The 57,671-nt window shown below is 55.3% G+C and carries 42 protein-coding genes, 20 tRNA genes and 1 pseudogene (1 of these 63 running past the window's edge); 20 read left to right on the top strand and 43 right to left on the bottom strand.

Annotated elements, in window-relative coordinates:
* Positions 1-44 precede the first annotated feature (44 nt).
* Positions 45-293, top strand: coding sequence for a GGDEF domain-containing protein (locus tag AAF465_02165; protein ID MEM7081530.1), 249 nt, complete (start codon positions 45-47; stop codon positions 291-293).
* Here the strand turns inward: AAF465_02165 and AAF465_02170 are convergent.
* A pseudogene (locus AAF465_02170) lies at positions 225-2,129 on the bottom strand (transporter substrate-binding domain-containing protein). The gene AAF465_02165 and the pseudogene AAF465_02170 sit on opposite strands and share 69 nt — an antisense overlap.
* Positions 2,130-2,528: 399 nt before the next feature.
* Here AAF465_02170 and selD point away from each other — a divergent pair.
* The 4 genes from selD to AAF465_02190 all read left to right on the top strand — a co-directional run bounded on the left by selD (position 2,529) and on the right by AAF465_02190 (position 8,440).
* Positions 2,529-3,563, top strand: coding sequence for a selenide, water dikinase SelD (gene selD, locus AAF465_02175; GenBank protein ID MEM7081531.1), 1,035 nt, complete (start codon positions 2,529-2,531; stop codon positions 3,561-3,563).
* Positions 3,560-4,663, top strand: coding sequence for a tRNA 2-selenouridine(34) synthase MnmH (gene mnmH / locus AAF465_02180; GenBank protein MEM7081532.1), 1,104 nt, complete (start codon positions 3,560-3,562; stop codon positions 4,661-4,663). Before selD ends, mnmH begins: the two co-directional genes overlap by 4 nt.
* A 256-nt stretch (positions 4,664-4,919) precedes the next feature.
* Positions 4,920-6,596 (top strand): hypothetical protein, encoded by a 1,677-nt coding sequence (locus AAF465_02185; protein ID MEM7081533.1) that lies wholly within the window; start codon positions 4,920-4,922, stop codon positions 6,594-6,596.
* Between the two features lie 14 nt (positions 6,597-6,610).
* Positions 6,611-8,440 (top strand): hypothetical protein, encoded by a 1,830-nt coding sequence (locus AAF465_02190; GenBank protein ID MEM7081534.1) that lies wholly within the window; start codon positions 6,611-6,613, stop codon positions 8,438-8,440.
* Positions 8,441-8,481: 41 nt separating this feature from the next.
* Here AAF465_02190 and AAF465_02195 read toward each other — a convergent pair whose 3' ends face one another.
* The 29 genes from AAF465_02195 to AAF465_02335 form a co-directional block, all read right to left on the bottom strand.
* The gene (locus AAF465_02195) at positions 8,482-9,408 is read right to left on the bottom strand and encodes a hypothetical protein (GenBank protein MEM7081535.1); all 927 of its coding nucleotides are present in this window, start codon (positions 9,406-9,408) and stop codon (positions 8,482-8,484) included.
* 26 nt (positions 9,409-9,434) lie between these two features.
* The gene (locus AAF465_02200) at positions 9,435-10,844 is read right to left on the bottom strand and encodes an RtcB family protein (protein ID MEM7081536.1); all 1,410 of its coding nucleotides are present in this window, start codon (positions 10,842-10,844) and stop codon (positions 9,435-9,437) included.
* A 54-nt stretch (positions 10,845-10,898) separates the two neighbouring features.
* Complete coding sequence (locus tag AAF465_02205) at positions 10,899-11,462, bottom strand: HNH endonuclease (protein ID MEM7081537.1); 564 nt, start codon at positions 11,460-11,462, stop codon at positions 10,899-10,901.
* Positions 11,463-12,034: 572 nt separating this feature from the next.
* Positions 12,035-12,112 (bottom strand) — tRNA-Leu (locus tag AAF465_02210).
* Between the two features lie 79 nt (positions 12,113-12,191).
* Positions 12,192-12,266: transfer RNA gene (locus AAF465_02215), tRNA-Cys, on the bottom strand.
* Positions 12,267-12,268: 2 nt separating this feature from the next.
* Positions 12,269-12,342: transfer RNA gene (locus AAF465_02220), tRNA-Trp, on the bottom strand.
* 1 nt (position 12,343) lies between these two features.
* Positions 12,344-12,417, bottom strand: a tRNA-Gln gene (locus tag AAF465_02225).
* 3 nt (positions 12,418-12,420) lie between these two features.
* Positions 12,421-12,497, bottom strand: a tRNA-Arg gene (locus tag AAF465_02230).
* A gap of 54 nt (positions 12,498-12,551) precedes the next feature.
* A complete protein-coding gene (locus AAF465_02235) occupies positions 12,552-13,694 on the bottom strand; it encodes a slipin family protein (GenBank protein ID MEM7081538.1) in 1,143 nt (380 codons plus the stop codon).
* A 743-nt stretch (positions 13,695-14,437) separates the two neighbouring features.
* Positions 14,438-14,513: transfer RNA gene (locus AAF465_02240), tRNA-Val, on the bottom strand.
* A 3-nt stretch (positions 14,514-14,516) separates the two neighbouring features.
* Positions 14,517-14,587, bottom strand: a tRNA-OTHER gene (locus AAF465_02245).
* Between the two features lie 15 nt (positions 14,588-14,602).
* Positions 14,603-14,679: transfer RNA gene (locus AAF465_02250), tRNA-Arg, on the bottom strand.
* A gap of 3 nt (positions 14,680-14,682) precedes the next feature.
* Positions 14,683-14,773 (bottom strand) — tRNA-Ser (locus AAF465_02255).
* 9 nt (positions 14,774-14,782) lie between these two features.
* A tRNA-His gene (locus AAF465_02260) sits at positions 14,783-14,857 on the bottom strand.
* 101 nt (positions 14,858-14,958) lie between these two features.
* Positions 14,959-15,036 (bottom strand) — tRNA-Pro (locus AAF465_02265).
* A 5-nt stretch (positions 15,037-15,041) separates the two neighbouring features.
* A tRNA-Ile gene (locus AAF465_02270) sits at positions 15,042-15,117 on the bottom strand.
* A 6-nt stretch (positions 15,118-15,123) separates the two neighbouring features.
* On the bottom strand, positions 15,124-15,351 hold the full coding sequence (locus AAF465_02275; protein MEM7081539.1) for a hypothetical protein: 228 nt from the start codon (positions 15,349-15,351) through the stop codon (positions 15,124-15,126).
* A gap of 18 nt (positions 15,352-15,369) precedes the next feature.
* Positions 15,370-15,525 (bottom strand) — tRNA-Glu (locus AAF465_02280).
* Between the two features lie 9 nt (positions 15,526-15,534).
* A tRNA-Asp gene (locus AAF465_02285) sits at positions 15,535-15,609 on the bottom strand.
* 354 nt (positions 15,610-15,963) lie between these two features.
* Positions 15,964-16,038 (bottom strand) — tRNA-Lys (locus AAF465_02290).
* A gap of 556 nt (positions 16,039-16,594) precedes the next feature.
* Positions 16,595-16,670 (bottom strand) — tRNA-Ala (locus tag AAF465_02295).
* Between the two features lie 35 nt (positions 16,671-16,705).
* Positions 16,706-16,780 (bottom strand) — tRNA-Asn (locus AAF465_02300).
* 1 nt (position 16,781) lies between these two features.
* A tRNA-Phe gene (locus AAF465_02305) sits at positions 16,782-16,853 on the bottom strand.
* 2 nt (positions 16,854-16,855) lie between these two features.
* A tRNA-Tyr gene (locus AAF465_02310) sits at positions 16,856-16,937 on the bottom strand.
* A 5-nt stretch (positions 16,938-16,942) separates the two neighbouring features.
* Positions 16,943-17,018: transfer RNA gene (locus AAF465_02315), tRNA-Lys, on the bottom strand.
* A 475-nt stretch (positions 17,019-17,493) separates the two neighbouring features.
* Positions 17,494-17,892 (bottom strand): hypothetical protein, encoded by a 399-nt coding sequence (locus tag AAF465_02320; protein ID MEM7081540.1) that lies wholly within the window; start codon positions 17,890-17,892, stop codon positions 17,494-17,496.
* 137 nt (positions 17,893-18,029) lie between these two features.
* The gene (acsF, locus tag AAF465_02325) at positions 18,030-19,160 is read right to left on the bottom strand and encodes a magnesium-protoporphyrin IX monomethyl ester (oxidative) cyclase (protein MEM7081541.1); all 1,131 of its coding nucleotides are present in this window, start codon (positions 19,158-19,160) and stop codon (positions 18,030-18,032) included.
* The gene (locus AAF465_02330) at positions 19,157-19,453 is read right to left on the bottom strand and encodes a hypothetical protein (GenBank protein MEM7081542.1); all 297 of its coding nucleotides are present in this window, start codon (positions 19,451-19,453) and stop codon (positions 19,157-19,159) included. Before AAF465_02330 ends, acsF begins: the two co-directional genes overlap by 4 nt.
* 359 nt (positions 19,454-19,812) lie before the next feature.
* Positions 19,813-20,571, bottom strand: coding sequence for an SDR family NAD(P)-dependent oxidoreductase (locus AAF465_02335; GenBank protein ID MEM7081543.1), 759 nt, complete (start codon positions 20,569-20,571; stop codon positions 19,813-19,815).
* 179 nt (positions 20,572-20,750) lie between these two features.
* On the opposite strand from AAF465_02335, the gene AAF465_02340 reads away from it, so the two are divergent.
* Together AAF465_02340 and AAF465_02345 are read left to right on the top strand one after the other, a co-directional pair.
* The gene (locus AAF465_02340) at positions 20,751-21,992 is read left to right on the top strand and encodes a hemolysin family protein (GenBank protein ID MEM7081544.1); all 1,242 of its coding nucleotides are present in this window, start codon (positions 20,751-20,753) and stop codon (positions 21,990-21,992) included.
* 45 nt (positions 21,993-22,037) lie between these two features.
* Positions 22,038-23,159, top strand: a complete 1,122-nt coding sequence (locus AAF465_02345) for an alcohol dehydrogenase family protein (protein ID MEM7081545.1) — start codon at positions 22,038-22,040, stop codon at positions 23,157-23,159.
* Positions 23,160-23,228: 69 nt separating this feature from the next.
* Here the strand turns inward: AAF465_02345 and AAF465_02350 are convergent, their stop codons facing one another.
* Both AAF465_02350 and AAF465_02355 read right to left on the bottom strand, forming a co-directional pair.
* Complete coding sequence (locus AAF465_02350) at positions 23,229-24,422, bottom strand: hypothetical protein (GenBank protein ID MEM7081546.1); 1,194 nt, start codon at positions 24,420-24,422, stop codon at positions 23,229-23,231.
* A gap of 80 nt (positions 24,423-24,502) precedes the next feature.
* Positions 24,503-26,395 (bottom strand): winged helix-turn-helix domain-containing protein, encoded by a 1,893-nt coding sequence (locus AAF465_02355; GenBank protein ID MEM7081547.1) that lies wholly within the window; start codon positions 26,393-26,395, stop codon positions 24,503-24,505.
* A gap of 217 nt (positions 26,396-26,612) precedes the next feature.
* On the opposite strand from AAF465_02355, the gene AAF465_02360 reads away from it, so the two are divergent.
* The 3 genes from AAF465_02360 (at position 26,613) to AAF465_02370 (ending at position 31,762) form a co-directional block, all read left to right on the top strand.
* Complete coding sequence (locus AAF465_02360; GenBank protein MEM7081548.1) at positions 26,613-27,281, top strand: hypothetical protein; 669 nt, start codon at positions 26,613-26,615, stop codon at positions 27,279-27,281.
* 510 nt (positions 27,282-27,791) lie between these two features.
* Positions 27,792-30,557 (top strand): bifunctional aconitate hydratase 2/2-methylisocitrate dehydratase, encoded by a 2,766-nt coding sequence (locus AAF465_02365; protein MEM7081549.1) that lies wholly within the window; start codon positions 27,792-27,794, stop codon positions 30,555-30,557.
* A 257-nt stretch (positions 30,558-30,814) separates the two neighbouring features.
* On the top strand, positions 30,815-31,762 hold the full coding sequence (locus AAF465_02370; protein MEM7081550.1) for a serine hydrolase domain-containing protein: 948 nt from the start codon (positions 30,815-30,817) through the stop codon (positions 31,760-31,762).
* A gap of 101 nt (positions 31,763-31,863) precedes the next feature.
* On the opposite strand, the gene AAF465_02375 is transcribed toward AAF465_02370, so the two are convergent.
* From AAF465_02375 to AAF465_02385, 3 genes are read right to left on the bottom strand one after another with little or no spacing between them, the layout of a single operon-like run.
* Complete coding sequence (locus tag AAF465_02375; GenBank protein MEM7081551.1) at positions 31,864-32,994, bottom strand: lipocalin-like domain-containing protein; 1,131 nt, start codon at positions 32,992-32,994, stop codon at positions 31,864-31,866.
* Positions 32,995-35,499, bottom strand: a complete 2,505-nt coding sequence (locus AAF465_02380) for an FtsX-like permease family protein (protein ID MEM7081552.1) — start codon at positions 35,497-35,499, stop codon at positions 32,995-32,997. It lies immediately after the preceding gene.
* Positions 35,496-36,200, bottom strand: a complete 705-nt coding sequence (locus tag AAF465_02385; GenBank protein ID MEM7081553.1) for an ABC transporter ATP-binding protein — start codon at positions 36,198-36,200, stop codon at positions 35,496-35,498. The genes AAF465_02380 and AAF465_02385 overlap by 4 nt, the downstream gene beginning before the upstream one ends.
* Positions 36,201-36,608: 408 nt before the next feature.
* On the opposite strand from AAF465_02385, the gene AAF465_02390 reads away from it, so the two are divergent.
* A complete protein-coding gene (locus AAF465_02390; protein ID MEM7081554.1) occupies positions 36,609-37,148 on the top strand; it encodes a DUF4410 domain-containing protein in 540 nt (179 codons plus the stop codon).
* A gap of 181 nt (positions 37,149-37,329) precedes the next feature.
* Here AAF465_02390 and AAF465_02395 read toward each other — a convergent pair whose 3' ends face one another.
* Complete coding sequence (locus AAF465_02395) at positions 37,330-39,000, bottom strand: FAD-dependent oxidoreductase (GenBank protein MEM7081555.1); 1,671 nt, start codon at positions 38,998-39,000, stop codon at positions 37,330-37,332.
* Positions 39,001-39,200: 200 nt separating this feature from the next.
* Between AAF465_02395 and AAF465_02400 the strand changes: the two genes are divergently transcribed.
* Positions 39,201-40,262: a YHYH protein gene (locus tag AAF465_02400; protein ID MEM7081556.1), complete on the top strand. Its 1,062-nt coding sequence runs from the start codon at positions 39,201-39,203 to the stop codon at positions 40,260-40,262.
* 5 nt (positions 40,263-40,267) lie between these two features.
* Positions 40,268-40,801: a hypothetical protein gene (locus tag AAF465_02405; GenBank protein MEM7081557.1), complete on the top strand. Its 534-nt coding sequence runs from the start codon at positions 40,268-40,270 to the stop codon at positions 40,799-40,801.
* 13 nt (positions 40,802-40,814) lie between these two features.
* Here the strand turns inward: AAF465_02405 and AAF465_02410 are convergent, their stop codons facing one another.
* Positions 40,815-42,239 (bottom strand): YfcC family protein, encoded by a 1,425-nt coding sequence (locus AAF465_02410; GenBank protein MEM7081558.1) that lies wholly within the window; start codon positions 42,237-42,239, stop codon positions 40,815-40,817.
* A gap of 276 nt (positions 42,240-42,515) precedes the next feature.
* Between AAF465_02410 and AAF465_02415 the strand changes: the two genes are divergently transcribed.
* Complete coding sequence (locus AAF465_02415; protein MEM7081559.1) at positions 42,516-43,364, top strand: 3-methyl-2-oxobutanoate hydroxymethyltransferase; 849 nt, start codon at positions 42,516-42,518, stop codon at positions 43,362-43,364.
* A gap of 19 nt (positions 43,365-43,383) precedes the next feature.
* On the opposite strand, the gene AAF465_02420 is transcribed toward AAF465_02415, so the two are convergent.
* Positions 43,384-46,230: an Ig-like domain-containing protein gene (locus AAF465_02420; protein ID MEM7081560.1), complete on the bottom strand. Its 2,847-nt coding sequence runs from the start codon at positions 46,228-46,230 to the stop codon at positions 43,384-43,386.
* 88 nt (positions 46,231-46,318) lie between these two features.
* Here AAF465_02420 and AAF465_02425 point away from each other — a divergent pair, with 88 nt between their 5' ends.
* The 4 genes from AAF465_02425 to AAF465_02440 all read left to right on the top strand — a co-directional run bounded on the left by AAF465_02425 (position 46,319) and on the right by AAF465_02440 (position 50,526).
* A complete protein-coding gene (locus AAF465_02425; protein ID MEM7081561.1) occupies positions 46,319-47,272 on the top strand; it encodes a hypothetical protein in 954 nt (317 codons plus the stop codon).
* Positions 47,273-47,296: 24 nt separating this feature from the next.
* Complete coding sequence (locus AAF465_02430) at positions 47,297-47,803, top strand: hypothetical protein (protein ID MEM7081562.1); 507 nt, start codon at positions 47,297-47,299, stop codon at positions 47,801-47,803.
* Positions 47,790-48,068, top strand: coding sequence for a hypothetical protein (locus AAF465_02435; GenBank protein ID MEM7081563.1), 279 nt, complete (start codon positions 47,790-47,792; stop codon positions 48,066-48,068). Before AAF465_02430 ends, AAF465_02435 begins: the two co-directional genes overlap by 14 nt.
* A 199-nt stretch (positions 48,069-48,267) precedes the next feature.
* The gene (locus AAF465_02440) at positions 48,268-50,526 is read left to right on the top strand and encodes a hypothetical protein (protein ID MEM7081564.1); all 2,259 of its coding nucleotides are present in this window, start codon (positions 48,268-48,270) and stop codon (positions 50,524-50,526) included.
* Positions 50,527-50,563: 37 nt separating this feature from the next.
* On the opposite strand, the gene AAF465_02445 is transcribed toward AAF465_02440, so the two are convergent.
* The 3 genes from AAF465_02445 to AAF465_02455 form a co-directional block, all read right to left on the bottom strand.
* A complete protein-coding gene (locus tag AAF465_02445) occupies positions 50,564-50,992 on the bottom strand; it encodes an SPOR domain-containing protein (GenBank protein MEM7081565.1) in 429 nt (142 codons plus the stop codon).
* Positions 50,993-51,060: 68 nt separating this feature from the next.
* Entirely contained in the window at positions 51,061-52,020 is a 960-nt protein-coding gene (locus AAF465_02450; GenBank protein ID MEM7081566.1) for an NAD(P)H-binding protein, read from the bottom strand.
* Between the two features lie 173 nt (positions 52,021-52,193).
* Positions 52,194-52,916, bottom strand: a complete 723-nt coding sequence (locus AAF465_02455; protein ID MEM7081567.1) for a hypothetical protein — start codon at positions 52,914-52,916, stop codon at positions 52,194-52,196.
* A gap of 130 nt (positions 52,917-53,046) precedes the next feature.
* Between AAF465_02455 and AAF465_02460 the strand changes: the two genes are divergently transcribed.
* The gene (locus AAF465_02460) at positions 53,047-54,546 is read left to right on the top strand and encodes a phytoene desaturase (protein ID MEM7081568.1); all 1,500 of its coding nucleotides are present in this window, start codon (positions 53,047-53,049) and stop codon (positions 54,544-54,546) included.
* Here the strand turns inward: AAF465_02460 and crtD are convergent.
* A complete protein-coding gene (gene crtD, locus AAF465_02465; protein MEM7081569.1) occupies positions 54,529-56,016 on the bottom strand; it encodes a 1-hydroxycarotenoid 3,4-desaturase CrtD in 1,488 nt (495 codons plus the stop codon). The two genes, AAF465_02460 and crtD, sit on opposite strands and share 18 nt — an antisense overlap.
* Positions 56,013-57,377 carry a cytochrome P450 gene (locus AAF465_02470; protein MEM7081570.1) on the bottom strand — a complete coding sequence of 455 codons (1,365 nt, stop codon included), beginning with the start codon at positions 57,375-57,377 and terminating at the stop codon, positions 56,013-56,015. The genes crtD and AAF465_02470 overlap by 4 nt, the downstream gene beginning before the upstream one ends.
* 48 nt (positions 57,378-57,425) lie before the next feature.
* On the opposite strand from AAF465_02470, the gene AAF465_02475 reads away from it, so the two are divergent.
* Positions 57,426-57,671, top strand: the start of a protein-coding gene (locus tag AAF465_02475) for an ATP-grasp domain-containing protein (GenBank protein ID MEM7081571.1). The gene runs 1,029 nt beyond the window's last position; 246 of the gene's 1,275 nt are visible here — the first part of the coding sequence; its start codon is at positions 57,426-57,428; the stop codon falls past the right edge of the window.

The raw sequence follows: 57,671 nt of genomic DNA on the forward strand, positions 1-57,671 counted from the left end.
AACTGGAAGCCGCACTCAAGCGAGGGCGACGACTACGACATCAGGTGGCCATTCTGTTTCTCGATCTCAACCGATTTAAGGCGGTGAATGACACACTGGGCCACGACGTTGGAGATGAACTGCTTAAACGGGTCACTACCCGAATTCGAGGCCTACTCCGCGATTCGGATGTTCTGGGTCGACTCGGTGGTGACCCGTTTAAGCAGTTCATCTCCAACGTCGTGGCCCAGTGTGTCATTCACCGCCTTAAATCGGTTGAGATCGAGAAACAGAATGGCCACCTGATGTCGTAGTCGTCGCCCTCGCTTGAGTGCGGCTTCCAGTTCGATGAGTAACTTTGCGCGATTGGGGAGACCGGTTAACTGATCGTGATAGGCCAGGTGCATGGCCGAATCTGTTTGGCGTTCGAGTTGTGAATTAATGGAGCGAAGTTCAGCGTTTTTCTTCTGCATCTGCAATCGATGCGACCGCAGCTCGCGAAAGCGAAATAACCCGAAAATCAGAACAACACTCAATAAACCGGCGATTCTAAACAAAGGTCCATAATTTGTTTCGAGATGGATAGTGGATGCGGCCCACTTGCGATAGATGTTTTGTCGCGTGACATCAGGGATGGCTTTAATGGCTTTTGTTGTGCTCGACGCGAGGAGTGGCAGATCCTTACTGACCAACATTTGAAAACCAGTGAGGTCTTCGCCATAGCCGCCGTTTACTTTAAGTGTGCCCTCGAAGTCGCGGAGAATGGCATGGCTCAGCACGGGTAGATCATCCAGTACGGCGTAGATCGCATTGTGCTCGAGGCTCTTAAGTGCGTCTTGCAGCGTCTCGTATTCAACAAATTCTAAGTTGAGATATTGACTCTGGAGCTGTTCGGTTTGTGAGTAGGTACTGACAATACCGACCTTTACATTGACCAGGTCGTTCAGTGACAGCAGGTGAGGCTCAGAGATATGCGTGGCCATCGCATAGCGTCGCTCAAGAAACGATTCAGTGAAGAGCCAGTCGCCATTGTCGAGAGCGGTTTGCTCCAGACCCAACGAAATGATGTCGCAGTTGCCCCGCTGGATTTGCCGAGTCAGTTCTGAGGGTGTCGAAAAGTGATTCGCTCTGATGTCCAGTGCCAGGGTTTGCCCAATAATTCGAAGGTGATCGGCGACCATGCCATCGTGCCCACCGGGTGTGACGCCTTCTGTGGGCATGCGGTTGCTGTTCACACACACTTTGATCGGCGGTGAGCCCGAGAGGAAGCGCAGTTCTTCAGCGCTCAGGTTGATCTGCTCGGTCTTAAACGTCTTTGCGTTGGCCTCATTGCCGGTCCACTTAGCCATTATCTGTGTGGCGCGCTGTTCCGGTATATCGGCGAGTGCTTTCTCGACGATGTCGCGGAGAATGGGCCAATCTGAACGCACGCCCATGTGCACGTTGTTAAAGCTGTCTCGAAAGCTGAACGCGGGTTCGAGTCCGGTGATCAGCTGTGTTTCTTGCCAGTAGGCCATTGTCGCCAAATTCTCAACAAGACCGTCGGCTTTGCCGGTGAGCACCGCATCCAGGGCGTCCAGATTGCTATTCACTTCAATAATACGAATCTCAGGATGCTGCTCTTGTAGGAAGCTGATGTATGAGTATCCCGCGGGTACGGCGAGCGCCTTGTTGTGCATGTCTTCCAGCGATTTGAAGCGAGTACCGGTGCGCGTGAACATGTAGTAACGCACGGCAATATAGGGTTTTGTGAAGTTAAATTTAATGCCCCGATTGCGCGTCCAGTACATGGCGGGAAGCATGTCAATCTGTTTGGTTTCGAGCTTATGTAGAAGCTCTGACCATGGGTCGCCAGTGACCATCTGAATCGTCAAGCCCGTGCGAGCCGCAACTTCATCAAGGTAATCCTTTGCGACACCCGTGTAGCCGGAATCATCCACATAGTCCATCGGCGGCCAATCGAATTCGCCGCCGACCACGATGGTGGGATGCTCGGCCATAAACGCGCGTTCTTGCTCAGTAAACTCGATTGCCGCGAGCGTCTGTGTCCAGCTCACGCACAAAAGCAGTACTGAGAGCGCGAGCGGAGACGGTTTCCGCGATGTGGCGACAGATTCATTGAAAATGCGCCGGTGGGGACTATAGAACATTACGCGCTCAGAGCAGATTGAATGGCATTAATAGGTTAGCGGCGAGTTGGACCAATTCTTGAGTGAGGGTGAGTCAGTGCGTGCTGCCTCTGATGGCACTGAGCGGCGGCGCACTGCACCGCCGTAGCGTGGTCAGGGCATCCAGTCTTTACGCACAGGCGGGCATACCCTTAGATGGTCATCGGGATCGATCATTCGTGAATTTAGTCGGTAAAATCCCTGATGTTGATGCAACGCTCCTCTATACTACTCACGAGTTGAGTTCACATTGATTGAGCGCCGAGCCCCATGATGAGGCACGCTGTGTTCGTTGTGAAAATACGAGTCGACCGGTGATGTGGGCACCGTTTCGGGTCGCCTAAATCGAGCGTTTATCGCCCAGCATATAGTGATTACCCAATGACAAAATTAACGCAGTTCAGTCATGGCGCAGGTTGTGGTTGCAAGATCGCGCCTAACCTGCTCGCATCATTTCTGGAGTCCGATTTCGTTCCCCCGGCGGATGCGCGGCTGCTCGTTGGAAACGAGACCAGCGACGATGCGGCCGTTTATCAACTTGGCGATGACGACTGCATAATCAGCACCACCGACTTTTTTATGCCTATCGTGGATGATCCTCATGAATTTGGCCGCGTCGCGGCTGCAAATGCGATCAGCGATGTGTACGCCATGGGTGGTCGGCCGCTGATGGCGATTGCCGTATTCGGGTGGCCGACAGACCAACTCGGCCCAGACGTCGCGCGGCGCGTTCTGGAGGGTGGGCGCTTTGCTTGTCGAGAGGCCGGTATTGTCCTAGCTGGCGGGCATTCGATTGACGCGAAAGAACCCATTTTTGGATTGGCGGTGACCGGTCGAGTGCGTCGCGCTCATCTAAAAAGAAACAGTACCGCGACGGTGGGTGATGTGCTTTTTCTAACCAAACCATTGGGTGTGGGTGTGCTCACAACGGCGGAGAAACGCGGGTTACTCAAGCCCGAGCACGCGGGTCTTGCTGTTGAGAGCATGATGCGACTGAACACCGTCGGCGCGCTACTGGGCGAAAAAGAAGCTGTGACGGCGATGACGGATGTGACGGGCTTTGGTTTGCTTGGGCATTTGATGGAGATGTGTGACGGCAGCGGCGTCAGCGCACGTATCGAGCGGTCGACTATTCCGGTGTTGGAGGGCGTTTACGAGTATATCGACCTTGATTGCGTACCAGGCGGCAGCCAACGCAACTGGCGAAGCGTGGCATCACAGGTAACCGCACTCGATGATCAGCAAAGCGCGTTATTGTGCGATCCCCAAACCAGTGGTGGTCTATTGTTGGCGGTTGATGTCGCCGCTGCCACCGACGTATCGCAGCTCCTGCGCGATGCCTCTTGTTACGCAGAACCAATTGGCGTGCTCCGGTCTCGCGCATCGGACCAAGTTACGATCGAGGTGGCCGATTGACCGCGCTGCCACTCATTGAAGATGTATCTCCACTGTTGGATCAGCGGGTGCCGATGATCGATGTGCGAGCTCCTATTGAATTTGAAAAAGGTGCACTACCGTTTGCACGAAACTTACCGCTCCTTGAGGACGCAGAGCGGCATCAAGTTGGTCTGTGCTACAAAAACAATGGCCAAGATGCCGCGATAATGCTCGGACACAAACTGGTGAGTGGCTTGACGAGGCAATCTCGAATCGAATCATGGAGGCAGTTCGTTGCTACCCACCCTGATGCAGTGCTGTATTGCGCGCGCGGTGGGTTGCGCTCAACGTTGAGTCAGCAGTGGTTGGCGGACATTGGTGTGCCGATCCCGCGTGTGCAGGGTGGATATAAGCAGATTCGACGCGCGCTGCTTACGTACCTTGATGCGGCCTGTCTCGAGCAGTCTTTTGTATTGCTATCGGGAATGACCGGGACGGGCAAGACGGAGATGATTCAGACGGTCGATCGGGCGATTGATCTTGAGCAGCTCGCCAATCACAAAGGGTCGAGTTTCGGTCGGCCGCTTGACGAACAGCCTGCTCAAATCGATTTCGAAAATAGCTTGATCCTAGAGTTGATGCGGTTGCGGCGGAAGTCTCCCGAATCGACGATTGTGCTGGAGGATGAAGATCGAAAGATTGGAGGTCGACATTTGCCGCCGCAGTTTGTCGCGGCAATGAAAGCCAGTTCAATGGTCGTCATCGAGTTGCCTTTTGAAGAGCGCATTGAGCGACTGTGGCAGGAATATGTGATCGACCGCTATAACGCAACGATCGCCCTCTATCCTAGCGATGGCGAACATCGTTTCGCTGCGTATTTGCACGATAGTGTGCATCGGATACAGAAGCGACTGGGTGGGGAACGAACGGCCGATATTCAGGCGTCGATCAACGACGCATTAGCTAACCAGCACAACGATGGATTTGCCGGTCATCGAGACTGGCTGGAGACGATCACGGCCGACTACTACGATCCGATGTACGATTATCAGCTGGAGAAACAGCAAGCGCGAATTGTGTTTCGCGGTCGTCCCGAGGAAGTGACGACGTGGCTGCAGTCGAGCGTTTGTGCAGCGTAACGTGAACGCATTCGCCAGTTGAAGGCAAATAGTGATAGCGGCGTACTACTTTGTCAGCAAAGCAATGCTGGTTAAGTCTTCATCGAAACCAATTGAGCACGCTTTGTCACATTCTATGCTCAGTGTGCGATAAGATTGCGCCTGGCGGTCTGAATAGCCTGTTTCTAAGTACGAGCACGCATGTTCGTTTGGGGGGAAGTTGAGTCAGGTAAAACAAAGCGCAGTCGTCCGCGCTATTGGGTATAGCCTATTGATAATGGCGGTAACACACGGCGGGCCCGTCACGGTGCAGGCTGCCGATATCGGGCGTTACAATATCTACACAACCGATACGCCGCGGCCTGGCCGTGGCGACCTGACGTCAAATTGGGTTGTCGCTCGTCATCTACGACAAACACAACCCAACGCCGAAGTTAACCTCTATATTTCGCCTGTTTTTCATGAGCGCTTTGAGGGTGTGGAGCCGGCGTTTACGCCTTCGGTTAACGTGCAACCGATCCCGTTTGGGAGCGGTGTGATTAACGTGTATTCGCAAACGAATCCGGCGCTGAGCGCTGATTCCGACACCAAACGGGCCATGGCAGAGCAAAGAAAGCGGCTGCATGAGGGCAATGTACGTACGTGCAACTTGGCCTTCACGGTTGATGTTTTGGAGCACCTCACGCGTCGGACGGCAAGCAGCGCAAGAGCGGATGGCGAAGATTACATGGCGCAGCGAGAGGCGCTGGGTGACAGGGCGTTTTCGGCACGTGTTCTTGATGATACCAAGCTCAATCTTGAGCGGTCACAAGCCCGACCCAATCAGGGGCCACACGCCGCACCCTTTTTGAGCTTTAATGTTCTGCGACATCGAGACACCCAACGACTGCGATCCAACACGCACCACATTATGCTCGAAGGGAGTGGCGGTGCTCTATTTCCCCTGTTTGAAGTATTAAGCGGCTTTAGTAATCGCATGCTGTTTATTCAGCGAGGCGAGCCCAATACGCCCTCGATTCGTATTGAATCGGCGTCATACATCGGCTTTGCGCACGCGGACAGCACTAAGGCGATCGAAGACTACATCGACAATATGGAGCGCCTGGCAAACGCTCAGCCTGATCGGAATTTTGTCGTGTTTGTTACAAAACACCTCGCCAACCGCAAGGGGCGAGCCGTTGCCGATGGAGACTGGCCGATACTGTTCTCTCAAGACGATGCGCTGGTGACGAAATTGGTTGAAATCATGCGTAATGCCGACCGTTTCCGCGATAGCCGCCTCGGACAAGCGCGCAATCTTGCTGTTCTTGAATTCAAGGGCTTGCCCATGGATGTCACCGACGCGGTGATTCATGGTGCCAATTTGCGGGTACTTATCACCGGCACGATGTCGCTGAGTCAGGCGCTGCAGTACGCGAAACCCATCGTTTACGAAGCGCGCAACTGGCACGACATGATCGCTTATGACATGGGACGCTTCCTAGCAAATGGCAATAGCGCGCTATTTCATCGAAATATCGTGATTACCGAAGGGTTTCGCTTTTTAGATAATCTCAATGCGCAGGCTCTGCAAGTGGTTCGGTGGCACTATGCCTATGGCGTGAGCCCTCGTAATGATCGCCTCGAGGCGGACTGGGATCTTTACCAGGCGAACTACCAGAGCGAACAAATGGATCTGCTTCGCTATCGCGATGAGGTGAGCTTTCAGGTTCCTGGCGACACGCACGGCCAACTCAAGAACCCGGCCTACGACCTGCCGAGAGGTCATTTGCTTGACAATGTTGCCGCCTATTGCAGTGACGCCGCCGATATTCTCGATGAATTCAGACGAAGCTATGCGCAGCGAGGCCTGTGTGAAAAATGTTTTTCCACCCGCGCCAAACGGCGTGAGGCGGCGGAAAAAATTATGCGCAAGCTTTCACCGGTACTCGAATCCCGGTTTCAAAATCCGTAGAGGAACTGAAGACTATGAACAGCGACTTATCATTTTTTCGTGCACGAATTGCGACCGTGGTGTTACTGGTTTTGACGGTGTTTGTATCGGGCTGTGATCTCGCTAGCGGCGGTTCGGCACCGGCTGGCGGACCCCCCCAAAGCGATGAAGAAAAGCGACAAGCTGAAGCCAGCGGTTTGAGCCTAACCGAGGTACCGGATGAGATTGAAATGGCGGAAGTGCCGGAAACGGGTGTCAGTCTTGGCTGGGCCTGGGACAAAGCCAACCACGAGCCCATCCCAACCATTTGTGTGGAGTTTGTCGAAGGCGAAGAAAAAGCCCAAACACGCTATCTCACTATGTCGGAAGTGTCCGATACCTACGAGCTTATGCAGTCGATGGATATTTCGGCTGAGGCGTCCGTGAAGACCATTGGCTTTAAGGCAGAGGGCAAGGCCGCCTTTGCAAAGTCAGTCAATATTAATTCCTCCAGTAACACATTTGTAATGAACGCCAAGGTGTTCAATGGCGTGCGCTTTGCGGCACCTGCGCCGTTGGCCGAAAATGGTGAGATCGATGATTTCAAGGTTACGTATCGCGGCGGTCTGTCGGGGTCTATTCGTCTAACCGAGCGCGCCGTACAGCTTGCATCGAAGCGGGAATTGACAGACTTCAAGAGTATGTGCGGCACGGCGTTTGTGTCGGCCATTTTCGGTGGCGCAAAGCTAACGGCGGTAATCACCACGAATACCAGCAGTCGCTCCGAAAAAGAATCGATGTCAGCCGAGCTTAGCGGTAGTGGTTGGGGTGCCGAATTTAGCTCGAAACTAGATAGTGACACGCAAGTGAATAACGCAACCGATAGTATGAATGTGTCGCTGTTTCAGACCGGTGGCAGTGGCGACGCGATTCCAGTGACCAAGGAAGATCTGGTCAAAAAAATGGAAACGCTGTCAATGGATGCATACACCGCGCCGAAGGACTTCAGTATCGCGCTGACCCCGTATGAATTGTTGTCAAATTGGCCCAAACGAGCGTTACCGTCGCGCGCCACCGAGCTCGATGAGCTTGCGAGTTTCTGGGGCGCTTACAACACGCTGTACGATGAAATTCAGGACACCCTTGATAGTCCGAATGAGTACGCGGCGGTGAACATCGATGAAAAGGGCTGTATTGAGATTGACGACGGGATCCGGCCCGGCGAGCCGGTGGCGACAGCGGATCTACAAAAAGTCACCAAAGATTTTGTCGACGACATTCCGAAGATGGGTTTTGTCAGAGCGAATAAGCGCTATCAGTCGGCTGTTATGGAGCTGTATGCCGCCGCAGCGATTCCAGGCAGTGATGCTGATAATGCGCACAACATAAAAGCGTTGCGCATGGCCCAGGATGATATTTTAGTCGCGCTCAAGGAAATGCAGGATGTGGCACAGGACTGCGTTTCGAAGAGCGATACATGTTTGTTCAACCAGCATAAATACCGTAGCCCCTACGCCTATCGCCTGCAGTTGTTGCCTAAACTGGGCTACGCGCAGAACTCGCGCGATCTCATCGAGCTATTTGTCGAGGATGTGTCCAAAACTCGATGCAAGCTTAATCCCGAAAACGCCGGCTGTATTTCCAACAGCCGCGCCGATGGCTGGCACGAGAAGATTGGCCTATTACCGGTCGTAAAGGCCCAGCAGCCCGAGTTGCATGCACACTTGAGCACACTGCTTGATAACAAAGAGTATCGTGAGCGTCATACATGCAGCCGTAACATCGAAGGCAGTCCAGCATTGAGCGTTGAGAAAAAACACAATGTGATATGGGCGGATTTGTCGCGGTTGCCGGCACGCACACTGTCCGCCGAGCAGTCCAAATAAGGGAGTACCATCGCCATGCCGGATGGGCAGCAGGTGGACGGCTAAAGACTCATCTTAAAGAAAAAAGCGTTTTCAATGTGTTTTCGACGAGCAGGGGAGCGTGTGCTGTTTTCAAGTAACTGAGGTCGTTCTTGCGTTCGTTCAAAACAGAATTGAGTGGGTAAACGTGAGTACAGTGATTTGGGCGGCTGACGATAGTGTATTCCTTTGAGCTTCGCGCCCGAATCGTGCGTATGGTAGTAGATCGTATTAACGCCCAGCTCGCGACGTAGAAACCAAATTGCAGCGGCCAGCATTGCTTCGTGCCATACACCTTGGTGCGCAGGCAGTACCGTATCTACGTATCGGATAAGGTCTCGTTTTCGTCTGGCCGATGCAGGATTGACGGTATGATTCAGCGTTCTTTTTGCGTAGTTACGATGCCATTGCGCTTCGCGCAACCAGTCGTTCTGAATTTCTTCGATGAGCGCTTCTCCTTCAGTCAAGTCAATATCAAGGCGAGCCCAGGCCAAGGTGTAAAAAGGATGCTCGGCGATCGGGTGTCCTCCATATTCGAACGGGCCGGCTTCCGCGTCGTCTACGAGTCGTTTGTAGGCGTCGTTATGCTGATTAGAAAAGTTAAGCTGTAGCACTAGATTGAAGCCGGTTCGTGACGTTTGACGCCAGCGGTTTTTGCGCCGCGAGCCCCACAAGCCCAGCGTCAAATGATAGATTTGCGGTTGAACTGGCCATACAGCGTCGAAAGCGTTTGGGTCGAGTGATCTTCCACGGCAGGAGAACAGGGCTGTTTTTATTACTCCCTTATTCAGTAGTTTGGCGAAGCGGCTCGCTTTTAGATCGTTCTTGGTCTGGTGCTGGTCTGCGACGAGGCTCAATAACATCAAGGCATAGCGGTCCTTGAAGTAGTAAAACGGCGTTTTACCCCTCGGTAGGCAATCGATAATCTCCTTAGCTTCGGATAATTTCATAAGGCACTGTAAAAAAAGCGGGCACCTTAGTCGGTGCCCTTAATGTTCGCGACGGGATACAGGCGATTGGCCACGCGTGCGATGCCCTCGGTTTCGAGCACGCGTAGCACTTCATCCAGATCCTTGTAGACATGGCCACACTCGTCCAGAGGCGTGCGGCGCGTGTTGCCCACAATGCCCTGAATGTCGACGCCACCGAGTGTGCGTTTGATAAAGCGCATCTCATGGTCGATGTCGTCATGCAGTTCGGCCAGTTCGCGTTTGGCTTTACCGCGTGCCATCACGCGTCCAGAGCCGTGATTAACCGAACAGCCAGACTCATACGCGCCTTTTAGCGGATACAAAATCGCTGCACCGTCAAGCATGGAGCCAGGGACCAGGCATGGGTGCCCAGTGGTTTCCCACTTGGTGCCCACCAAGTCCGGGTGTCCGGCCGGAAACGCACGCGTCGCGCCTTTACGATGAACAAATCCTTTCTTGGTTGTGCCATCGGGCAATACCAGCGTCTCTTCCTGCACCAGGTTGTGCGAGATTTCATAAAACACCTCGCCCGTGGCATTGAAGACGTTTTCTAGCGCTTTTTGCACACCACGCACGATAATGTGTCGGTTGGCCACAGCGTAGTTGGCCGCCGAATTGTGATGCGCCCAGTACTCTTTGCCGAGCGGTTCATCGGCTCGCAGCCATGATTCTTCGCGTCGGTTTTTCGCGAGCCCACGTAGCTCGGCGCCGGCGTAGAAGTAGTGATTTGCGGTTTGCCAGCCGTAGCCACGACTGCCACAGTGGATCATGACCCACACCGATCCGTCTTTGACGTCGACCTGCATTTCGACGAAGTGGTTGCCACCGCCAACAGAACCGATTTGAGGACTCGCTTTGCTTCGTGCACGCTTGATGCGGTCGGTGTCGAGCACCGATTCGTCAACAGCGATGTACTGCCGCTCGCATACATCCGCGCGCACGCCTACTGCCTGAGCGCCGTAGCGGAAAATGTCTTCAATCTTGCGATCCGTCAGTCGAGGCATGTGCTTTGGGCGATGGCTACCCACGCCCGTTGCAATGCGCAGCTCGACATCGTCAATCCATTGGCGACGCTTGTCCCAGTCGGCGACGTCGGCCGCGTTCAAGCCAGGCACTTTGAGATAGACCACGCCACAAGAAATGTCGTAGCCACTGCCAGCCTGAATGATGACATCCTCGGTGACCGCCACACCTCCCACGGGAATGCCGTAGCCGACGTGCGTGTCGGGCATAAGGTACAAGCCGATAATGCCCGGATACGACGCAGCTTGTGCCGCCTGTCGCCATAGGGTTTCGTCGGTCTGCGCAAACAACGTTTCAGACAGATACGCGTTCACCTCGGCGTTCATGTCACCGATTTTAGGCAGCACGTAATGTGCTTCAGATACTTTTTCCACTTGTTGTCGGTAAGACATCGTCTTGTCCTTTCTATTAATAGCCTTTTGAATACAACGGTGTTCAATAGGCGGTCAGTCTACACGCAGTCGGCTGCTAGCCCCCACCCGTGTGCGCAGGAATGCCATTTGATCGGCCAGAATGCGTCTGTTTTCCAGAATCAGGCCTTCGGCGCGATTCGGTGCGTAGGGCACGGCAAGCAAACGTAAACCACTCCGCTGAAGCGGCTGATTGTCCTTGCGGTGGTTGCAAGGCCGACAGGCCGCCACAACATTTTCCCATGTGTCTTCGCCGCCCGCTGAGCGCGGCACAATGTGATCGCGCGTGAGCAGGCGAGCGGGTAGCCCACTGCCACAATACATGCAGCGGAATTCATCGCGTCGAAAAAGCGCCGCATTGGTCAGGGCCGGTGTTCCGGTCCAGTTTTGCGCGCGCTGATCAAGCGACGTGGTTGCGACGATCGAATTGACAGTCAGCCGTGAACGACGGCCGGTCAGTCGCGACACGCCGCCGCGCAGCACCGTCTGCTCCAGACCAGCTTCCCACGCAACTTGCCGACGGCAGTAAAGCAGGGCACCTTCTTCGCGAGACAGCCAGGCCACGGGCCTACCGCTGATATCGAGTTTTAAAATTCTCATCGTCTTATTCCATGTGGTATCAACAATGCCGATTGTGTAAAGGTGGTGGACACGGCGGGTATCGAACCCGCATATCGCCGCAACCGAGGCATTACTCCCGGCCAATCAAGCGTTGGAAAGCGCGCACCGGCAGAGTGTTGAACCGTCTCATGTGGCGCAATCCCGCGTTGGTGCTCGCCTCAAAATGCTCATTTACAAATGTAAACTCCGCTTTTTCGGCAAGAACCGCCTTGTCTTGCACTCACCTGAGCAGGCTCAACCCACTGCCGACGAGTAACCCTGACAAAGAGCAGTCGCCTGCAACTCATAACCTGACCGCGTTGATTTCCTAGACGACGACCGGTTTTACCCGGACCACCTGCAGCCAATCTTTTAGGTGGCGGCGTCCATTTGCCAACGTGCCCGAAAAGTGGTGCGCAGCCCGCGAGTCGAACGCGGAAGCGAGTAGGTTTGAGCTACCCAGGTATGCCAGTTCCCGTCAGCTGCGCGGGGTGCGGACCCCCGGAATCGAACCGGGATGCCAATGGGTTTAAACCATCGAGGTTTGCCAGTTTCCATCAGGTCCGCAAAATTGGTGGCCGCCCTCGGAGTCGAACCGAGAAGCACCTGTTTCTAAGACAGGTAGGTATGCCAATTCCCTTCAGACGGCCAATGTGTTGGTGTCCCTGCCGCGATAGCGCAGGGCGTAGAGAGCCTTGAGCCACTTCGTAAAAAAGTGAGTGAAAAATGTGGACATGCCGCTCGGAATCGAACCGAGGAAAACGAGGGTTGCAACCTCGCGCCTTACCATTTGGCGTCGGCATGGTTGGCTGATCAGGAACGAATCGAACGCTCATTTGTGGGTTTGGAAGCCACTGTCTTTCCATTAGACCACTGACCATTGGATCGGCGTCGTGGACTTGAACCACGATCTTGAGATTCAAAGTCTCATGTCTTGCCATTAGACGAGCGCCAAATGTGGTACAGCTGACAGGATTCGAACCTGTGGCCTCGACTTTCGCACAGTCGCGCTCTATACCGCTGAGCTACAGCCGTACTGAAACTAGGGTGGGAGGGTGCGTTGCACACCCTCCCAGGGGGATTGCCGGATTACTGTTTGATGTTAACCAGTCCATCCAGCAGCGCATCGAGACCGCCAACAACCGACAGGTTGCCAACGTTTTCGGTCACTTTCTCAAGCGTCTCGAGCTCTTTGAGGCGCAATGCCACACGGTTGCTTTCCATCACTTTCGCGGTGTTGAGCAATGAACGCGTTGCATTGGTCTCTTCGCGGCGGCGAATGACATTCGCTTGAGCCGCTTTTTCAGCTTCCACCACCTTGCCCAGTAGGTCTTTCATATCACCAGGCAGGATGATGTCTTTCACGCCAACACTCACTACGTTGAGGCCAATCTCGGCAAAACGGTCGCCAAGGTGGTCCGCGACATCACGGTCGATGGCGGATTTATCCTCAAGCAGGGTGTCGAGTTTGCGGGTACCGACGGCCGCACGAAGACCAAACTGGATTTCTTTGTAAAGCTGATCCATTGGGTCTTTAAACGCGCGCACGGCTTTCGCTGCATCCACAAACTGATACGTGGCGGTCACGTTGATGCGCAGCGCCACTTTGTCTTTGGTCAGGATTTCCTGACCTTGGACTTCAAGTGCTTTCACACGCAGGTCAACCAAATCAACCGACACGGCGTGCGCCAGATTCCAGAAGGCGTGCAGACCTGCCGATAGGGTTTGGTTAAGTTCACCGTCCACATACAGCAGACCGACATGCGCGTCTGGTACCACACGCGCATACACCGCGTGACTGGCCACGTTTTGCACCACGGCGGTACGACCGTTTACCAGGCGCTTGGTTAACGCAGCGTCGAGCTTAATGGCCTCGTCGAGGTCAAAGCGTTCGACGCGTACGTTCACCACGCCTTTCCAGTAGAGTTTGCGCTCCGCTGGACCCAGCACCTGGGCAGCCCGCTCATTGAAGTAGACCAACGCCGCTTCGTTCGCGCGCGTTTCCACCATGTGGAAGTGCGCATCGACCGCGGTACGCTCGGCTTCAACGAGGAAGTCCGCCAGGCGGTGCTCGAAGACTGCGACCGAAAGATCGTAGCGCTCAACCGTGTAGCGTTTACGTGGGCTGAAGTACCGATAGGTACCGGGTGCAAGGAATGAAAGGAAGTCTCCGTCTTTAAACAAGAGACCGCGTTCGTGCTTGCGCACGATGAATTTTTGCATGAACAACATAGTGCGTTCTCCTTTTTGGTTTGTATTGAGTTGAATTCCGTGCTGAGACGGTCGTGTTTGAACGCGCGTAGACGAGGCGCCAGGCCATATCGTGCGTTTTTCGTTGGCCTTTTGCTTTGCAATACGACGTTCGACTTCTGCCAGCCGACTAAGACCAGCCATGCCTGATCACCTCCTTTTTGTTGTGAATGGGATGAGCATCAAGGCGTTTCTTGATGTAAAAATAGGGAGCGCCAGCCACCACGGTCGTACAACGGAATCGCGGCGCCGACTGAGCGAGCGGTGTGTGTACCCAATGCTGGTTGCCATCGAGATAGGCTCGAGGAGCCTTCCTGTATTCCAAGCGTTCGGTCCTTGAACGAATGACAACTAACGTAGGGCGGACCCACAGCCGGAACAGTGCGGCGGGACACGAGTCGGTCGCACAAGCGTTGCAGAGCATGTACCGAAGCACATGATCCGCCGGTGGCTGACGCGGATGGGGCGATATTCCTCGCCAGAGGAGCGGATTCGAACCGCAGGCTTTCGCCTTTACCGTTAGGCCTTTGGAAGGCTTGGTGGGAAATGCAAGAATCGAACTTGCGACTTTCAGATTCTGATCTGATGCTCTAACCGACTGAGCTAATTTCCAAGTGGCGGTTGAGTGCTAACGATACGCTCGGTACACACCGTGCGATGGGGGCGTGAGTGCGCCGGACGGGATCAAAACCCGAACCATAGAACGCCGCTCGCGGGCCCAACCCTGGTTGTCCGAGTTGGAATCGAACCAACGACCTCCGCTGTGTGAGAACGGTGCTCTTCCAACTGAGCTATCGGACAATATGGTCGAGAGGGCCGGATTCGAACCGGCGCGTGCGGGGTTATGAGCCCCGCCTGAGACCGCCTCCCTCTCAAAAAAACGAAAAAACTGGACCGCCTGGAGGGACTCAAACCCCCGACCTGCTGGTTCGAAGCCAGCCGCTCTATCCCACTGAGCTACAGGCGGTGATGGCGGAGAAGCCAGGATTCGAACCTGGGTAGGGTTTCCAACCCTTTTTTGTTTAGCAAACAAACGCCATAAACCACTCGGCCACTTCTCCATGCATGTTTGGGGCGAATGAACGGAGTTGAACCGATATCAACCAGGGTCACGACCTGGGGCTTTGCCGTTAAGCTACATTCACCACACTGGCGGAGACTGAGGGGATCGAACCCCCACATCCGTTAAGACATCGCCGGGTTCAAACCGGCTAAGCACGCCGACCTTGCGAGTCTCCAAAAAAATTGGTCTGAAAGGCTGGATTCGAACCAGCGGCCTCTCGGTTCCAAACCGAGTACTCTGACCAGGCTGAGCTACTTCCAGAAGAGTGGTAGACCGAGGCTGATTTGCACAGCCGACCTCGCGATTATCAGTCGCGCGCTCTACTGGCTGAGCTATCGGTCTCTGTGATCAGGAAAGCACCGGAACAAACGATCCATCAGCCATTGCGCGACGGATATAGCGCATATACATAACGGCTTTGTCCTCAAGTTCAAGCGTGGCGCCTCCCACGTCTTCCAGCGGAACGGGAAACAGGTATGCGCCACGTTTAGGAATATCAACGCCGTAGTAGGCGACGCCCTGACGGTATCGAACGAAGCGAACCGTGTTGCCTCTAACAATGTCTTTGATGTTCATGCTGCTTTCCTTGTTGTTTGGTGACCCGGACAGGGGTGATCGAAACAGCCTTAGGGCTGTTTAGACCCTGCGGGCCTCACGGCTACGCCGCTCGTCGTTGATTGCGGTGCAATCGATCGAACCTGCAATCTCGAGGATGAAGGCCTCGCGGCTTAACCATTCGCCTACCGGATCATTAAAAAGTGGCGCCACGGATCGGATTCGAACCGACATCGTTCGGATAGACAATCCGACGCTCTGCCGTTGAGCTACCGCGGCGAATAAGAGACGGCTGAGACTACGCCGTTGGTGACGACCCGTTAGCAGGAGTACGCGTTACCTGCCCGGCAACGCTTGCCTGCGTGTCCACCACCACCTCGCGAGCAGCGAGCGTGATCGTCGATCGTCGTGACTGCCTTTTTTAAAGAGTGTGGCGAGTCACTCATTGCACGCGTCTAATCGGCAGTTTGCTTACCGTGAGCCCTGCGAGGCTCTAAATGGGGGCTACCCAACCGTGCGGCGTGCTGCCAAGGTTCAGCCAGCTTGCGACTGCCTAAACCGCCGAATTGCCCGAGGGCTTCGGCCTTAAGCCACTTTCGAGGCGTGCCGAGGTGCGTCTTTGCGTTTCTCTAATGGAGCGTAGTGCAGGATTCGAACCTGCGACCAATCGATTAAGAGTCGATAGCTCTACCTCTGAGCTAAAAACGCCATCCAGCCTGTGGGAAACAGGCGAGATAGTTCCACTGCGACGTGCGCACCTCTGTCGCTTCGTTACCTTTTGAGTAACAAAATACAACACGCCGAATGTCGTTCACCTGCCGGCTACTAAACTGACGCCGAGGACGCTGGCTGCACACCAGAACCCCAGACCTCTGCACAGACGCGCTTGCCAGCAAGGCTCACACTTGTCTGCACTATTCGTTACCTCTCACGGTTGACGATGTCGGTATCGCGGGTTGCACCACCACGTGTTCTTTGATGTACCCGCATTCCAGGCGTTTGCCTGTGCGTAAATACACTACTTCCGCGTATCGCTTGGCCGCTATTCCCGGCGGTGCCGAGAACAACTGGAGGCCGAACTTGCCTGGATTGACCGAAAATCCTTTTCGGCGAAACACCGTGGTTGTGTTCCTTTCCCGCCATCGCTGACGGTTATCGGGGCCAGGCCCCTCTGCCTGATTCATTCTTGATGACAAACGAGACTCGTCGCGCTTGTCATTGCGAATGGACCCGACTGGTCTACCCAAATGGTTGGGTAAGAATATGGTGGAGGATCGCGGATTCGAACCGCGCGCATTCGCCTTGCAAAGACGACGTTCTGCCAGCTGAACTAATCCCCCGAAAAGAATGGTGTATTTACCACTCACCTCAAAACTGGCTGGCACAGCTGGATTCGAACCCGCACCTTCCCGCTTAACAGGCGGACGCTCTACCATTGAGCTACATGCCACTGGTGAATCGGGTTGGAGTTGAGCGGGCTGTCGGGCTTCAGCCGACCGCTCTACCACTTGAGCTACCGATTCGGTGGAAAGGGTAGGAGTTGAACCTACAAGACCGATGCGGTCACTGGATTACAGCCAGCGCGTCTCGCCATTGACAGCCTTTCCGAAACTGGTGCTGACGGAGAGCGTCGAACTCCCATCCTGCTGCTTAAAAGGCAGCGGCTCTGCCGGTTGAGCTACGTCAGCGAATAGGTTGGGGCGAGCGCAAGCGCGCAGCCGGGTCAAAGTGCCGCAGCCTCTCTCTGTGAGAGACTCCGCCCCAACGTTTACACAATCTGCATTGTTAAAGAGCAAACACCTGGGTAATAAAAAACCCCGGTGGGTGTGAACCTACCGGGGTTTCCTATTCGGAGTGTCCCTGAGAGGTTCGAAAATCGAGCCTCTCAGCACACGGAATGCGTTAAAAGGCTACGTCATCGGTTCTCCGCTATTCGCGGCGAGTGAATCAAAACGGTTATACGCGCGCTGCGCGAGCCAGCCGGGTTTGCCGGACAGGCGTGCGAGGTCGATTGCGTGGGCACGACTATGCCGACACAGGACGGTGGATAACCAAAGTTGTGATATGACGTTTTTCATAGTGGACGGCAGTATACGCAACCGTTGAAACATGTCAACAGTTAAAGTGAACAAATGTCCCGAAAAAGTGAACCGCGTCTGATTGCTAAGGTTTTTTTATTTTCTTAGGCTGTGTTTCGCGAACGGATTTGAGCCAGTTTTGAATGGTCGATTGTTGTCGAGCGGTTAAATCGAGCGCGCCGCTCATCAGTTCAATGGTATCGACGACCCGTCCACGTATCGCGGCGCCGACTTCCTTTTCGGGAATAGAGGGCCCTTTACCGAACAGTATCCAACCTGGCGACACACGAGTGATCTCAGCGATTGCCTCAATGATCTTTAAGTTCGGGTTCTTAGGTTCGGTGGTCTCTAGGCGATGTAGCCCGGTTTTAGATAGATCGATGCCGTATTCCCGCAGCGCCGCGCGAAGCGCCGCCGGCTCCATGCGGGCTCGAAGGCGAGCGGCACGGATACGCTCAGCGATGTTTTGTGGTTCGTCTGACACGCAAGATCCACTTGGCCATTGGGAGTGCGCCAGTGTACTCGAGAATGGCCGTTATGCTAAATCAGAGCGTGCACACTCGTTTGGAAACCGGTTGGGCCTCGCGTGAACAGTGACTAGAAGCGATGGAAACAGATGGGTTAGTAGCAGGGTTCCAACCGAGTGTCAGCAGGCACTTCATTCTTGATTGCCGGTATCGTGATCAACGACGCAAAGGCAAGCGCGGCACGCGCCGAGGCAGAGAGTCGTTTAAAGACTTGGCCGTTTTGTTTGGATTCGGCTAAATCGGCATTGGCTTTTTGCAGCCGGTGTAGGGTCTTCATCCAACGAGGGTGGTCGATATCCAGCACCAGTGGGAACACTTGTTTGGAAATTTCATTCGTTTTGAAGAACACTTCCTGAGCGTACCAATCGGTATCAACGCCGAGTGCTTTATGAAATGCCGGCCGTTGATGATCACGCACAAACATGGTGGCGTAGACGGCAGTAAGAAAAAACTTAATCCAAAACACATTGATGCCGCGTGTGAGCTTCGGATCGGTCTTCATCAAAAGGGCAAACGCTTCGCCATGGCCAAACTCATCGTTGCACCACTCTTTAAACCACTTAAAGATGGGGTGGAATCGATGTTGTGGATTTTCTTCTAGATGGCGGAATATAGTGATATAGCGTGCGTAGCCGATTTTCTCCGATAGATAGGTCGCGTAAAAAATGAACTTCGGTTTGAAGAACGTGTACTTCTTTTTCTTAGTCAAGAAGCCGAGGTTAACCGCAATACCGGCTTCGCGCAGGGCGTCGTTGATAAAGCCGGCGTGACGGGCCTCGTCACGTGCCATGAGCTGAAACAGCGTGGTGATGTCTTTGTTTTTACCCCGGCGTTTCATTTCTTTATACAGCACGCAACCCGAGAACTCCGCCGTACACGAAGATATCAGAAAATCGATAAACTCCGCTTTGAGACGGGGCTCCATAGTGTCCCAGTCAACGTGGTCCCATTCGTCGTTTTTCTTAAAATGCCCGCGATTAACATCCGACTCTAGGCGTTCGATTAGCTCGTCCCAGTCTTTGCGCACGGGGCTGACGTCAATGGCATCGAGTGCATCAAAATCGGTGGTATAGAATCGTGGCGTGAGTAAGGTGTTCTGCATGGCCACCTCGGTAGCCTGCTCGCCGTCGACAATGGCTTGGCGATAGTTGGCGGAGTCAAGCGCGTCTTCGACCGTGGTGGCATCGGCCGAGTGTTGTACGACCGATTCTTTTACGGCGCTCATACCGACACCTCTTCGCTGAACGAGAATTCGCACAACTCCATCATTTCCAGATCACCCGTCAAGCGCGTCCACATTTGCTCGAGTTTCGACGCACGGGTAATAGTTGCTGTGCGTTTTTCAACCACAACGACACCGTAGGGGGCCATAACCGGATTGCCATGTACAACCACTTCATCACCAGGATGAACGATGGCACCGTTGAGAAATTTTACGTGTGCATGAAGGCTGTCAAAACAATGACTGACTTCGACTTCGCAGGGTGCGGTTTCGATTTGGCGGGTAAAGAGCCCCATGGTGTGTCCCTCTTATAGACCGCGTAGAGTGAATCGGTTGACGTTAATGCCCCCATTCGACCGATTCGGAGCGGCGAGTCTGTCGCATTGACACCGCCTTACGGTTCAGCAAAACGTAAGGCTGGCATTTCAAATTAAAGTGTAAATATAAATTGACAACTGTCAAGTTGAAGCGACAGATGTGGCTGTGCAGCATAGATAGCAAGCGCGCTGACGCTGACGCGACAGTGCGCGTGGCGGACCGGGAGTTAATTATCGGATATTCAGGGTGTTATCGGTGGTTTTGAGGCCGCTCGGAGGGGCATAGAAGGCGCTGGCCATGGGGGCGGCCCGCGCCTGTGTATGGAAAAGAACAGCGATTATTTGGTGGGTGAGCGCCGTAATAACCGATCGGCCAGTGCGACCGGCAACATTTGCAACAAACGGATCGACCAGTAGGTTTGCCAGGGAAAGGCGATGCGCGCTTTGTTACGCGCCAGGCCGCGCATGATGATGCGCGCTGCCTTATCGGTGTCCATCAAGAACGGCATGCGAAATTTATTTTGATTGGTCATGCGACTCACCACGAACCCTGGGCAGATTACATTCACCTGCACATTGCGCCGATGGTAAGCTCCGCGAAGACCTTCACCGTAACTGCGAACGGCGGCCTTGCTCGCTGCATACGGGGCGGCGCCCGGCATACCCACAAAGCCAGCGATCGACGCGTTGATCGCGACTTGCCCACGACGGCGCGGCACCATCCGTTCGAGTGCCGGATGCACGGTGTGAAACACGCCATGCACGTTAATATCGAATGTTTTGTCGGCGATCTCGGCCAGTGTCGGCGCGTCTTTTTGGCTTAACCCGACGCCGGCGTTAGCAATGACCAAATCCAGAGGTAACCCATCATCTGCCTGGGCAATCCACGCGGCCATGGCATCACGGTCGGCAACATCAATCACTTTGGTATGGACCGTGGCGCCCTTTGCGCGTGCGCCTTCGGCAACGGACTCCAAGCGCTCTTCATTGCGTCCCGAAAGCTGCAGTGTGATACCGGGGCCGGCATAGCCTTCCGCTAATGCCTCGCCGATACCGCTGCTCGCGCCGGTGATGAGAATGTGTTTCGGATCGTTCATATCGTAGGCCTTGTGGGTAGTTGGGTGGGTGCAAATTGCTGGACTCAGGCGCGATTCTACCGAAGCGAAGGAGTAGGGTCGAACAGCGCTTAGCCGTCGAAAGGGCAGGGTCGAAATGAGGCCAGAGCGCGGTGTGCGGTGTTATGATCGATCGGTCGTTCATCGTCTTTGGAGTCATCATGCTCGCCTTTACTTTGGCTGTATCTGCGGCCCTGGTATTTTCATTTTTGTGCTCGATTTTTGAGTCGGTGCTGCTGTCGCTTGGCCATGCGCAGGTGGAGTCGCTAAAGCAGCAGGGGCGACGCAGTGGTTATTTGATGGCGCGCTTTAAAAGCGACATTGATATTCCGATTGCGGCTATCCTGATCGTCAACACCATCGCCCACACCGTTGGTGCTGCTGTGGCTGGCGCGACGTACGGTGACGTGTTCGATCAGTCAACGCTTTGGGTATTTACGATCGTTTTCACGATTGCCGTGCTGCTGTTCACTGAGATTATTCCAAAAACCCTTGGCGTGACCTTTTCCAAGCACCTGGCTGGTCCAGTGGCCTATGGCATCTGGATTTTCACGCTGGTGCTCAAACCGTTTGTCATGTTGAGCAGTCGTTTGTCCCGTGCGCTACGGGGCGATAATGATCCGAATATTACCTCGGCGGAGGAAATTCGCTTACTGGCCGCGCTGGGTCGGCAGGAGGGCTCAGTGGCGCGCCGCACCGCGTCAATGATCACGGGTGCCACACAGCTTCAGCAACTCGATGCAGAAGCGGTGATGGTGCCGCGACCTCGGGTGACTGTTCTGTCCATGGCGCAAGATCGTGATGATGTCGCGAGAATCGTGGAGACCACGCTCTACAGTCGGTTTCCGGTCACCGGGACAGAGGATCCGGATGAGATTGTTGGCATCGTTCTGACCAAGGAGCTATTGCTTCACTTGCACCGTAACCCGTCGCAACCGATTGACTGGCAGGCGTTGCTGCGCGAACCGATGATCGTGCCGGAAACGCTCGCCGCCGATACGCTCTTGCGCCGTTTTCAGGAGGTGCGTAACCACATGGCGATCGTTGTGGATGAATACGGTACGTTTACCGGGATCGTCACGAACGAAGATGTACTCGAAGAAATCGTCGGTGAGATGTTCGACGAAAGCGACCGTCCTGCAAAAGGCTTGGTGCGCTTATCGGATGGGGCCGTGGAAGCCCCCGCGCAAGCCGATCTTCGACGGGTCTGTGCGTTTCTCGAGGTGCCCTGGCAGCCGGATGAACCGGCCGTATCGCTGGGTGGTTTGATTACCGAATTGCTCGACCGATTGCCCAAAACGGGCGATAAGGTCGCGTGGCAGGGCTATGAGCTGGAGGTGATTCGGGCCAACGAGCGCCGCGCTGAATTGGTTAAAATTCGTCCTGCACCGAACGACGACTAAAACCACTCTCTCGATGTGATGTGTCCAATAGGAATGTAACCACAAATGTCCGATCGATTTGATGTAAGCGGCGGCGAGCCAACCATGAACGCCGTGGTGACCATGGGCAACGGCGGCTACGAGAAGCTCGTTTATCGTCGTGTGCCGATACCACAACCTCAGTCGGGTGACGTGTTGCTCAAGGTGTTGGCAGCCGGTATCAATAACACGGAAATCAACACGCGCCTTGGCTGGTATTCGAGCGACGTAGATGGGGCGACCAGTGATACGGCGGAGTCGCAACAAAATGAATCCGTCGAACGACAAGACGGTGGGTGGAATGCGGCCACACCGTTTCCGTTTATACAGGGAACGGATTGCTGTGGCGAAGTAGTACGAGTAGGCGCTGACGTGTCAACGGAGTGGCTGAGCAAGCGCGTATTGGTGCGCGCGTGTATGCGCCCCGAGGGGTTCGACTCGTATGAAAATCACTGGATGGCGTCGGATTTTGACGGTGCGTTTGCCGAATTTGTGGTGGTACCCGCCACGGAGATTTTTGCCGTGGATTGCGATTGGAGTGACGCGGAGTTAGCCACCATACCCTGCGCCTATGCGACCGCCGAGAACATGTTACATCGCAGCGCGGTGAGTGGTCGTTCGAGAGTGTTGATCACTGGCGCTTCAGGCGGGGTCGGGTCGGCGGCCGTGCAGCTGGCGAAGCGTCGCGGTGCGCATGTCACGGCGATTGCCGGTCGCGCCAAACTTGCCGACGTAGCCGCACTCGGCGCCGATGCGGTTGTCGCGCGAGACACAGATCTTGAGGCGTCGTTTGGAGAAAACGCATTTGATGTGGTGGTCGATAATGTCGCCGGCGCCCAATTTGGCAGTATGCTGAAACTGCTAAAACGGGGTGGTCGTTATACCTCTTCCGGCGCTATTGCCGGCCCCGTGGTGGCACTCGATATGCGCGATTTCTATTTGAAAGACCTCAATCTTATCGGCTGCACGGCGTGGGATGAGCCTGTGTTTCCAAACCTTGTTCGTTATATTGAAGACGGTGAAATCCGCCCTTTGCTGGCCAAAACGTTCGAACTCTCAGATATCGTGAACGCCCAGAAGGAATTTATGCTCAAACAGCACGTAGGCAAATTTGTTCTAACTATCAACCACGTGGGCCCGTCTGCGTAAAGGGGCTATTGTGAGTTATGGAGTGGCCACGCGAGGTTGCGCCAACCTCGAATAATAGGTGCTTGGGCCCTACTCGGCGGTGCCTAGGACGTTCTTGCAGGATGGTTTGTTCGGAAAGAACACTTCGTCGCCGAGCTCGTTGATCAAGTAACGTACGCCACCGACTTCGCCCTCTTCCATCATTGTCCAAAAAAAGCGATTGAGTAAGTCAGGGTTCGCCACAAGCCAACCCAAAACCGCGTCGTCTGAAAATTCAGGTTCGCCACCGATTACAGAAAGCCGTTCTTCAAACTGCGCTCGTGCTGTGTCTGCCGCGTCCTCATCGCCAAGAGCAGTGAGTGCCGCCACGCGATAACGATTTGCGCGCTCAGCGTCACCGAAACCCAAAGGGGAAAGCGCAATTCGCTCGAACACTCTGCTACACGCGGTTGCCCAGTCGCGATCCGATTGTAGGTCGCGACACATGCGGCCATATTTGCTCAGAAGTGGGTCGCGAACAAAATGAATCGCGCCACCTGCGATCAACTCCTCCGATTGGGTGAGTAGTCCTGTTGACGCGAACGCCGCATTAATGAGTTGGGCTGTTACGGTTCGATAATTCATCATTTCGCTCGACATCTCAGCTCGTTGCAGGCTAATCAATGCTTCGGGTTTGTTGCCATTCTTGAACTGATGGTGGGCGTCGAGTAGCCATACGTTAGCGTTGCTTGAATCAAGTTCAGTTAGGGTTTGCAGCCATTGTTCGGTGCGACATGCCGGCGCCTCCACGGCGGCTTGACACGCTCGGACGGCATGCCAGAGGGTGACGACGTTGTTGGGTTCTTGTGTCAAAGCGGCAGCCAATAAATCCACTTTCGATTGCGCTGATCGAGTCAGTAATGCACGGGCCGTGAGATGCTGCCGCATGCCATATCCTTGCAGCACTTTCGTCGCCTCATCCACGCGTTTAATGGTCTCTTCAATACGCTCCTCGGCCTCTTTTTGCGATACGGCTGGGTGCAGATTTGGGTTTGCGCGCCGGCAGGCTGCTTCGATTGAAACCGCGCGCGCAGCCTCTATTGGTTGAATCTCGTTCTGCGCACTTGATGGCAGAAGTTTCGGCGCGTCAGTTGCGTGAGCCGATTCGCCGGCGTTGTCTAACAGCGCGGTAGAAGAGCGCGGCGCGGGGTCGGGGTCATTCGTGTAGCCCTCATTGCCAAGAAGCCCTGCCGCAAAGAGGCCGAGTAATACAATCACGAGCAGCAGTACGATCGATTTATTCACGAGCCTCTAATTAATCAAAAATCTCAGGTGCCTGCGTTCAAAAAGCACGATGTTGGCTAGCAGGAAAAACGATCCAATTCCTAAGGGTCGGGAATGTCAATGTTGAACTCAATGTCGCGCATTGCGTAGAGATCGATAGCATGGCGCTTCATCAATTCATCAAACTCGGTAGTTTGGCGGAGTGTGTCATAAAAACCATTGCCAAATACGTCGATTAAAGAGTGCCGTTTTCTATCTTTAACCACATTCTCCAACCACATGATGGAATTAGATGTGTCGCCGATCCACGCGTAGATGCGTGCTATAGCTTCGTCTAGCGTTTCCTCACTTCTTTTTCGATACGCCGCAAACCGCTGTTCGAATTCGGCGGTTTGCCCCAGATCGTGAAGCGCCATGATCGAACCCAGTTCCGCTAAGTCGCGGTTTTGTTCCTGTCCAAACGCCGCGAGGGCTTCGCGGGGTCGACCCGACTGCAGTAACGCAGCGCCCAGGGACCAATAGACGGTTTCTCGGTCTGCATTCCAAGCGATGGAATCTCTTAGGTATTGGATCACGTTTTCAGGTTGCCCCAGGGCTCGGTAGGCGGTACCGAGGGCGTGAAGGCACGAGGTACAGAGGGGATCTTGTTTCAGAGCCGCGTGAGTGATCCGTATCGTATCTTCGAATCGGTTGATCTCACGTAAGAAAGAGGAAAGATGGCGTAAGAGTTCGATATTGTCGGGGTCGAGGCGATAAGCGTCGGTGTATAAATCGGCTGCCCTTTGGAAGTCAGGGGCAGGCTTGGTTCTTGCGATGAATGCTTGCCAAAGAACCGTGCGGATGTCGTTTGGCGCGAGCGCGACCAACTGTCGAGTGGTTTCTTCCAGTTCCTCAAACAGTTTCTCAGTGTTGGCCGATGGGTCGCCGACGTGCTCAACGTATCGATACACACCGAGCAGCTGGATGGCCTGAATATAGTGCGGCTCAATAGCGAGCGCTTCCTCGAGCAGTTCAATCGCTAGCGGATACTTGTCCGTTTGCAGCGTGTTGGCGATGTAATGCGCGCGCCAATATAGGCTGTAGGCCTCGGGATCAATTGAGCTGGACGAGGCGGTCTCAATAAACGCACCCTGCGTATAACGCGCCACGGAACGCGCGATTTCATCTTGGATTGCGAAAACACTATCGAACTTGCGGTCGAATGTTTCAGACCAAATGTGCGTGCCGTCCCGCGCGTCAATTAATTGTGCGGTGACGCGAATCTGATTATTGTCTTTGCGCACACTGCCTTCGACGATGTGGCTGGCGTTGAGGCGGTCGGCGATCACGTCAATCGCCGTCTGATCTCCTCGGAATGAGAACGAAGATGTTCTCGCAATAACCCGCGCATCGGGTAGTTTAACGAGTAAGTTAATAATCTCTTCTGATATTCCATCAGCAAAGTACGCTTGATTTTGCTCTGGACTCATGTCGACAAAGGGCAAGACGGCAATGGTAGTCGGCTCAGCGTTGACGGCAGTCGGTGTGCTAACAGGCTGCTCATTGACAACCCGTTGCGACACCGGCGAAACAAACGCGTAGAACGCACCTGCCGTAATCAGCAGTAACGCTCCTCGCCACAGCCATGTTCTCGTGCTCTTAGGTAGCGACCGGTCTGCCATCGGCGCCAACGACTCTGTGACGACAACCGGCGTTTCAAACACGTAACCCCGACCATGCACCGTGCGAATCTTGTCGTGCGAGGTGTCGTGGATGGCGCGGCGTATGTCGACCAGGCACTGATTGATGGAGTCATCGGTAACCACCACATCGCCCCACAGGTCAGTGAGCAGGTCGTCACGCGTGACCAGCTCGCCACGTCGATCAATGAAATAGCGCAGCATCTGAAACGATTTTGGTCGCAGCTTGACCGGTAAGTCGGCGTGAGTGAGTTCGCCTCGTGTGAGATCAAGCGTGAATTCGCCAAAGGTATAGAGATGTGGGGTGTTTTCCAAGGCGTTGCATTCCCGGTAAGGACATCCATTTTACTCAATTATTACAGCAACTTGATTTCTCGTTCATCTATTTTTCAGCTTTTTTTCGGACGGATTTCGGTTCGTGGCCAGCGTATTTCAACAGTCTGAGTTGCGGCGACCGCCATCGGTGATTGCAGTGCAATCGCTCCACGGTGTTTCGCTGCACTTCAATCAATAAGTTATGTGGAGAATTCTGATGAAAACAACAAAGATCTTTGTGCTGTGGATGGCCTCTATGGCGATTACTGTCGGCGCGATGGCGAATGATAAGGCCGACACGTTAGCCATTCGCTCCTGTGATCATGCCGATATGGTCGATTTTTGGGAGGGTAGCATTACGGGCAGCGAAACCAGCGGAGGCGCCATACTGTGTCAGCGTGGCGAGACGCTGTTTGCGGCGGCGTCCGTCAATGGGCTGACGCCGGATCACGCCTACACAGTCTGGTGGGTCTACATCGACGACCCAGCTGCCTGCGCCAACTTTCCGTTGCCCGCGCCCGATGTGATTCCCTTTCCTGAGCCGGCCGACTACGCCGGGAGTTGCGGTCTCGCTGATTTTTTTACGATGGATCCATCGGGTGAGTTTGCCAACCCTCTGGTGGTTTTTGGTCGCATGGATTCCGCCATTGCACAGTCGCAAGAGCGTGTTCGGTTCTCGGGCACACTGCGCGATTTTACTCCGCGCGAAGGCTCACAAGTCTGGCTGTTCGCGTTTGGTCATGGTCCCGCTGACACGAGCGACAAACGTCAACTCGCTCGTCAGCTATTGACACCAGAAGACCCGTTGTCCGGCGCGCCCCACTTAGGTATCGAAGGGCGTGAATTTGGTTATCCGTCAACAGTTGCGGTCTTCATGATCGAGTGACCGCGCGCGCGTCGAGCCGCCCTGAGCGGCAGTGGTGTGCAAGGTTGCGCCGCACCGATCTATTCGATCGATTGTCGAATGAGTCGTTATGCCCGTGGAAACAGGTCTGGCATTCGCTGACGCAACACTGGATCTGCCTCTTGCTGTGACAAGAGGCAGATCTTTTTCATGTGGGCCATAGTCGAACAGCTCATCGAGGGGGTGAGACACAGAAAATGGATTGGTGTCTAAGCCTGAGTCGCTCGTTGTGTTTCTCGTTTAGCGCGCCGGGCTCAACATCGCCGTTGTCCGAGCAGGCGTTCGTTAATGCCTACGGCTGTTTTTCGTTAACGGGTTGGCGATAAATCCGTAGAGGTGTTGTTGGCACCACGTAGGGCCTTGATTATCCGGTATAATTCACCACTAAAATGTTCGATATTTCAGTGGGTTTGGATTAACGGCGCGACCATTCGCTGCTATAATACGGCCCCCCAAATATGGGGCCGTAAATAATTAAGTGTTGGGCGAATTATGAGTTTATACACAGACTACCTAAATGAGATTGATTCTCGTAAAGAGCAGGGATTGCATGCCAAGCCCATCGAAGACGCCGCGCTGGTGGCGGAGCTCATCGAACAAATCAAAGTGCCCGATCACAAGCATCGGGATGAGTCGCTTCGGTTTTTGATTTACAACACACTCCCCGGCACGACGAGTGCTGCGGGTGAGAAGTCTCGCTTTCTCAAGAACATCATTTTGGGCCACGTCGTGGTCGACGAAATCCGTCCGGCGTTCGCGTTCGAATTGCTTTCGCACATGAAAGGCGGGCCGTCCGTTGAGGTGCTGCTGGATTTGGCGCTTGGCGACGATGCAGACATCGCACAGCAGGCCGGCGATGTGCTCAAAACGCAGGTGTTTCTGTATGAGGCCGACACGGAGCGGTTGGAGGCGGCCTATAACGCCGGCCACACCATTGCGACTGACATTATTGAGAGTTACGCCGCGGCGGAGTTCTTTACAAAGCTACCGGATGTTGAGGAAAAGACTCAAGTCGTCACCTATGTTGCCGCGATCGGCGATGTGTCGACCGACCTTCTTTCACCGGGCAATCAGGCACACTCCCGCTCGGATCGCGAACTACACGGTAAATGTCTGATCAGCGAGCAGGCTCAACAGGACATTCGGGCGCTGCAGGAAAAGCACCCGGATAAACGCGTCATGCTGGTGGCCGAGAAAGGCACCATGGGCGTAGGCTCATCGCGTATGTCAGGCGTCAATAACGTTGCGCTGTGGACGGGGGTCAAAGCGAGCCCCTACGTGCCGTTTATCAATATTGCCCCAATTGTCGGAGGCACCAATGGTATTTCGCCCATCTTTCTCACTACGGTGGGAGTCACGGGTGGTATCGGTATCGATTTTGATAACTGGGTCAAGAAACTCGATACCGACGGTAATCCGGTACTGGACGAGGATGGTGAGCCGGTGTTGGAGCAAGTGTATTCGATCGATACGGGCACAGTGCTGACGATCAACACTAAAACTAAGAAGCTGTATAACGAAGACGGCAGCGAAGAGCTGGTGGATATTTCCCGTGCGTTAACGCCGCAGAAAGTGGAGTTCATTCGAGCCGGCGGATCGTACGCGGTTGTGTTTGGCAAAAAACTGCAGACGTTTGCGGCAGGCGTATTGGGCATTGAGGTGCCACCCGTCTATGCGCCTTCGAAAGAGATTTCACATGAAGGGCAGGGATTAACCGCCGTTGAGAAAATCTTCAATCGCAACGCGTTGGGTGTCACTCCAGGCAAGCTGCTTCATGCCGGTTCCGACGTGCGTGTGAAAGTGAATATCGTGGGTTCGCAGGACACAACAGGACTGATGACCTCACAAGAGCTTGAGATGATGGCCGCTACGGTGATCTCGCCCACGGTGGATGGGGCCTATCAGTCCGGGTGCCACACCGCGTCCGTGTGGGACCTTAAAGCGCAGAAGAACATTCCTAAACTCATGAGCTTTATGAACAAGTTTGGCCTTATAACGGCCCGTGATCCCGAGGGTCAGTATCACGCAATGACCGATGTGATTCATAAGGTGCTCAACGACATCACCGTTGATGATTGGGCGGTTATTATCGGTGGCGACTCACATACACGCATGTCCAAAGGGGTGGCGTTTGGTGCCGACTCCGGTACGGTCGCGCTGGCGTTGGCGACTGGCGAAGCGACCATGCCGATTCCAGAATCGGTCAAAGTCACCTTCAAGGGTACGCTCAAGGATCACATGGATTTTCGTGATGTCGTACACGCCACGCAGGCGCAAATGCTCAAAGAGTTTGGCGACAACGTGTTTCAGGGACGCATCATCGAAGTGCACATTGGCACTTTACTGGCGGATCAGGCGTTCACGTTTACCGACTGGACCGCTGAGATGAAGGCCAAGGCTTCCATTTGTATTTCCGAGGACGAGACACTCATTCAGTCGCTCGAGATTGCGAAGAGTCGCATTCAAATTATGATCGACAAAGGGATGGATAACGCGCGGCAAACACTACAGGGTTTAATCGATATGGCTGATGCGCGCATCGCCGAAATTCGAAGTGGCGAAAAACCGGCGCTGTCTCCCGACGACAACGCCCAATATTCTGCCGAGTTCGTCGTTGATCTCGATGTCATCAATGAGCCGATGATTGCTGATCCGGATGTGAATAATGACGACGTGTCCAAGCGCTATACCCACGACACCATTCGACCCATTTCCTATTACAAGGGCACAAAGAAAGTCGACCTAGGTTTTGTGGGTTCGTGCATGGTGCACAAAGGCGACATGAAGATCATTTCGCAGATGTTGCAGAATCTAGAAAAACAGAGCGGCGAAATTACGTTCAAAGCGCCTCTGGTCGTGGCACCACCGACCTACAACATAGTTGATGAGCTCAAAGAAGAGGGCGACTGGGCGGTGTTGCAAAAGTACTCTGGTTTTGAATTTAATGATGAGGCACCCAAGAACGCCGCGCGTACCCGGTATGAGAATATGATGTATCTCGAGCGACCCGGGTGCAATTTGTGTATGGGTAACCAGGAAAAGGCCGAAAAGGGCGATACGGTGATGGCCACCTCAACACGCTTGTTCCAAGGTCGAGTGGTTGAGGATGCCGATGAGAAGAAAGGGGAGTCACTGCTGGCGTCAACTCCGGTGGTTGTGCTCTCCACGATATTGGGCCGGACACCGAGCGCCGACGAGTACATTGCGGCGGTTGACGGGATCAATCTCACGAAGTACGCGCCACCGTCACCGAGCTAACCGCGAGATTCGATGGCCTCCGGCACCGCTCACCCGTTTCTGGCGCCACCCTGCGGGCATACGTCGCAGTGTCGAGGCGGCGCGTTGATGACCGGTGGACGAGCACGCTACTTCGCGATCGTGCCGCACAGTAGGGGAGCCGCGTGAGGCGTTACCGCGCGCAATCTGCGATCGCACCGTCTCGCCTGGTCGTTGCGTTGGTGTCTTTGGCGCTCTTTTCGTGTGGGGGTGGGAGCGCATCGGCACCGAATTCCACCATGCCGCCGGTTGTTTCCAGCCCGGCCACCGTTAAAGATGCGCTGGATTTTGCGGTCGACCAAGGTGCGGACGGTATCTGGGTGTACATTGATGATGGCGTGTCGCCGCCGCGCGTCGACATTGCCGGCGTGGCCAATCGACTGACGGGCGAGCCGGCGCGAGCCGACGCGCAGTTTAAAATCGCGAGCATCAGCAAGCTGTTTATTGCGGTGAGCGTGACTAAGCTCGTTTCACAGGGCGTACTGACACTCGAGGACACGTTGGTGACGTGGTTGCCGGCGCTACACGGACGAATCGACAACGCCGATACCATTACGATCCGACACTTGCTTCGCCATCGCAGCGGTGTACCGGATTTCGATAGCCAGCCTGGGTTCACTTGGCAGGTGGCGCATACGAACAATGACGCGTTGCTTAATCTGGTGCTGGATGTGCCCGCCGACTTCCTTCCCGACGTGCGCAATGAGTATTCGAATTCCAACTATCTTTTATTGGGCATGATTCTCGACGCTGCGCTGGGTTATAACCACCATGCCTTTGTGCAAAGTAATATACTGACGCCATTGGGTATGACCCGTACGTTTTCGCTCCAGTCCGATACCGACTCGGCACTGCTGGCGCGAGGGTTTTGGGACGACATCGATCGCACAGAGCAGGAATTTGTCGCTCCAGGTGGTTCCATGATCTCCGTTGTTGAAGAAGTCGGTGTCTTTCTTCGAGCGTTAGCCACTGGCAGTTTGCTCAGCGAGGATGAGCGAACGATCTATACATCACTTTTTGATGTCTTTGCCCATTCAGGCTGGTTGCCCGGATATCAGAGTGTGGCCCGTTACAACGCGACAACCGACACCGTGATTATTCAATTTGTGAATACGACCGGCGGCGGCAGCGAGGCGCTGGCAGCGGATGTCTACCGTCGAATCGAAACGGCGGTGCGGAATAACTGACGACGCATTTCCGATGCGATGGGCTACCGACACGCCATGAGGGCACGCACCATTGGGCTGGATCATTTTGCACGTCGCGGGATAAACCGAGTGTCTCACTTCTATTCGTCGGTGGCTTCGGCATAGCCGGTAAGCTCCACGTAGCCACGACCGTCAATCGTTTGTCCGTCTTTGCGACCGGACACATCAACCGCTCCTTCCCAATAACGCACCGTCGTGAAGAGCTCCTGGTCGGCGAGCACGGGTGTGACGGTGAGATCAAGCTGATACGCCGGAAGGCGCAGTCGCCACTTGGCCGGGTACGTGCCGCCAGCGGGGCTGTTCCAGGTGTCGAGGACCGTCACGTCAAAGTTTGCCAGTGAGAGCGAGGTAGCCTGACCGCTTGGGTCGGTGAGTGTACCGGAGCTTGCACTATCCACCGTGTCGTCCGTTTTTCTCAGGTTGTAGAGCATCAAGTCGGAGCCGTCGCTAAGCTGCAGCGAAAACCAATCCCAACCAAGTTGATCATCGGCCAGCGCGCTGGTGCTCCACTCTCGATCGAGCCAAGATAGGCCATTAACCGCGTAGTCAACGGAGTCGATTGTGAGCGTGCCGGACGTCTGCAGTCGAGGCATTGTGTAATAGTAAGAGGCACTGTCCGTGCTGGATGATTTTCGCGACAGGCCTGCCTCGCCGTTGAGTACGGGGGGCTTCAGTGGCGTGAGTGCGAGGTTGATGCCAATGCGCTCATCATCGGCGACAAGCTGCCAATGGTCGTGGTCAGCGTCGGCGGTGATTTGCCATGTGTCCATCCACACTCGAAATGGGCGCCTCTGCGCGCCCGCCAGGCCGGCCGCGCCGCGCGCCACCTTTTCCGCTGTCAGAAACTGCTGGCTTGCGACGTCGGTTACTGCAAGGTGTGCGATGTACACCTGGTTTGTGCGCCATGCGGACGATGATGATTCACTTTTTGGCGACAACGAAAAACGAAAGAACGTGAGTTCGAAGCCGAAACGCCGATCATTTGGACTATCCAAATTACCGGTGAAATACCACCACTCGTTGCGAAAACGAGCGTGGGGGCCATGGTCGTGTGGAAACGTAAAGGGTCGCACGGTGGTGGCCTTGGCGAAGCCGGTCTCATCGACGGCGTTGAGAAGTGCCGCCAGCTCAGACGGCTGCTCCGCGTCGCGAGCGAGCACGCTTAGGTGTACAAGACCAAGCAGAAAAATAAGCACCCAATAACGCATCATTTATTCCTCACGCATGGCTAAGGCAGGATGACTCTTACCGGCTCGCCAAGCGGGATAGAGACCCGCGAGCAACGCAACCGAGATAGCAAACAACAGTGAGGTGATGAGAATGGCCGGGCTGAACGTCATCTCAATTTCCCATCCGAATGCACGACGATTGATGACGCGAATGAGTACCCAGGCCATGACAATGCCAAGCGGCAAGGCGGCCAGTCCGCTGAGCAGGCCCATCACACCGGTTTGCGTCGTAATGAGCGTGCTGACCTGAGCCGGTGTCATACCCAGCGCTCGCAATAGCGCCAGCTCGCGCGCGCGTTCGAGTTGTAGCGCGAGCATTGCGCCGAGTATGCCGATAAAGGCAACGCCGAGTGCCAACCAGTACAGCACGTTGGTGATAACAAAGGTCTGATCAAAAATCTCGAGAGAGGCGTCGCGAATACGCGCGTTGGCGTCGACACGTAAAACTTGCCGGTCGGTGCTGATGGCTGTAATGGTGTCGATAATGCGCTCGACATCGGTGTTGCCATGTAAATACAGCCCAAGCGTATTGATTTGTTTATCATCAAAGTAGCGATCGTAGTTGTCTCGACTGATCATCACGGTGCTCGCATTGATATCAAAGCTCTGATATCGCGCGAGCACAGTAAAAGACTGTGGTCCGCGGTCGGTCGGCAGAGTGATGACGTCGCCCGCTGCTACGTTTTGCTGATAGGCGTAAGGCTCGGAGACCAACACGGCGTCCTCCTTTTCCCATCGGGGCCAAACGCTATCGGCATTGCCATCGAGTAAGGTCGTACCGGCATAGCTCTCCGGCGCCATGTGTATGGCAGTCAGTTGTGTGCGGCCTGTTGTCTGTTCGAGCACAATTCGCCGGTTTGTACTGACCGCAACGATCCCCGGAATGGCGCGAATGTCGTCAATGAGGGCTGGTTGGATCGCGCCACGCTGAGCGCCGGCGTAGATATCGGCACGAAGCGTTTGTTCGAGCCAAGATTGAACGGAGGTACGGAAGCTATCGACCATGATGCTCACACCAATCGTTGCGGATACGGCGATCGCCAATGCCACGATGGCCACTGCCGTGCGACTAAGGCTCGCCGAGATGGTGGACACAGCGAGCCGAGCAGGCGTGCCGCCCATCGTTCGCGCAAGCGGCTCGAGCAGGTGGCACAGTGCTTGAATGGCGGCCGGTACACAGCATGCAATACCGAGGATCAGTAAAAACACAGCGGTCAAACTGACGGCCAAATGGCGGGTGACGAGAAGCAACAGTGTTGCGGCGACGACGCCGATTACACCGATGAGCGCCACCCAAGGCACCACCCGGCCCGCACGCTGCTCGATGTCCGAACGCAGCATCACCTGACGCGGTGCGAAGCGACTGGCATCATACGCCGGAGCCAGTGCTGCGACGATCGACGTCAGCACGCCGGCGACCAATCCTTTGGCAATCGTTACTGAACTGACACTGACGCTGGTGACCGATACGCGGTAATACAGGGCATTGATTGATCGCGATACGAGCTCGAGCAAGTGCTCGCCGAGCCAGATACCCAGCAACACACCCAGCCCGGCGGCGATGAGACTCAACACTGCCGCTTCAGCAACAATCATCACGAATACGTGTCGTCGGGTTATACCGATCGCCCTAAGCGTCGCGATTAGCGAACGCCGCTGCAGCACCGAAAAACTCATGCTGTTAAAAATCAAAAACAAGCCAACCAGTAGCGCCAGCAAACTCATTGCCGTCAGGTTGGTCATAAACGCATCGCTCATGGCAGCGGTAGCCTGAGTTCGTCCCGGTGCGGTAAGGAGACGAACGCCATCGGGAAGCCACTGCTGGAGTTGTCCCGCTTGTACCGTATCGTCGGTGAGTCGCACATCGATGCGCGATAGCCAGCCCTGCTGATTAAGCCACTCTTGTGCGGTGGCGATGTCGGCGATGAATAGGTTGTCCGGGGCGGCGGTCGACACCGCGACTAGTCGTGCAGGGTGCACAACGCCATTCACTTGGACATTAAAGTTCTCGCCGACCTTGAGGCCCAGTTCATCAGCGGTGGTCGCCGACAGGGTGACGACGCCGGGTTCGATCAGAAATGCACTGAACAAATTGGGCGACGACGCCGATTCGGAGGGGGTCACATCACCGGTAAACGCACGTAACGACTGCTCGGCAAAAAGGTCAACACCCAGTAAGCCCAGTACGCGCTCGCCGACGTCGACCGACCCATCGATAATGGGAGCGACCGATTCGACGGCGTGGAGAGTACGCAGGTTGCTATAAACGGTTTCGGGTACCCCTCTCGGGCCGCCGACGATTTGGTGCGTGGCCGAACCGACCACCTGATCCATCGATAACAAGAACGCTTTTCGTGCGCTGGTGTTCGCCAGGTCGACCGCCACCATCACTGCAACGCCAATGATGACGCCCACCATCGCTAGGGCAAACTGCCACGGGTGACGCGACAGATAGTGTATGTTGGCGCGGTAGGCGGTGATCGTCATTGTTCGACGAGCCGGCCTTGCTGCAGCTCAAACGTGCGATCGCAGGTGGCCGCAATCGCATTGCTGTGGGTGGCCATGATCAGCGTGCTGCCAGTGTCGTCCACCAGTCTGGTGAGCACCGGTAAAATGGACTCAGCGGTCGCGTCATCAAGGTTGCCTGTGGGCTCGTCGGCAAGCAAGACAGCAGGGCGATGACACAATGCGCGGGCAATGGCGACTCGTTGCTGTTCGCCTCCCGAGAGCACATCCGGATAGCTGCTCGCGCGATCGGCGAGACCTACTGCGTCCAGTAATTCATCGATGCGTCTATCTGCTTCACGAGCGCGCTGGCCGTTAAGCTCAAGCACCAGACGAATATTGTCGCCCACATTGAGTGTCGGCACGAGGTTAAACGATTGATAAACAAACCCTATATGCTGACGACGAAACAGCGTACGCGCGTGTTCATCGAGCGCAGTGAGTTCGACATTCGCCACAGTAACGCTTCCCGCGTTGGGCGTGTCGATGCCGCTAATGAGATTGAGGAGGGTGGATTTGCCGGATCCGCTGCGTCCACGTAGCGCGATCGTTTCGCCGGCGGCAAATTCGGCGTTCGCCCCGCTGAGCACAGTATGCGCTCGCGTACCCTCCATAAAGGTCCGGTTTAGATTTCGTAGCGAGATGGCGGAGTAGGCATCGGTAGCAGAAGGGGTGGCAGACACGTAAAGATCCTCGTCGGTAAAGCCATTTGAGTGACGTATTATCACCGCCTGCATGGGAATGCAGTGTGAACGGATTATACTCGCCAACCCGAGCGTACTCGGGAGAAAGTTATGACGACTGCGGGCTGACCGAATGCGTACTGGCCGGTGAAGCCGATAAAATCCTATGGTCGGCAGCTAGATTGAGGTGGCGCTGCCGACAAAAAAATCGGTGCTGTATCGCCAATGTGCATCTGAATCCTGATGGTTGGGTGAGAAGATCGGTATCGGGTTGGTGGGCGACACTGACGCGCTAACCAGGATGATTTGAGCGAAGGGGGCGAACAGGGTGTGGTATCCTTTTTTGCAAGTGATTAACCGTCACCGGCTAAAAATTGGATGTGATCGACATTTTCTAAGGGAGAGACTATGCGTACTTTATTGATTGGATTTTCGTTGTTTTTCTTGACCGCCTGCGGGACCACAAGCGGCGTTGAGCAAGGTGGCGAAAAAGTCAAAGACCTCGACTTGACCGGTTACGATAAAGTTGTGGTCATGGATTTTGGTGACGCAACAGAGGACGGTAGTGTGCCCGCATTTGCAGGGCCCAATTTTGCTGATCGAATACAAGCTGCAATCAACAAGACTGGCGCTTACTCAGAAGTGCTTAGAAACGAATCTGATCTCGAGAACGCATTGGTGATCTCTGGTGATATTACTCGGTACAAAGAAGGCAACGCGGCGTTAAAACTGATTATTGGGTTTGGCGCTGGAAGCACGAACTTTGACGCCGATGTTAGTCTGACCGACACCGCCGGTGCGCAGTTTGGTTCGATCGCCGTCGACAAGAACAGTTGGGCACTCGGTGGCGGACTGGCAGCTGCGCAGTCAATCGAAGGATTTATGGACGGAGCGGCTACGAAGATTGCCAAAGAGCTGGCGCGCGGTAAGGAACCCACCGCCGAATAGGCTCACCGACTTAAGGGTGTTCAGGCGGTTGCGGTAAGCAACCAATGACGAGTCGCGCTCTGTCGCCTTACAGCTTCACACTGGATGCGTAAGGCCAAAGCGCAGCGCGCGACGGCCCGTACAGAGAAACCAGGGAATCGCGTTACGATCGCGGCGTGCGGGAATGGGGTGACGGCATTTGTCAGTGCGTTTTCCGACGCCGACCGCGTATCCCGATAGCCGCCAGTCCGAGTAGCAGTACGGATCCGCCGACGCTGCCACCACCACTCGACGTTGAGTTATTGGTCGGCGGGGGTGGCGGAGGCGGAGTCTGTGGCGGCGGACTCTGTGAGTCGAGTGCAATAATCGCCATGGCTGCGCGCTCGCCCTCTTGCAGCGCACCGACCACCGTTGAGGGGTTGGTATTGTGAGTGGCCTCTCCTGCAAAAAAGAGTTTGTTGTCGGCCACAGGTGCCTGCAATTCGAGACGCTTGCTTCCGGTATCCGTATAGGTGCCGATACGGGGGTAGGAGTATGCGCCGAGTGTGTAAGGCGCGGCGCCCCAGTTTTGCACTATACCGTCGATAAAGGTCGCGGTGGCTGCGCCCGGTGCTTCGGGAAATGTGGTGTCGAGTGTGTTGAGCACCGCGTTGATAATCGCATCGTTACCGAGCTGACCGCCGCCGGTACTTTGCGCCATGTCATTGAGCGCCTTTGCGTTATTGCCCATCGGATAACACATTAGAATACGGTCATTGCCGCCGACCTTATAATCGGTGGGTACCCAGCAAACACCGGCTACGCCTTCGGTTACCAACCAGCTCATGGGCTCGCCTTCGGTTTCCCACCAGGCGTTGGTGAAACGCAGTGGAATCTTCATGCCCATGTCCATACCAATGCCGTTGTACGCATTCACAGTGGCGACGGGTAGATCAGGGATAAAGTCAATAATCTCCGCCTGCAGGACGCCGATGGATACGGTCACGATGACTCGATCGGCGACATGCTCAGCGCCGGTGTCGTCTGACACGACTACACCTTGATCGGTAGTGTTGATGGAGATCACCGGCCGATTAAGCAGTAGATCGCTGTTTGCCAGCACATCGTCCCACCACACGGATTGGAGAGCGTCGCTATATCCGAGTTGTGCATCGCCAATAACGCGTATATCAGTGGACAATTCCCACAGACTCTCTTGCAGCGCGGTGCTGCGTGCGCCCAATTTGTCGAGCGATGTGGCGAATGAGCCCCCTGCGAAACTGGCCTCGTATAAATGATACGAACGATCGCCCGCTTGCACGCCGTATTCGGCCATTGCGTCTTGCGCGAGCGAAGTGGAATCATCCAGATGCAGCGCGGGCTGGCTGTACCACTCAAGAAACGCGGTGAGTTGATTGACATCCGCATCGTCGCCGCATTGCCGAGCAGCGGTGCTCAAATACCAGCAGGTGGTGGTGCCGCCGTCCATCGAATAGGCTTCGAAACCTTGATAGCCCTCCACGTAGAGTTGTGCCCCATACTCCTGCGTTAGCGCTGGCCAGACCGGATTATTGCCGGTAGCAAGATAGTGCTCTTCCGCGCCGAGTTCGACGCGCGTATCGCCAAGCGTGGCACTGAAGACACGGCCGCCTATGCGATCAGTGGCTTCAATGATCAGCACATTGTAACCAGCATCGATGAGTGTCTTGGCGGCATACAGCCCAGCGCTACCGGCGCCTACAATCACGATGTCATGGAGGGTGTTGCGACTCGCATCGGAGAGCTTGGCATGTACACGCATCGCCGCGTGTGCGCTGCTGGAGAAAAGGGCGTATCCCGCTGCGAGCAGCACAGGCGGCAGGAAAAGGCGCAACAGCCTAGAGACGGTCAACATGCTGGAGACGCATTTCGTAATGGATGATGGCTAAATATACCGCACTTCGCGTGCCAAAAATTATGTTCAGCCAAAAGCGTGAGAAGGGCACGGTCGCCGTCACGCCATCAAAACACGGCCTTTTTCCGCTTTTTCTTCACATTTGCTCCAAATCACGGCGTTGTAATCGCACTCAGTGAACAATCTGAGGAAATATGACCATGCGTAACCAGCGATTGATATGGCCCATACTGGTGCTTATGGCGCTCTTTGCCTGTCAAAGCGGTGGTGGAGAAGCGTCGAGCGATGCAACGGTGGCTGCCGCACCCGTGGTCACGACCAACACAACCACCACCGATCCCACTCCTCTACAAGATGGTGTCGATTACACCAAAACGGCGGACTATTCTGGCCGCACGAACTGGGCCTGCGATAACGATTCCATCGTCGACGCGGTGACAGGTCAAGTGCTCGAGCCGGATGTCGCAATGACGACGAACATGGCGGCGTTGGTGCGTCAGTTTTTGAGTAACAGCATTCCCGATCATCGTGTGGGTGATTTTCCGAACAACGCCAATCCCAATACGATTGGTGAGGTGGCGGTGAGTTACGACCTGGTTCTGCGTGTGGAGGGCGAGCAGCCTGATTTACGTACGGCGACTACCGTTCCACATGCGGCGATCTCACTCGGCGGTATCCTGTTCGATCCGAACACCGCCGAGTTTTACAACAATGATCGCAATTCGGGCTGGAACTACGAGGCGCTCACGGTCGGTGCGGCAAATAATTCCGACTTGTCGGGTGCCATCGGTTACTTAGGCACTGACTGCAATAATGCGCATGTACAGCCAACTGGCAAATACCATTATCACGGCATGCCTGAGGCGCTAGTCGACGATTTTCTCCAAGCAGCCGGTCACAGCACCAACAATCCCGCGATGGTCTTGCTTGGGTTTGCCGCCGACGGCTATCCGGTCTACGCGCGCTATGGCTATGTCGATGCGATGGATCCAAATAGTGGTATTACTGTGATGCGCGGTAGTTACGAACTAAAATCCGGTACGCGACCATCGGGCCCCGGCGGCAGCTACGATGGTACGTTTGTGCAGGATTGGACGTTTGACGCGGAGACGGGCGATCTGGATGCATGCAATGGTCGCTACGGCGTGACGCCCGAATATCCGGGCGGCATCTACCATTATTTCGTCACCGATGACTATCCGTTTGTCCAGCGCTGCGTATGGGGCGAGCCGACCGTCGACGCCTTCAACGCCGGTCCCTAGTCGCGATGCTGCGATTAACACTGTTGTGGATCGGCGCGTTCCTGTGTTCTTCGAGCGGCGCGCACGGCACCCCGGACAATCATCTCGTAATGGTTGTGGCAGATCGGCAAATTAAGTTGAGTATGGTGCTCGGCGAGCAAGCGTTGATGATTGCCGACGTGGATCAGGACGGCCATGTGGCACTCCATGAAATGCGCGCTTCTTCCGCCACGCTCAACGCCTATTTTAACCGAGTGATCCGGGTGTCTGACGAGCGCGGTGAGCAGGGCCGTGTGCGTTTTGCGGACCTCACCACGGATCTTGATCATGTCGCCGCGAACGACGATCGCGTTGATCATGCCCGTCTGGTACGCACGCTAGACTTTGACCGGGCGCTGGTTGCGATCACGCTCGATGTGACACTCTTGGCGCGCGCGATCGACGGTATGCGCGTCACGGTGATCGATGCAAACAGCGGGCAAAAGTCACGTCTGAGCGGACTGCGGACGTTCCAGACGATACGATTACCGATCGACCAGCAGGAGAGTCGTTCGCCGTAATCGGCAGACCGGCCTAGCCGGCGATCACATTGAGCCGCAGCTCATCGCCAAATCGATTGGCGATGAGCAAGAATACGATGGCGAGAGTAAATAGCTTGATCAACAGCGGAAAGCAAAAGCGCACCCAAGCGCCATAGGGAATGCGACCCAGTGCCAGGGTACCCATAACCAGTGCGCTGGTGGGCACAATCATGTTGGTGAAGCCGTCACCAAATTGATAGGCCAGTACCGCGACTTGCTGCGACACATCGGTGAGTGTGGCGAGCGGCGACATGATGGGCATTGTCACAAAGGCTTGTCCGCTGCCCGAAGGTATGAAGATGTTGCAGATAGTTTGTACGGCGAGCATACCCACGGCGGCCACATCGGAACTGGTGTTTTCGAACACCGCGGAAATCGAATGCACGACCGTATCGATAATTTGACCGTCGACCAGCACCACCTCAATAGTGCGCGCAAAGCCAATGATCAACGCAGCGGTTGTCATTTCAGAGGCACCTCGTATGAAGGTGCGGCTAGCGTGAGAGGGGCTCATGCGTGAGATGATGGCGGCAACAATGCCGAGCCCAAGAAAAATGGCATTGAGCTCACCGATGTACCAACCATTCAACGCGACACCGGCAACGAAGACAATCACGGTCGTCAGAAACGCCAGCAGCACAGCGACTCTGCGCCCTGTTAGACGAATATCATCCGGTGCTTCGAAGCCGTCGCTATAATCAATGTGGGAAACATAGCTGGCGGCTGGATTCTCGCGTACTCGCATCGCATAGCGATACAAATGATGGAACGCAACCAGTAAAAAAGCGGCCATCATGAAGAGTCGAAATTCCCAACCCGAAGTGATCGGCACTCCCGCAATATTTTGTGCGATGAGTACGCCAAACGGATTGGTGCCCGCGCAGGCCCAGCCGATACCGTAAGGCACCCACACCATGCCCATGGCGACGACCGCGTCCATACGCATAGCCAGCGACATTGAAACCAAGATAGGGATAAGCGGAACGTATTCTTCACCCATACCGATCGTGTAGGCCCCCAGACTGAACATGATTAGGCAGCCTGCGATGAGCACCCACGGACTGCGTCCCAGTTTGGCCACGGCCGTATGAAGCGCGGCATCGATGGCGCCGGTCTCGCGCAGTACAGCGATCACGCCGCCGACAAGAAAAATCAGGAAGATTATTTCCTGGGCCGCGGCTAAGCCCTTTGGAATCGCAAGCAGGAAGTACCATGGTGCCAACGTCACTTCGCCCGCTTCGGCGACCGATGCATAGCTGCCGTCCACGACCATTTGTCGCGATGGATTGTCGGCGTACGGCTCGCGATCGTAGGCGCCTTGCGGAACGACATAGGTGAGCAGCTGGGCGACGACGATGATCGAGAAAATCAGCAGTAGTGGGTCGAGCGACCAACCCGGTGTTCGAGTATTGTTCATAAGTGTGTACCCAATCGTGTCCGTCGGATCATCCGTGAATCGGGTCCCACAGTGTATTGGGTGGGGACCAGCGCTACTACAATGGTGGGCGACGTTTTAAAATTTATTATGCACTGATCAACAATATAGCTAGTCAACGGCCAGGCAACAAGTTTCAGTATGAACTTCTGCAAAGCGAGATTGACGCCCGTGTTTTGATACCATCCGATGGATGAGTCGTTGACTGAGTCGCTGAATCCGCTTTGTCGCCAAATTGATAGTAAAGAGGACCCCTTTATGCCACGCATTTATGATTTCAGCCGAAACCCCGCTGAACGCAACTACACGATCAAGGACCTGCAGGCGCTAAAAGGAACCGGGAGAAAGTTATCGATGGCCAATCCGGCGGATCCCGCCCAGATACAGGCATGTGTAGAGGCGGGTATTGATTTGTTTGTGGTGGGTTCAGACCAAATTGAGGACGTCCGCCGCTTGGCGCCCACGCATTTTACGGGTGTGGGATCGACCTGGGCGCAATTTGGTTCAAACGAAGAGATTGTGGCGCACGCGTTCGACGCAATGCGACGAGGCGCGGATATGTACTACACGTTGCGCTCCTTTGAGGCGATGGAGAGGCTGTCGAACGAGGGTATTCCCGTACAAAGCCACATTGGATTGATTCCGACCTTCAGTCATTATTGTGGCGGTTTGCGCGGCTGGGGCCGAACGGCGGATGAAGCAATGAAGATTTGGCAAACACTCAAACGTATGGAAGAGGTGGGTGTGATGGCCGTTGAGGCGGAGTGTATAGCTGAGGAAGTGCTCGAAGCGGTTAACGAAAAAACCACGATCGTCACCTTTTCGCTCGGTTCCGGCAACGCCGGTGACGCGGTGTTTTCATTTGTTGCGGATGTGTGCGGAGAGCCCAGTGAAGAGAATAAGCCGCCACTGCATGCGCATGCGTACGGTAACGTGGGCCGCCTACATCAACAGATTCACGATGAGCGCGTCGCTGCTCTGAGTGCTTTTCATAGCGATGTGGCAGCGGGCCGCTTTCCGTTTGCCGCTAACAACATCGTTATGCACGACGGCGAAAAAGACAAATTTCTCGAAGCGCTCGACAAATGGACGCCACTGCATCAGTAGGCGTCCATGACGTCATGGGTTATGGGCAGGCGGTCGTGCCGCTGGGTCCTGGCTGTCCAAAAATACGTGATGTGAGCACGATGTAGTCGAGGAAGTTGACCACTCCGTCGACATTAAAGTCGTTTAACGCGTCATTAGTCTGGAACGCGTTGGAAAAATTGGCCACATCAATAAAGTTGACGACGCAGTTGTTGTCCGTATCTGGGTCACACTGGTTGCCAAAGCCGTCGCCATCCACATCAACTTGGTTGGGGTTAGCCACGTCCACACAGTTGTCAGCCTGATCACTGATCAAATCACCATCGGTGTCCGCGGGTACGGACAGTGACACCGTACCGATGTTTGATAGTCGACCCTGGTCGTCGGCGATCGTGTAGGTGAAGCTGTCCGGTCCGGCGTAGCCTGTTTGGGCGGTGTATTCCACATCGCCGGTCACGCCGTCGACACTCGCTACGCCAAAGGTCGGTGGTGTCACAATGTTCACCGTGGTTAGGTCGACAACGCCGTCGACATCAAAGTCGTTGGCGGCTGGTGATAACACCGAAAGCTGATCGGCAACCTCGGTGTCGAACAGATCGTCCAAGGCCGTGGGCCGTCGATTAACAGAAGCGAGCGCGCCGGCAATGCCAAAGGTGCCGCGACCCAGTGTGCCAACAATAAGTAAGTCGTTGTCCTGGTCGTAGTTGAGTTCGAACACCGGCACGTTTGGCACATTAGAATCGAGTCGAACCCACTCATCAAACTGTTCGTTGTCAGTGCTGACATAGAGACCACGGTCGGTGCCGATAATGACCGCATCGAATGCGCCATTGGTGGCGAATACAATCGATCGCAATCGCCCTGTGGAAGCGAGGTCTAGGTCGCCCGTGATGACTGATGTTGTCGCGCCATTGTCGGTCGTGGTGTAGGCATTCGCTTGGTCAATGTAAAACACGCGTGTGCTGTCATCACTGTCCATGGCGACGCTGATTATGTCGGTTGTTTGTGGCAGAGGAACACCGGCGGGTGCCAGTGCCGCGCCTGCCGCAAAACGCGAAAAGAGCTGATTGCCGGCGCCGACATAGACCGCTTCCTCATTGTCGCTGGCACCGAATGCGATCGTGTTGCCATCAAACGGGTTGGCCACGACGCCAGGACCAATGGCGTCGAGCGTGTCGCCCTGATCAAACGATTCGTAGACACCGTTAGAGCCGCCGAAAACGATGCGTTGTGGATCGATGAGATTGAGCACAACAGGCGTCTTAAATTGGGCTTCAATGGGTGCGCCCGACACAGTAAACAAAGCGGGTTGTGTCAGCGATAATTCGTTGTTGGCGCTGTCGAACTCACGACGATTGAAAAACCCTAGATTCTGAAAGCTGCTATATCGAACTGTTTGATTGAGCGCCGCTAAGGTATCGATATCGACAGCAACGTCCCCGCCGTCACCGGTGCTCAGCGATTCCCAGACATTCGTCGCCGGGGAGATTTGTTGCGTGCTCCCCGTGTCTTGATTGCCGGTCATGACAATATCCGCGACCGCATCATAAGAGGTGTCGTGTCCTTCGGTAAGCTGCAAATTGCTATTGAGCGATACCCAGTCGCCGGTAGTACTTTGCGGCGAGACGCGTTTATAAATCCCGCCATCGTCGCCTTCGAGCAAATTACCATCGGCATCGAAGACCATGTCGCGTGAGTCGGCGTGTGGAGCCGAATTCGACGCTGTGCCGTTATGGGTGAGCGAGGTCCACTGCGAACCGCTCGACGCCGATGCATCGCCTCGAAACAGGCGTCCAGAGAAATCAAATGCGCCAATCGAGTTTGGGAAGGAGCCATCGTTAAGTGGCTGACGATCGCCGCCAACATACACGATGTCGTCGTTGGTAGGATCAACCGCCAGTGAAAAATGAATACTGGCCTGTGCTCCGGCATGCACACCGACAAAGTCTGGTTCCAATGAGCCGGGCAAATCCATTTCGATCCAGCTCACGCCGTCGTCGTCGCTATAAAACAGGCCGGCTAGCCGACCAAACTCGCTAATGGCCGAGTACACCCGTCCAGACTGACCGAATTCGATTTCAATGAGCCCAGAATCGGAGGTGATGACGGCATCCATCGCGGCATCACTGACTTTGGTCCAAGCATCGCCTCCGTCGATAGTGCGGTAGATGCCGTTGGGCGCGCCCGCGCACGTGTCTGCAAAAACAATAGCGGTGTAGAGTCGGTCCGCATTATTGGGATCCGCGGTAATGACCGTCGCGACGCCGTCCGGTAAACCGCTGTTGCCCACCGTTTGCAGCGTGAAGTTGGAACCACCATCAGTTGAGCGAAAAACGCCGACGTCACCGCAGTTGAACGGCACGGCAAAGTTGACCGCTGCGAACAGTCGATTGCCGCTCACTGCGAGTTTGGAAATATTGCGATTTTCAAGATCCGTGCCCACTTGCGACCACGTGTTGCCGCCGTCCGTTGTGCGCAACAAGCCAATGCGCTCACCGCCCTTGCGTAGCCAGCTGCTGAACAACCCAATCCCCGCATACAGCGTTTCATTGGTTGCGTCGGCCGGATCAAAAACAATATCGCCGATGGACTGTGATAACACCGCATCGGTTTGGTTCGTCCAGGTCGGATCGGTATCCAGACCATTCACCGTTTTCCAAATGCCGCCATTTGTGCCGCCAACATAAATGATATTTGCGTCGGTGGGGTGCGCGGCGACGGCGTTGATGGCGCCGGTGACCGGGTTGTTTACTAGCCCTTCCGTTTGCCCAAACAGAATCGGAGCCGGGCCACGTGGGTCAGCGGTTTGCGCTGCCGTTTGTAAACTGAGCGTTGCGGAAAGGGTGAAAGCCAGGCAGGTCGACGTTATTGTTTTTGTATTTAACATATTGTTCTCACTAAATCCGTTTAATTGACAAGGCGATAATGTGTACTATACGACAATAAATCAGTAATTGGTCAGGGAGACCAGCACAATGAATCGAAAATTGGATTGTTTGGCGCGTGTCCGCCGCATGGTATTCGTGTTTGGATGCGCGTGGCTGAGCAGTGCCGCGCTCGCTGAGAGCCACAATGCATTCGTCACGTTGGGTAACGGTGTAGTCGTTGATGTGCAAAACGAACGGCTATACACGATGAACCCAAAGACGGGCATTGAAGCGACGAACATCGCCACAGGTGAGCGTCTCTGGCGAAGCGTTGCCGCAGACCGGCCCCTGTCGATTCGTGAAGGCACACTGTTAGCTCAAAGTAGCGCCGAAAAATCGGGGCAACTAGAGTTGGCCTATCTGACTGCAGAAAGTGGTGAGTTGCTCCGCGCTACCCGCCTCTCCGTTGACGACTCGGTGTGGGCGCGTACCACCGATACGCTCGATCACCGTTTCGTTTTGCAAAGCACTGGGGCCGATAGTTTGCACTGGCAGCACACCACGAAAAAAATTCAGGGTGCGAGACTCGATCGCGCCGAACCACAGGCTCTCCGAACCGAGGGGTTTCTTCGGGCTGATTTCTCAACGCGTTCCGTTGCGCATTCCGATACTGGGTTACGGGCAAGCACCATTCGGGACTTTCGCGCTTCAGTGCCTGATGGGGCGGTCGGTAAACGCGCGTTGTATTCCGCTGATCGACAGCATATCGCTACGCACAGACCGCTGAGTCCACAGGCGCGACAGTCTGGCCAGCGGTATGAGTGGCATGTGTACTCGGCTGACGGTAAGCGACTTCAGACCTTTGCATCGGCGGTATCGTTTTCCCCCTATATCATCGTGGGAAATCGATTGCTCTACGTGACGCCCGCGCGAAAATGGCGCGCAGAGGAGCGTACTGAAATCAACCCGATGAGCGTGCGGGCTATCGACCTAAATTCTGGCGTCGAACTGTTCAAAGTGCCCGTCAAAGACACGCGATATAACGGACCGTTTCCGCCTTAAGCGATTTTTTTGTACAGTACGTCCATGCGACGTACGGTCAAGTTTCTTCACACGGTTGCCGGCATGGGTCTCGCCGGAGGCTTGGCGGTCTATATCGGCGTGCTGCATGCCGCGCCGGATCATGCGACGACCATTGAGTATGCGGGCACGCGTGAAGCGCTCGCGTTCGCGGTTAAGTGGATTATCTTGCCGTCGATGCTCATCACGGTCGTATCGGGTTTGATTGCCATGATCGTGCATCCGCCCTTTATGGACACGCCATGGGTGTGGGTGAAAGCGCTGACCGGATTGTTGTTTTTTGAGGCCACACTCGCCAGTCTCGACGCGCCAGCCCAGCAGGCCGCTGCCGCCATGGCTCAAGCTGTAGCGGGTGAGATCGATCCTGAAACGCTCGCAGAGCTGGTGCGCAACGAATGGGGCGCCTGGTACATGCTGCTTGGGTTATCGATTGCCAATGTAGCGCTCGGCATCTGGCGTCCGCGATTCGCCAAGCGAGACGTAAAAAAGGAAACCGGCAGTGGCGCTTCTTGAGCAGCTCATCCGTTCCGGTCGAATCGTCGACATCATGCTGGCGTTTGTTGTCGTTGAAGTGGTGATATTGCTGGCGCTGTGGCACCGAAAAGGACGTGGCGTTCCGCCCCGCGCGCTGCTGCTCAATGTCGGCGCGGGCGGCAGCTTGATGCTCGCGCTCGGCGCGGTGCTCAAAGGATTCGGTACCGCTGCGATCGCGGCCTGTCTGGTGCTTGCGCTGGTGTTTCATCTTGCGGATTTGTTGTCGCGGTGGCGATCGCAATAAATTCCTTAATCTCATGACGCCCCCTTTTCCGCGTGCGTGATCGGGCTGAGCGACCTGCTCAGTGAAAAAAAGTCCGGCCAGCATCCTTTAAGGGTCTGATTGTTGTGGCCAAGCCGCCTCTCCGTTTTGTCCAAGGTTGACGATACGCTCATAGCCATGTCGGGGATGAAGCAGTCAATGCGGGGGTGGTCGCGTGCGGATGAATTATGGTTTTTTCATTGCAGTGGCAGGGGTGGCGTGTGGGTCGGCTAGCGGATCACCGCCGCTCAACGCCGATACGCCTTTTCTCGGTGCTGAAATTGATGCGGTAGCAAGTGCATTGGGTGGACCGAGTTGGGTGCCCCTCGGTGAGCCGAGCGTCGGTGGGCGCGTGACGTCGATAAGTGTGAGTCCGCATGACGCGAACCGCGTCTTGATCGGGGGCGACATGCTCGGCGTCGGCGTGAGCAACGACAAAGGTGAAAGCTGGCGTTCTTCTTTTGGATTTGTAAGTTGGGAGATCGGCAGTTTCAGCTGGCATCCGACACAGTCCGAGCGTGTGTGGGTGGGCACGATGGGAGGACCATACGAAAGTCGTGATGGCGGGGTGAACTGGACGCTGCGACGAACTGGCATGCCGGAACAAGCGAACTTTGACTTTTCAGCGCCGATTGAGAAGGTCCTATTCGACCCTAACGACAGTACTCGACTGCTTGCGGTCGGTGGCACCAGTCGACGTTGGCGTGTGGAGAATGTGGATGGACTGCTTGGAGCAGTTTGGTTAAGCACTAACGAGGGACAAGAGTGGGAACAACTCACTACGATTACGGCGGATGGCTCGTCAACCGCTGCAGATGCGCAAGGGGTCAATGTTGTGTCGATGACTTTTGCCGCGCAATCCTCGAGTCGTTTGTATGCGAGCGTGGATGGTCGCGGCGTGTATCGTAGCCTCGACGGTGGTGCGACATGGCAGCGACTCTCAACAGCCCTGCCACATGATCAAGTTGAACGGGTGTTGGCGCATCCAACTCTGCCGCTGACTGTGTTTGTGTCACTGGGCAATGACACAACACAACCGGGAGGTATGTACGTCAGTACGGATGGCGGCGATTCTTTTAGCCCGATCAATAACGGGCTTGCGCAAGTCAGTGGAACCAACAGCGGCAATACATCTCGCTATAAAGGTGTGGCCATCGATGCGGTGAATGGACAGCGACTGATCGCATGCGATGATCGATTCGGTTCGCTGGGAATCTACCAAAGTGAGGATGGTGGAGCGTCCTGGGGTCTAGTGCTGCCGGATGCCGCACTGCCTCTGCCGTATCCATCGGGTGCGGAGATGGAGGTGGCAACCATTGCCCCCTCTGATCCTGATCTGATATTCGCTGCGGGATCGGCTAATCTTGTGCGCTCTACCGATGGTGGTCAAACCTGGAACGACGCGGCCAATCTGTATTTTGATAATGGCTACTATCGTGGGCGTGGATATTCCGGTTTGGTTGCCACCGAAGTGACTTTCAATCCAGGGATTGCTGGGCATCTGCTCATCCAAGGATTTGATGGCGCTCGAATCGTGCAATCAACTGACAATGGCGTGTCGTGGCGCTTTGAAGGCAATCAGCTTGGTAGTTTTAGTGGGGGCGCGGACGCGATATTTGCGTCGGCCAGCGTTGCCTATGCCTCATTGGGTTTTCAATCCAACTATCAAGGTGTGGCGCGTACTGTCGACAGTGGACAAACTTGGCAGATCATAGCAGGCGGCGATTCCGGTCTGCCGGAGATCGGCGCGAGCAGCAAAGCTGGGGCAATTCACGCCTCAACCAGTGATACGAGTCACGTGCACGTGATCATCGATGGGGATGTCTATCGTTCGACAGACTCCGGCAGCACGTGGGCGATGGTACGCGCCGATAATGGATTTGGTTGGTTCGCCTCGCTGCCGGATGAGAGTCAGTTATTTCTCAGTGCAGATGATGGTGTTTACATCAGCTCAGACGGTGTGGTGTTCACCTCAATCGGTGGCCCGGCGCGACCGGGCAAATTGTCGATGACGTCTGATGGCACGTTGTGGATGGCGGCGCACGATCGAACCGGCAATGCGGGGTTGGGCGTTTGGACCTATCGCGCTGATACCGGTTGGGTGGGGGTGCTCGATCCGAATAATTTGACGGGTGAATTTGGGCAAGCGATGCGGTACGTACATGGTATTGCGGTCAGTCCCGCCGACTCGCAAACCGTTGCTATTGTGACCGGTGATCCACCGTTTCGAGATGTGTCCCGATCCTCTGGTGTTTATCTGACGCGCGATGGCGGCCTGTCGTGGAAACGGTTAAACAGTAATTTGCCGATGCTGCGTGGCGCGGCCATTGCGTTTGATCCTCACGACCCACGTCGGCTCGTTATGGGGACTGCCGGCAGAGGGTTTTATCAACTCCAACTCGAGACAACGCCTGCATCGGCCATCACGCGTCGGCCTTGATGGATGCATAGTCGACGCGCGGCGCCAACAACTTACGCTACTTGATCGGGATAAATCGATCGCCCACTTTTCGATGCGGTTTGCCATCGAGCATGACCCGCTCCCCTTCAAGTTCCATGTCGTCGGCGGTCATCGCGTCAGGGTCCGGCATGACATCATCAACATGACTTGTGCTGCTCGGTATCACGGCGGCGGCCGTCGACGCTGTGCGGATATATGCCTGACCAAAGCCGGCTGCACGAAGTGCATCTCGAGCGCGGTTCGCGTCCGATTTGCTCGCGTAAGGTCCGACAAGAACGCGTGTTAATCCATCGTTACCAACTGTGTGGCGCAGTTCACCGATGTCTGGCGAGACTGTTACGGCGGGATTTGGGTTTCGAAAAGCTCCGATCTGCACATCGTAAAGATCGGCATAACTGGTAGCGCCCAACAGGGACAACAACACGGCACAGGATCGTTTGAGCATTAGGATACTCTCCATGTCAGTAAGCTCGCAGGCAGTATAGCGTTTTTTGATTCGATCATCATCGTTGATCAAAACAGTTTGTGCGAGCCCGCGTCGTGATCGGTGGTGTTTTCTCGGACGAGTTGCGCGTAATGATCGCTCAAGGTGATGTCGCCAGTTGACGGCGTTGCATCCGCGTCATACTCACCGGTTTCGGGGTTCCACCACAACATCGATTCGGTCGCATAGTAATGCGCAATACGGGCAAATTCGGCTTTAACCGCCATCGTGGGCAGCAACCAGCCTAAGGGTGTGAGAACACGGGCAAACCAGACAAACATCGAAGGTGGCACGGCGCGAAACGCAGGCGGTTTTTGCATCGCGTAGAACAGCAGCTCGCCTTGTTGACGAGCGGTGATCGCGGGTCCAGGACCGCCGATGGGTAAGATCGCATTGTGTCGATCCGGTCGGTCGATGCAATCGACTAAAAACGCGGCGAGATCTCTTCGCGCAATCGGTTTGCAGGCCGTTTGTTTGCCGTCGGCAAACAAAAGAAACGGTTTGCCTTGACGAAGTCGTTCAACTTGACCGGACAGAGAGCGAAAATACGCCGTGGGTCGAATGATGCTGTATGTTAGACCCGAGTCAATCAATGCTTGTTCAAACGCCAGTTTGGCAAACTGAAATGCAAGCTTGGGTTTTTGTACGCAGATGGCGGAGAGCAGAATAAACTGGCGAGCACCCACGTTCCTCGCGAATGAGAGCAGGCGTTGATTGAGATCGTGATCGACCCGCCAGGCATCTTGCGGTGCGCCACTGCGCGACGCCACGCAGGAGATGACCGCATCATACACACGCGTATTCGTGTCCTCGCTCGGTCCCGCCTCAAGTTGCTCATAGTTAAGCATTTCGCAATCCGGCACGGTTTGTTCTTGATCGCGCGCCATCGCGGTCACCCCATAGCCGCGTGCCACGAGTTCACGCGCCACCGCCCGGCCGACATAGCCGGTTGCGCCAGCAAGGAGCACATGAGGTGTTTTAGTCGTCACGATACCTACCCATCTGGTCTACGGGATCGATCTTGACACGACTGATTCGGATTGGCGAATTGGCTCAAAAACGCCTGTCATGGCGAGTGGTGATCAGGAGGTCGGTTCGAATTCAACAGCGTGTTTAGGATAGGCGGTACGCCGCTCAAGTTCATCGACTGCATAACAACCGATTAAGCACGGGCACGCTCGGCGATGCGTCGTCGTTGTTTCTCAATCTTAAACTGATGGTACAGCAACAGGCTGACACCCAGCACGGTTGGGGTTGCCCACACGATTGGACTAAAGGCGTATTCCGGCAGTGTGTTGACGGCGCCGAACGCCAAAAACGCGGTGTAGACCGAAATGCCGGCACCGACTAAGCCCCGCGTGTGCTGGATGAGCCATTCGTTAAAGGGCGGACTGTCGCTCAAGATAAAGCGGGTGTTGAGCACGGCGGCGGTGAGGCCGACGATCGAAATGGCCACCATCAGCGGTTGTTTGAGAAGCACGCCATGAATCGCGCAGTTAGCCGCTGCAATAAACGTTAAGGCTTGAAGAGTTAGATTGAGTGGGGTGCGATTGGCTTGATGATTGCGCTTGTTTTGAATGCATAGACGGCCATAGTGCGCGAGCATGATCGTGAGTACTGCCAAGTACAGCATCATGTAGCCAAAGAGGCCGCGTACCAATGCGGCGTCATCGGCAAAGTCGTGGGTTTCCAGTGGGTAGGCGAGGGTGCACAAGCTGATACCGATAGCGATGGACCCGGTCAACAACATCGACCAGGCAAATACTCGGCCCCATTTCTTGTGGCGCGTTGTGCCTTTGCGGCCTACTACGGGCAGCCACATAGTGATGAGGCCGACTGTGCCGGTCACGATATGGGCATGTACTAGCTGATCAAACAGCCACATTCGATTCCCCCCGGCGCGTGCCCGGTTTGGGTGCTCTTGACGCGAATTTTACGTGCGTGCCTAAAAGATGATTGATGTTGATCAAAAGCATAATATAGAAACAGTCTTGATGGCCCTATTTGATGTAAATATGAGCAAAAAAGCCCGAGCGATTGTAATTGGCAGTGGATTTGGCGGTTTAGCGGCTGCTGTGCGCCTCAGCGCGCGCGGTTTCGACGTGGAAGTCGTTGAAAAACTCGATGGACCTGGCGGTCGCGCGTACGTTTACCGTCAGGATGGCTTTGTGTTCGACGCCGGCCCCACGATCATCACCGCCCCGTTTTTACTCGAAGAACTCTGGTCATTGTGTGGCCGGCGCATGGCGGACGATATCGATCTGCGCGAAATCTCCCCCTACTATCGAATCCGTTTTGATGACGGCACGCATTTTGATTACAGCGGCGATCACGCTGCGATGCGTGCTGAGATCGCCAAGTTCAGCGAAGAAGATGTGGCCGGCTACGAGCGTTTTTTTGAGGCCGCTACCCAGGTCTACAATGTTGGCTTTGATCAGCTGCTCAGTGTGTCGTTTGATTCGCCGCTCAAGATGCTCAAAGTTGCGCCAGACCTTGTGCGCGTCCAGTTCTATCGGTCGGTCTATGGGCTGGTTGCCAAGTACATTAAGCATCCCAAGTTGAGGATGGTGTTCAGTTTCCATCCGCTGCTCGTGGGCGGAAACCCGTTCAGTACGACCGCCGTTTATACGCTCATCGCCCAGTTGGAACGTCGTCATGGGGTGCACTTCGCGATGGGCGGCACCGGCAGTCTAGTCACTGGTCTGGTGAACCTGATCGAGGGTAACGGTGGCCGCATGCGCTACAACGCGCCAGTGGTGCAGATTTTGAATGATGGCAACCGAGCGACCGGCGTGCGTCTGGCATCTGGCGAGGAATTGCCAGCGGACATCGTGGTGTCCAATGCGGATTCGGCATCAACCTATCGCTACCTAGTTTCTGAGTCGGTGCGTAAACGCTGGACCAATCGCCGCCTCGAGCGCGCGCGCTACTCGATGAGTTTGTTCGTTTGGTATTTCGGCACGGATCGTCGATACGAGGATGTGCCTCATCATATGATTTTGCTGGGCGAGCGCTATCGTGGCCTGCTCAACGATATATTTAAACGCCATGTGCTGGCCGAGGATTTCAGTCTTTACTTACACCGACCCACGGCGACCGACACGTCGTTGGCGCCCGAGGGCTGCGACGCCTTTTATGTGCTATCGCCCGTACCGCATTTGGATAGTGACATCGACTGGTCGACTGAGGGCGAGCGCTACCGGGCGCGGATCGCCAACGCGTTGAGCGACACGGTATTGCCGGGTCTAGAGGATCATATCGCCACATCGAGGCTGCTGACACCGGCTGATTTTGAGTCACGCTTGTCCTCAGTGAAAGGCGCCGCATTCGGCCTCCAGCCCGTGCTCACGCAAACCGGTTGGTTTCGACCCAATAACAAAAGTGAAGAGCTTGACGGTCTGTATCTAGTCGGTGCCGGTACGCACCCTGGTGCGGGATTACCGGGTGTAATTTCATCGGCCAAAGTACTCGATGAGGTTGTCCCCGAACCTATCGAGTTAGAGACCTCGGTGTAACCCGCCTGTGCGCAGAGCGTCGAGCGCCGCTTTGGCGGCTTGCTGTCCCGATAGAGTCGCCATTGGGATGCCGGGACCGGGGTGAACGCTACCGCCGGCTAAAAACAGACCGTGTACCTTGCATGTCGCGCCCGGGCGATCAAACGAACCATTCCAGCCATGGGTCGGTGAGCCGTAGAGTGCACCCTCTGTTGCAGGGAATAGACGGGCAAAGTCGTTGGGTGTTGTGCGTACGCAGGCAGCGATGTCGAGCGCAACGCCGTGACGATCCAGCTGCGCGAACATGTATTGCTCGTAGCGATCGAGATCGGCACTTGATAGCGCGCATGCTGGTGCATTGATCAGCGCAAACAGTCGTTCAGGTGACTGTCGAGTACGTCCAGGACCGCGATCCTGCGCGCACAGATAGACGGTGGGAGAATGGGTGATCGCCTTGTGCTTGAACACATGATCGAACTCATCGATGTAGTTGTCGCCAAACAGAACAGTGTGATGGGCCAAGTCCAGACCCGTGGTCGTCGCTTGCATACTCCAGGTGATCGCCGATAGGGAGTGCTGTTTGCGTTTGGGCACAGCGCGTTTGGCGGCCGTGCCAAGTTGTCCTGATGCCAGTGCCGCGGCGTCACCGTTGAACACGACCGCATCCGCTTCGTAATAGTCATCGCCGACGTGAACGCCGTGTACACGGCCTCGCCGGATATCGAGTGAGTCCACATGGCGATTAAATTCAATGGTGGCGCCCCGCTGGATCGACAGTGATGTCAATGCTTCGGCCAGGCGTTGCATGCCACCGTCCACCAGCCAAACGCCTGCGCGTTCGGCGTGAGCAATGAGCATTAATGTGGCGGGTGCGCTGAATGGTGATGATCCACAATAGGTGGCGTAGCGACCGAACAGTTGTTGAAGACGTGGGTCGGTGAACACCTTGCCCAGCTCCTGCCAGAGTGATGTAAACGGTTTGGTGGCATAAAGCTTGGGTACACCTCCAAGCCCGAGAGATAGGGCGAGTTCGACGGGCGATGGTTTGGGCGCTCGCATGAATGACGCGTCCAGCGTCTCAAAAATAGACGCACTCTGTTGAGCAAAGCGTCGGTAGGCATGGGCCTCACGGTGACCGGCGAACTGCTCGATCGCGTCGACAGACTGATCAAGATCCGCAAACAGATCGAGTCGACTACCGTCTGTCCAGCTGTGTCGCGCGAGCAGCGATTCGCGGAGGAGTGAGACATGTTCATCCAAACGTGTACCGGCAGCGGCGAACAGATCTTCGAATACCCAGCGCATCGTAAACACCGTCGGTCCGGAGTCGAGCGGGGCTGAGCCTGCGATGACTTCGCGCATTTTTCCGCCGGGCGACCCATGGCGTTCCAGCACCGTGACGCGTACTCCGGCAGTGGCCAGCCTCAGTGCGCTCGCGAGGCCGCCCATCCCGGCACCAATCACGACTACCTGTCGATCGCTAAGTTTCATATGTGTCGGCGAGTGACGGTGACTTGAACCTCTTGAGCAGGGCGGGTCGTCAGTCGCGCCACTGGACGGATCGCGTCGGAATTTTGCACGTGAAAATCGTAACGCCGTATGAGGCGGGCTAGGATCAGGCCACTCTCGATCGTGGCGAACGCCGCGCCCACGCACACGCGTGGGCCTAAGCCAAACGACATAAACGCGCCGCGATCCTGATCATCGCCGGTACGTGTAAAGCGGTCGGGATCAAAGCGATCCGCGTTCTGCCATAGCGCCGTATTTCGATGGGCGGTCCAAGGTGAAATCATGATCATGGCACCCCGTTTAACTCGAATGTCACCAATTGTCGTAGACATGGCGGCAACACGAGGAATAAAGGTGATCGGGGGGTATAGGCGCAGAGTCTCGCGAAAGACGTTGCGCGTGTAGGCAAGCTGCTTGACGTGCTCGATGGCGACGGGGGCATGGCCGACGACCTGGTCGATTTCCGCCCGCATGCGTTGCGCGATATCGGGCTGCACGGCCAGGATGTAGAAAATCCAGGTCAGCACGCTGGCGGTCGTTTCGTGCCCGGCCAAAAAGAATACGCCAATCTGATCAATGAGCTCCTCACGCGTGAACCCTTGGCCTGTTTCGGCGTCCCGAGCCTCAATACAGGCGTTCACAATGTCATCGATCTTGTCGGCGTCGGGCGCGAGGCGTGGGTCGAGAAAATGGCCAATGTGTCGGCGAATACGTTCGCAGGCATCCAACACGTTTTGAGGTTGACGAATATCAGCCCAAGGTTTTCCAAAGATGAGTTGCCATAGATTGACACTGGCGACGCTGCGCTCAAACTCAAGAAACGACGCGAAGACATCCTGCACTGTGTCGCTGGCAAGCGGTTTGGAAAAGATCGTGCGGCAGATCACGTCAGCGGTTAGGTGACTCATTGCGAGGTCGAGGGAAAAAGTTTCGCCTGACACACAGCGCTCGTCCAGTAGCTGTTGGTAGTCGTCGACGGCGTCGGACATGGAGTTGTACGCCGTGTTGATGCGCATATGTGAGAAGGCGGGATCGATCATTGCGCGTTGTCGTTTCCAGCGTTCGCCACTGGAAACAAATATCGAATCCCCGACGAGCGGCGCCAGCGCGCCCACCATCAAATCGTTTTTGGGGAATATGTCGAGCGGATCGGTCAATATGTCGCGCGCGAGCTTGGGTGAATTGACCAACAATATCGAGCGGCGCGAGTAGCCCAGATGCGTGAGCGGTTTGGTGTAGGCATCACGTGGTACGAGGCTCAAAAGATCGCCGTCGCCCTGTCGGATTACGCGCAGCAATGAGCGAATCGGCGTTTTGGGCTGAGGTGCAGGTGGGCGATACACCCGAATCAGTCCCGGGCCCGTAGCCAGAGGGACGTCGCTGTATGTGTGATGACAATCATTGGCGAGTCACAGTATAAACCCAGAATACCGTTCGTGTATGATCGATTCTTCCGTATGTGTAACGCCACCGATATCGCGCCCGAATTGAACACGGTCCTACTCACGCTTGGCAGGTTGCCCGTCGCACTTGAGATCGCTCGAAGTTTTGCTGCGATTGGCTGGCGGGTCGTGGTGGCAGAGCCATTTGGCTTACATCTTCTTCGCCACTCTCGCAGCGTTTCTGATAGTTATCAA

This window comes from Pseudomonadota bacterium (assembly GCA_039028935.1).
Classification (GTDB): Bacteria; Pseudomonadota; Gammaproteobacteria; order Steroidobacterales; family SZUA-146; genus SZUA-146.

Bases quoted from the DNA above. Each gene is read 5' to 3' on its own strand.
- AAF465_02200 (MEM7081536.1), bottom strand. From the start codon at position 10,844: ATGTCTTACCGACAACAAGTGGAAAAAGTATCTGAAGCACATTACGTG.
- AAF465_02365 (MEM7081549.1), top strand. From the start codon at position 27,792: ATGAGTTTATACACAGACTACCTAAATGAGATTGATTCTCGTAAAGAG.
- AAF465_02460 (MEM7081568.1), top strand. From the start codon at position 53,047: ATGAGCAAAAAAGCCCGAGCGATTGTAATTGGCAGTGGATTTGGCGGT.
- AAF465_02375 (MEM7081551.1), bottom strand. From the start codon at position 32,994: ATGATGCGTTATTGGGTGCTTATTTTTCTGCTTGGTCTTGTACACCTA.
- AAF465_02440 (MEM7081564.1), top strand. From the start codon at position 48,268: ATGAATTATGGTTTTTTCATTGCAGTGGCAGGGGTGGCGTGTGGGTCG.
- AAF465_02330 (MEM7081542.1), bottom strand. From the start codon at position 19,453: ATGGGGCTCTTTACCCGCCAAATCGAAACCGCACCCTGCGAAGTCGAA.
- crtD (MEM7081569.1), bottom strand. From the start codon at position 56,016: ATGAAACTTAGCGATCGACAGGTAGTCGTGATTGGTGCCGGGATGGGC.
- AAF465_02405 (MEM7081557.1), top strand. From the start codon at position 40,268: ATGCTGCGATTAACACTGTTGTGGATCGGCGCGTTCCTGTGTTCTTCG.
- selD (MEM7081531.1), top strand. From the start codon at position 2,529: ATGACAAAATTAACGCAGTTCAGTCATGGCGCAGGTTGTGGTTGCAAG.
- AAF465_02190 (MEM7081534.1), top strand. From the start codon at position 6,611: ATGAACAGCGACTTATCATTTTTTCGTGCACGAATTGCGACCGTGGTG.
- AAF465_02345 (MEM7081545.1), top strand. From the start codon at position 22,038: ATGTCCGATCGATTTGATGTAAGCGGCGGCGAGCCAACCATGAACGCC.
- AAF465_02420 (MEM7081560.1), bottom strand. From the start codon at position 46,230: ATGTTAAATACAAAAACAATAACGTCGACCTGCCTGGCTTTCACCCTT.
- AAF465_02380 (MEM7081552.1), bottom strand. From the start codon at position 35,499: ATGACGATCACCGCCTACCGCGCCAACATACACTATCTGTCGCGTCAC.
- acsF (MEM7081541.1), bottom strand. From the start codon at position 19,160: ATGAGCGCCGTAAAAGAATCGGTCGTACAACACTCGGCCGATGCCACC.
- AAF465_02445 (MEM7081565.1), bottom strand. From the start codon at position 50,992: ATGCTCAAACGATCCTGTGCCGTGTTGTTGTCCCTGTTGGGCGCTACC.
- AAF465_02395 (MEM7081555.1), bottom strand. From the start codon at position 39,000: ATGTTGACCGTCTCTAGGCTGTTGCGCCTTTTCCTGCCGCCTGTGCTG.
- AAF465_02195 (MEM7081535.1), bottom strand. From the start codon at position 9,408: ATGAAATTATCCGAAGCTAAGGAGATTATCGATTGCCTACCGAGGGGT.
- AAF465_02235 (MEM7081538.1), bottom strand. From the start codon at position 13,694: ATGTTGTTCATGCAAAAATTCATCGTGCGCAAGCACGAACGCGGTCTC.
- AAF465_02275 (MEM7081539.1), bottom strand. From the start codon at position 15,351: ATGAACATCAAAGACATTGTTAGAGGCAACACGGTTCGCTTCGTTCGA.
- AAF465_02425 (MEM7081561.1), top strand. From the start codon at position 46,319: ATGAATCGAAAATTGGATTGTTTGGCGCGTGTCCGCCGCATGGTATTC.
- AAF465_02415 (MEM7081559.1), top strand. From the start codon at position 42,516: ATGCCACGCATTTATGATTTCAGCCGAAACCCCGCTGAACGCAACTAC.
- AAF465_02370 (MEM7081550.1), top strand. From the start codon at position 30,815: ATGCCGCCGGTTGTTTCCAGCCCGGCCACCGTTAAAGATGCGCTGGAT.
- AAF465_02390 (MEM7081554.1), top strand. From the start codon at position 36,609: ATGCGTACTTTATTGATTGGATTTTCGTTGTTTTTCTTGACCGCCTGC.
- AAF465_02410 (MEM7081558.1), bottom strand. From the start codon at position 42,239: ATGAACAATACTCGAACACCGGGTTGGTCGCTCGACCCACTACTGCTG.
- AAF465_02205 (MEM7081537.1), bottom strand. From the start codon at position 11,462: ATGAGAATTTTAAAACTCGATATCAGCGGTAGGCCCGTGGCCTGGCTG.
- AAF465_02400 (MEM7081556.1), top strand. From the start codon at position 39,201: ATGCGTAACCAGCGATTGATATGGCCCATACTGGTGCTTATGGCGCTC.
- AAF465_02430 (MEM7081562.1), top strand. From the start codon at position 47,297: ATGCGACGTACGGTCAAGTTTCTTCACACGGTTGCCGGCATGGGTCTC.
- AAF465_02360 (MEM7081548.1), top strand. From the start codon at position 26,613: ATGAAAACAACAAAGATCTTTGTGCTGTGGATGGCCTCTATGGCGATT.
- AAF465_02455 (MEM7081567.1), bottom strand. From the start codon at position 52,916: ATGTGGCTGTTTGATCAGCTAGTACATGCCCATATCGTGACCGGCACA.
- AAF465_02335 (MEM7081543.1), bottom strand. From the start codon at position 20,571: ATGAACGATCCGAAACACATTCTCATCACCGGCGCGAGCAGCGGTATC.
- AAF465_02185 (MEM7081533.1), top strand. From the start codon at position 4,920: ATGGCGGTAACACACGGCGGGCCCGTCACGGTGCAGGCTGCCGATATC.
- AAF465_02340 (MEM7081544.1), top strand. From the start codon at position 20,751: ATGCTCGCCTTTACTTTGGCTGTATCTGCGGCCCTGGTATTTTCATTT.